This window comes from Variovorax paradoxus, from assembly GCF_029919115.1.
Lineage (GTDB): Bacteria > Pseudomonadota > Gammaproteobacteria > Burkholderiales > Burkholderiaceae_C > Variovorax > Variovorax paradoxus_O.
The window spans coordinates 3680172-3736647 of the sequence record NZ_CP123990.1 but is presented as its reverse complement, the minus strand read 5'-3'; the positions used below and the strand labels follow the sequence as shown (position 1 = coordinate 3736647).

The following is a 56476-nucleotide window of genomic DNA, read 5'->3' as shown; positions in this document are numbered from 1 at the left end:
GGCGCGCCGCACTCGACCAGCTGCTGCATACCGAGGCACGGATCTCCGGCGGTGCGTCGTCGCCGGAAGCGGAGGCGCCGGCTGCACCCGTGGTGCCATCGGCCTACGCCACGCTGACGAGCGGCCAGGAAAGGCCGCGGCAGAAAAAGCTCGATGCCTGGTCAAGGTTTCACACGGCGGACGGATGGTGGGCAGGGGCGGCGCGGTTGGCCGTGGCCGGCGGGATCATCGCCAGCCTCATGGGAATCAGCACCTCGCTGGGCAGCGCCCGCGTCATCGCCTACAACGGGCTCGAACGCCAGGTGAAGGTTCGCGTGGGCGGCAGCAGCGCAATACTCCCGCCCGGCGGGAAGCAGACCTTCGAAGTCGAGGCCGACAAGCTCCTCGAACTCGCCGCGCATACGGCCGAAGGAGAGGAGATCGAATCGTTCTCCGCCAATCCGGAGCTGATCGGCGTGCGTTATGTCTACAACGTTGCCGGTGCCGCTCCCATGGTTGCGTGGACGGCGGTGTACGGGCAGGCATCTGCAAGGCCCGAGAAAAAGCTAGGGGCACCGCGCTGGTCGATGCAGTCCGCGGACGTGCTATTCGAAACCCCGCCGCGGCAGATCAGCACAAGCAAGGGGAGCAACGGCGGCACGCGTTCGGTCATCAGCGGCCCGGAGCCCCGGTCCGCCAGCAACATGCTGAGCATGATCGACACCGAGACCGACCGCAAGGCACTCATCGAAGTGCACGGCAAGTGGGATTCGGGTCAATCGGCCTACCTGCTCGAGTGGTTGGCGGCGGCCGACCAGTACGCCCCTGAAAGCCACGCGCGGATTGTTGCCGCGCGGCTGGTACGGGCGCCTCTGGAGGTTCTCTCGTTGCGCGAACAGCAGAACCAAGCTGATACGCCCGAAAAGCGCGAGAGTATTTGCGGGCAGCATCGCGCGCTGGCGCAAGCGCATCCAGCGGCGAGTGATCTGGGCTATCTGGCGGTGCGATGCATGGCCGAAGGCCCCGCCAAGGACGCTGCTTTCAAGAAGGGGGCGGCAGAGCATCCCGACAGCGCCTGGTTCGCCTATGCCGCGGGGCACGCCTGGGCGGGCGATCAGGCTTGGCCCGAAGCGCGCCGCGCTTACGAAAGAGCTGGCGCCAAGGCTCCGTATCTCGCTCAGATCACGACCGATGATTTGGCGCGCATCAGGCGCATCGAGCAGGGCGAGAGCGTGTCGCTCGACGACCTCAGTGCCAAATCGAGCTTCCTTCAGATGCAGCAGATTCTTCGCACCGGCAAGGACATTCCTCCGGACAGCTCCGCGTTCGGCTACCTCGAGATGAGCCGCGGCAACCTGGACAAGGCGTTTGGCATTGCGACATCTGGCGCGCAGCCGCCAGTGCGCCTGCTGGTGCTCATCGGTGCTTCGGATGGGGCGAACGAGAAGCAGGTGGCGAAGGCGCTTGATGCAAGCACCACGATGACGGTCGGCGATTTCGAATCGCTGCTTCCCGGTATCGGCCTTTCCATCAAGCATGGAAGACCGACGGACAAGCAGATGGCATTGCTCAAGTACATCTCGCCTGAAGACGCGCAGAAAATTCGTGCATTCGTGGCTGTGCTGAAGACCAGCAAGGATCCGCGCCAAGCCGAAGAAGCACTCGCGGGTTTGACGCCGCTATATCGGGCGCAAGCCTATAGCGCGGGCTTGGTCGTGCTCGGTCAGCGCGCGCCGGCGCAATGGCGTACTTTCGTCAAGCGGGCACTCTTTCCACCGGAGCATCCCTACTTTGGTTGACGCGAGCAGCCAGGCCGCGGCTTCAGGCTCAGCGCGGCCGAACTGCACGCCGGCGCAGCAGCGCCGCCGTGCCTAATGCCACAGCCATCACGAACAGCGAAACAACAGTGGTCACCGTCCCCAGCGCATAGATCGACGGCGTCGTGACGGTCGATGTCAGGCCCTGCAGCTCGAGCGGCAGCGTGTTGACATCGCCGATGGCCTGCGAGGTGCGGGCAATCTCGTCCCACGACAGCGTGAAGCCGAACATGCCGATGCCGACGATCGACGGGCCGATCAGCGGCAGCACCACGTACCGGAAGGTCTGCCACGGCGTGGCGCCGAGGTCGCGCGCGGCTTCCTCGAAGGCGGGGTTGAAGCGGTTGAACACCGCGAACATGATGAGCAGGCCGAAGGGCAGGGTCCACGTCAGGTGCGCGCCGAGGGCGGAGCTGAAGAGGCCGAGCGCGGTGCCGTAGCCTTCGAGCAGGGTGGTGGCGTCCATGGCCTCGAGCAGGCTCTTGACGCCGGTGTCGATGAGCCGGAACTGCAGGCCGATGCCGAGCGAAATGATGATCGACGGCATGATGAGGCTCGCCACCGTCACGAAGAACAGCGCGTTGCTGCCCGCCAGCTTCTTGCGGAACGCGAGTCCGGCCAGCACCGACAGCACCACGGTGAAGCCCATGACCACCGCGCCCAGCGCCAGCGAGCGCCTGAACGCCGCGCCGATGTCGACAGTGCCCAGGCCTTCGGCCAGTTTGTAGAACCAGTGCAGCGAGACGCCGCGCAGCGGAAAGGTGAGGCCGCCTTCGGGGCCCTGGAAGCTCAGGATGAAGATCGTGATCATCGGGCCGTAGAGGAACAGCACGAAAAGTCCGAACACGATCGCAAGGGGCCAGAAGCCGGGACGGCGTTCCATCTCAGAGTTCCTTACGAATATCGACAAGCCGCGTCAGCCCCCAGATGATCATCAGCACCACCGCCAGCAGAATCATCGCGTTGGCCGCAGCCAGCGGAAACTGCAGGTACGAGGTCTGCACCTGGATGATCTTGCCGATCGATGCGATCTGCTGGCCGCCCATCACGCCGATGGTCACGAAGTCGCCCATCACGATGGTGATGACGAAGATCGAGCCGATGAGGATGCCGGTGCGCGACAGCGGCACCACCACATTCCACAGCGTCTGCCAGCCCGAGGCGCCCGCGTCGCTGGCTGCTTCGAGCAGCGAGCGGTCGATGCGCATCATGCTGTTGAAGATCGGCACGATCATGAACATCGTGTAGAGGTGCACGAAGGCGAGCACCACTGAAAAATCGGAGAACAGCAGCCACTCGACCGGTTGCTCGACCAGGCCCATCCCCATCAGCATCTGGTTGACCAGGCCGTTGCGCCCCAGGAGCGGCACCCACGAGATCATGCGGATCACGTTTGATGTCCAGAACGGCATGGTGCACAGCACGAACAGCACCGTCTGCATCGTCGACGAGCGCACATGGAAAGCCAGGAAATATGCGACCGAAAAACCGATGAGCAGCGTGATGCTCCACACCAGCAGGCAGAACTTGAAAGTGCTCAGGTAGGTGTTGAGCGTGACGCACAGATCGCCGTTGTCCGTGAGCTGCGAGCAGCCTTCGAAGAGGCTTGCATAGTTGCGCAGCGTCACCGCCGGGATCAACTCGTACTCGTTGAAGTTCCACAGGCTGACCATCGCGATCAGCGCCAGCGGAATCAAGAAGAACAGCAAGAACACCAGCGCGAACGGCGCCGCCTGCCACCATGCCTTTACGGCATGGACGGACGGGCTGGGCGCGTGCGCGCTGGAATTGGGAGCGCTCACAGGATCAGGCGGCAACGAACTCGTTCCACTTTCTGACCATGTACTCGTTCTCGTCCATCACCGCGTTCCAGCACGCGATGCCGCCCATTCGCTGCTCGTAGCTGCCGCCGTCGCGCACCGCACCGGCCTTGGCCAGCAGGTCGCCGTTCGGGCCCTTGATGTCTTGCGAGGCGGCCTTGCCTTCCATCCAGTAGGCCCACTCGTAGGCTTCCATCTTGGCCTTGGCCGTGTCGAGCACGGCGCTGTAGTAGCCCTGGCGGTTGAGGTACGCGCCGGCCCAGCCGTCGAGGAACCAGTTGATGAATTCATAGGCGCCGTCGAGCTTCTTGCCCGAGAGCGTGGCGGGCAGGCCGAAGCCGGCGGCCCAGGCGCGGTAGCCTTCCTTCAGCGGCTGGAAGCTGCAGGCAATGCCCTTGGTGCGCACCGCAGTCACGGCCGGCGACCACATCGACTGGATCACCACCTCGCCCGAGGCCATCAGGTTGACCGATTCGTTGAAGTCCTTCCACAGCGCGCGGAACTGGCCGGCCTTCTTGGCTTCGATCAGGGTCTTGATCGTCAGGTCGATCTCGGCCTTGGTCATGTTGCCCTTGTCCTTGTACTTGTGGATGCCCTTGGCCTCCACCACCATCGCCGCGTCCATGATGCCGATCGATGGAATGTTCAGGATCGCGGCCTTGCCCTTGAACTCGGGGTTCAGCAGCTCGGCCCACGAACCAATGGGCCGCTTGATCAGGTCGGGGCGAATACCCAGCGTGTCGGCGTTGTAGACCGTGGGGATGAGCGACATGAACTGCGTGGGCGCGGCGGCGAACTTCTTCGACTTTTCGCCTTCGAGATAAATCACCTTCTTGGGCGCGGTGCCCTGGTCGCCCACGGCCTTGCCGGCGACTTCGCCCTTGGTGAAGAGCGTGGTGATCTTGTCGGCGTTCTTGATCTTCTTGGTGTCGATGCCCTTCAGGTTGCCGGTGGGCACGATCTTCTTGAGCGAGAAGAACTCGGTGTCGATCAGGTCGAAGCTGTTGGGTGCAGTCACTGCGCGCTTGGTCACGTCGTCGGTGGTCACGGCCACGTACTGGATCTCGATGCCCGTGTCGGCCTTGAACTTCTCGGCAATCGCCTTGTCCTGGTTCACCGCGGTGCCCAGGTAGCGCAGCACGATTTTTTCCTGTGCATGCACGAAGGGCGCAATGCCCGTCGCCAGGATGCCGGCGGTGCCTTGCAGCAGGGTGCGGCGCTGGAGTCCGGCGGAAGAGTCGATGGGGTCGGTCATGGAAGAGTCTCCGTGGAAAAAAGGTGGCGGATGAACGGAACGGAACGGAAAGGGAGGACTACGCTGCGACGGCGAGTGCGCGCGCATCGGCCTCGGCCCATGCAAGGCGCACCGCATCGCCCGGCGCATAGGGGCTTGCCAGAAAGGCGGCTTCGCCCAGCAGCACCGACACGTTCTGGCGCCCGGGCGCAGCAGCTTCGAGCGCGAGGCCGAGCAGCACGTAGGTGCCCTGGTACTCGACGTCGGTGATTGCCGCGGCAATGCCCCCATCGCCGGACGCCGGCGCGATCCGCATGTGGTCGTTGCGCACGGCAATCGGGCCGGCGGGCGTGTCGAACACGTTGTGGCCGCCCATGAATCGCGCGACGAATTCGTTCGCGGGATGGTTGTAGATCTGGTGCGGCGAGCCGACCTGTTCGATCACGCCGTGGTTCATCACCACCATGGTGTCCGCCAGCGCCATCGCTTCTTCCTGCGAGTGAGTCACGTGAACGAAAGTCAGCCCCAGCTCCTTCTGCCAGCGCCGCAGTTCGGCGCGCATCTGGATGCGCAAGAAGGGGTCGAGCGCCGACAGCGGCTCGTCGAGCAGCAGCACCCGCGGCTCGGTAATGAGTGCGCGCGCCAGCGCCACGCGCTGCTGCTGGCCGCCAGAGAGTTCGCCGGGCTTGCGGTCGGCCAGGTGGCCCATTGCCACCCGTTCCAGCAGGTCGCGAGCGCGCTTCTGGCGCTCGGCCTTGCCCGTGCCTTTCATCTTGAGGCTGAAGGCCACGTTGTCCACCGCCGAGAGGTGCGGGAACAGCGCAAAGCTCTGGAACATCATCGCCGTGCCGCGCGCCGCGGCGGGTAGGTTGGTGATGTTGCGGTTGTCCAGAAGTATGTCGCCGCTGGTGACCGACTCGTGCCCCGCAATCATCCGCAGCGTGGTGCTCTTGCCGCAGCCCGAGGGGCCGAGCAGGCAGCAGTAGCTGCCGCTCGCAATGCGCAGGTCGATCTGATCCACTGCGGGCGGCGTGCCCACGGCGTAGCGCTTGCTCAGCGCGACGATTTCAACGGCTGCGGGCGGAGGCGTGGCGACGGCGGTCATTGGCTGGCGCCGCGAACGAAAGACGGTCGAAAAACGAGCATGCTGGCGTTAAGCACGCTCCATGCCACATGGGTGCTAAAGCGCCCTGCGCGGGCGAGTGCAACGACCGGGGGCTCAGCAGGCCTTATAGAACAGCCCGAGTTAGCCGAGCCTTCTCTTTCCGTCGGCTCAGGTGCCGAACCGGCCGGCGTCCGATCCCATCGGCAGCGCCGCAGCGGCCAGGCCGCGCAGCACGTCGCCCACAATGATGATGGCCGGGCTCGCGAGCCCGGCTTCGGCAATGCAGGACTGCAGCCGTTCGAGCGTGGCCGTGACGTGACGCTGCTGCGGCAGGCTTGCGTGCTGGATGACCGCCACCGGCGTGTCGCCGGGCAGTCCCTGCAGCAGTTCGCGTTCGATGTGGCCCGCGCCTGCCACCCCCATGTAGATCACGAGCGTGAGCCGCGCGCTGTGCGCGGTGGCAGCCAGCGCACGCCAATCAGTGGCGTCTTCGTGCGCGCTGGCGCCGGTCTTGGCGTGGCCGGTGACGAACACCACGCCCTGCGCGTGGTCGCGGTGCGTGAGCGGCACGCCCAGCGAGGTCACGGCGGCCAAGCCGGCGGTGATCCCGTTGATCACCGTGCATTCGATGCCGGCTTCGCGCAGGTGCTCGACTTCTTCGCCGCCACGGCCAAAGATGAAGGGATCGCCACCCTTGAGGCGCACTACGGTTTCGCCTTCGCGCACCGCGGTGATCATGAGCCGTTCGATGAACGCCTGCGGCGTGCTCTTGCAGCCGCCGCGCTTGCCCACGTGCACGATGCGTGCGCCGGGCCGCGCATAAGAAGCCAGGATGCTCTCGCTCACGAGGTCGTCCACCAGCAGCACGGTCGCGGCCTGTATTGCCTTCACGGCCTTGATCGTCAGCAGTTCGGGGTCCCCTGGGCCGGCGCCCACCAGCGTGCAGCTTCCGGCGGTGAATGGGGATGCGGGTGCGTTCATGCGTGGGCTGCCAGTTGCGTGATGTGCCTGACCTGGGTGGCAATGGCCTCCGGCACGGGAAGCTCGCCATTCAGCACGCGCCGCGTGTAGTCGGCCGTGGTCGCGACGTCGATCTCTTTCGGCAGCCCCGGCACCTCGTTCGACGTGCCGGCGGCCTGCGCCTGCAGCTCGCTGCGCACGCCGCGCACAAAGCCGTCGATCTGCGCAGTGCGGCGCGGGTCGGACACCACTTCGCCCTCGAGGCCGCGCGAAAGCAGGGCGGTCATGCCCATGAGCTCGAAGGTCTCGCCCATCGTGCGCGCGTATTCCGGATGCGTATAGCTTGCCACGACCACGCAGGGGCCGGTGGTCGGCTGCATCAGCTTGACCACGCTGTGGCCAGGGTTGCGCAGGCCCACCACGCGGCGCACGTCGAGCAGCCGCTTGAGCGCGGGGTTGAGCAGCTCGGTCGGTGCAAAGCCGATTTCGCCGGGCGCAATCTTTCGGATGGCGGTGAGCATGGGAATGTCCAATGCCTCCAGCACGTTTGAAGCCAGCACGCGCGATGTTTCAGTGGCGCTGCCGTGCACCAGCACCGGCAGGCCTTCGCGGGCGAGCAGCAGCGCGAGCAACGGCGTGAGAACCGGCAGCTTGCGCGCGCCGTTGTAGCTCGGCAGCACGATGAGCGGACGGTCGGCGGCCGGAACGTGGTTGAGCCGAGCATGCGTCGCATCGAGAAAACCGGCCATCTCTTCAGGCGTTTCGCCCTTGATGCGCATGGCCAGGCAGAAGCCGCCGATTTCGAGGTCTGTCACGGTGCCGTCCAGCACCTGGCCGAACAGGTCCGAGGCCTGTTCGCGCGTGAGCGGCTTGGCGCCTCGCGCGCCGCGCCCGATTTCCTTGATGTATTGGCTGATTCCCATGGGTGCCCCGATTGTCCCGCAATGCTTATGCCGGAAAGCAAGGCGGCTTATGCCCCTCCATGCGCCCCTATGCACCCTCTGCAATGACCTCCGCCGGCGTTGCCCGCACCATTCGCTTGAGTTCGGGCAGGCAGGAGCCGCAGTTGGTGCCGCATTTGAGCGCGCCCTGCAGCGAGGCCAGCCGCTCCCCGGGCGTGCCGCTGCAGCGGCCCAGTTCACCCAGGATGGCCAGGTCGGTCACGTTGAAGCAGGTGCAGACCGTTTGTCCGCGGGACTGCACCGCCACCGGCGCGCGGGCGCCCGGCGACAGCAGCAGCCGGCCGTAGGTTTGGGCCGGAATTTCCTCGCGCAGCAAGGTGCCGATCCAGGCCTCGGCGCTGGTGTCGCCGCCCAGCAGGAAGGCTTCGAGCCCTGCATTACCGTCGGCGCGGCGCACCAGCCGGGCCACGCGGCGCTGGCCGCGTCGGCGGTCGGCGTAGCGCAGGGCATCGCTTGCACCCAGGCCAAGCACGCCTTCGATGCGGTCGATGAGGCTGTCGTCCGGCGTGTCGTGCGCAGCCGCGCGAAACAGGATGCCGCTGCGCTCTTCGCCCGGCGTGTTGCCCGAGAACGGCACGCAGGTGGCAAACGGAAACATCGCCATCAGCGGCTTGAGCGCCTGCTGCGCGGCAAAGGCGGCGTCGGGCGGCAGCCAGGCCATGGCGAGCAGCGACCACGGCAGCTCGGCCTTGAGGATCTTGACCGGCGTGTGCTTGAGCTCGGGCTGCTTCGAGGTGGGGCAGTAGGCCGGCGTGGTCAGCGCATTGATGCCGGCCAGCGGCGTGCCGGTCGAAGAGCAGCCGCTCAGGTATTCCTCGCCCCAATGCATCGCGACGAAAGCCTGGCTCAGGCCGATCTCGGCGCTGGCGCGCGCGGGCAGCAGGATGGAGCCGCGCTTGGAGGTGAGGTGCACCAGGTCGCCGTCTTTCAGCAGGCGGCGCGCCATGTCCTGCGCGTTCATCTGGACCACCGGCTCGGCCACATGGCCGAACAGTCGGCCGACCGTGCCGGTGCGGCTCATGCCGTGCCACTGGTCGCGCAGGCGGCCGGTGTTCAGCGAGAACGGATAGCGCGCCTCGCGCGCCTCAGCCACCGGCTTGTAGACGGTGTCGACGAAGCGCGCGCGGCCGTCCGGCGTAGGAAAAATGCCGTCTTCGTAGAGGCGGGCGCGGCCGGTGGTCTCGCCTTCCTTCAATGGCCATTGCTGCGGGCCGGCCGTGTCGAGCATTGCGTAGCTCAGGCCCGTAATGTCGAGGTCGCGCCCGCGGGTGGATTCGCGGTGCTCGTTCCACACGCGTTCGGCGTTTTCGTAGGGAAACAGCGTGGCCGTGCGGCCGAGCCGCTGTTCGAGCCGGCGCGCAAAGTCGACGGCAATCGACCAGTCGTGGCGTGCCTCGCCGGGCGCCGCCACCGCGGGGCGCACGCGCGAGATGCGGCGTTCGCTGTTGGTCACGGTGCCTTCCTTCTCGCCCCATGTGGTGGCGGGCAGCAGCAGGTCTGCGAAGGCGCAGGTCGATGTGGTCGAAAAAGCCTCTTGCACCACGACGAATTCGGCGCGCTCGAGGGCGCGGCGCACCGTGGCCTGGTTGGGCATCGACTGGGCGGGGTTGGTGCAGGCAATCCACAGCGCGCGGATCTCTCCGTCGGCCGCGGCCTGGAACATCTCGACCGCGGTCTTGCCGGGCTTCTCGGGCACGGAGGGCAGGTTCCACAGCGCTGCCACTTCCGCGCGGTGCGCAGGGTTGGCCAGGTCGCGGTGCGCGCTCAGCAGGTTGGCCAAGCCGCCCACTTCGCGCCCGCCCATGGCGTTGGGTTGGCCGGTGAGCGAGAACGGGCCCGCGCCGGGCTTGCCGATCTGCCCGGTCGCCAGGTGCAGGTTGATCAGCGCCGCGTTCTTGGCCGTGCCGCTCGACGACTGGTTGAGGCCTTGGCAATACAGGCTCAGCGTGGCGGGCGAGGTTGCGAACATGCGCGCCGCGGAAAGCAGGTCGTCCTTCGAGATGCCGCAGATCTGCGCCACCTTGTCGGGCGTGCATTCGCGCACCGTGGCCTTCAATGCATCGAAGCCCGTGGTGTGGGCCGCGATGTAGCGGTTGTCGGTCCAGCCTTCCCACAGCATGAGGTGCAGCATGCCGTTGAACAGCATGACATCAGTGCCCGGCTGGATGGGCAGGAACAGGTCGGCAATTTCCACCGTGTCGGTGCGGCGCGGATCGGCCACGACGATCTTCATGCCCGGGTTGGCGGCCTTCGCGTCCTCGATCCGCCGAAAGAGGATCGGATGCGCCCACGCGGCATTGCTGCCCACGATGAAAAGGCACTCGGCGTGCTTCAGGTCGTCGTAGCAGGCGGGCGGGGCATCGGCGCCCAGCGTCTGCTTGTAGCCGGCCACCGCGCTGCTCATGCACAGGCGCGAGTTGGTGTCGATGTTGTTGGTGCCGATCAAACCCTTGGCGAGCTTGTTGAAGACGTAGTAGTCCTCGGTAAGCAGCTGGCCCGACACATAGAAGCCCACGGCGTCGGGCCCGTGGTCGCGGATCACCTGCGCGAACTTGTCGACCGCGCCGTCGAGCGCGGTGTCCCACGAGATGGGTGTTGGTTCGGCGCGGCGCACGGCGCGCCGCATCGGCTGCAGCAGCCGCGTCTGGCGCGTGACCGTGGCCGTGGCCGTGAGGTGCAGCGTGGAGCCCTTGGTGCAAAGGCGCCCGAAGTTGGCCGGGTGGTCGGGGTCTCCGCGCACGCCGGTGATCTGCGCGCCTTCGGACTCGATGATCACACCGCAGCCCACGCCGCAGTAGGGGCAGGTGGAGCGAGTTTCTTCCATGGGTCGTGCCTTGGTTTGGCGTTCAGCTGCCGTGCGGCGCCTGCACGTCGAAGGTCTCGTCGCCCAGCTTGCCGGCCGTTGCGGCGCCGGGGCCGGCGCGGGGAGGCGCCAGGTCGATGGCATGTGTCTTGAGTTCTTCCGCATCCAGGTGCACCACGCCCTCGGCGAGCTTCACCGCGAACTTCGGCGTGCATCCTTCGTCAGGCGACTTGGCGCAGCCGTCGTCCAGCCCGATGGCCCAGTTGTGCAGCGGGCAGGCCACGCTGGTACCGAACACGATGCCCTGGCTCAATGGGCCGCCTTTGTGCGGGCAGCGGTCGAGCAGCGCAAACACCTGGTCTTCTGAATTGCGGAACACGGCGACGGCCACACCCACGGGGCGCGCCACGCGGCGGGCGCCCAGCACGGGGATGTCGTCGATGCGGCAGATGGCTTTCCATTCGCTCATGGTGGGGTCTCTAGGTTTTGAGGTCTGAATACAGGCCGGTCACGCGGTCCATGATGGCCAGCAGGTTCTCGCTGGCCACGAACACGTCGGACATCAGGGCGGGTGAGGTGGCGGCGCCTTCGAGGCGCTGGAGGCCGCGGTTGAAGAACATCCACTGCGCATCGGCCAGAACCAGTTCCTGGCGGATTTGCGCCGTAGCTTCCGGCGCGTTGCGCAGGGTTTCGAGCGCGGCAAGGAATTCGCCGCGCGCCTTTGTGATTTCGGCCGTGCTGCCAGCCGTGTCGATCTGCATTGCGCCGGCCAGGTAGAACTTGGCCATGCGCTGGGACAGCATGCGCTGCCGGCCGGCGATGTTCACCAGCCGGCCCACCGGCTTGCCCGAGGCGGTTTCGTACTGTGTGGTGCCCTGGTTCGCAAGCGTGAGCACGGCGGCATCGAGCTTGACGATCCTGGTGGCGCCGTCCTTGTCGAATGCAGGGGCGGTGAGTTCGCGCTTGAATTCGCCCCAGGCGCCGTCGAGTGCGTCGTAGGTGCCGCGGATGGCCGGGCTCGGTGCAAAGGCCTTGAGCTCGGTCAGTTGCCTTTCGAACAGTGCAATCGATTTGTCGAGCACTTGCTGCGCATTGCGCGTTTCTACCTTTTGCGCCAGCGCGAGATACGCCTTGCTCGCACGCTGCGAGAGCATGCGCTGGCGGCCCGCCTTGTTGATGGCGTCGTTGAGGTCGGCCACCTGCGCGCGGGCACCCACCGCGGCAAGCGCGGAAGAAGCGATGAAGAGTCGTCTTTTCAAGTAGCTTCCCCGCCTACACCGTGAGCGGCGTGAACTGCCGCACATCCACAGAAGCCTGGCTGGACTCGAACCAGGGATCGGGCTCCCCGTCCAGCGCGAACTGCAGCCGCTCCCACAGCGCCTTGCGGCCGGCCTCGTCTTCCAGGAGGCTCCCCGTCCAGCGCGAACTGCAGCCGCTCCCACAGCGCCTTGCGGCCGGCCTCGTCTTCCAGGATCTTCTTCTTCACATAGTCCAGCCCCACGCGACCGATGTAGTGCACCGTGCGCTCCAGGTACCAGCCTTCCTCGCGGTACAGCTGCAGGAAGGCGCCCGAGTACTCCATCACCTCGGCGGCCGTCTTCACCTTCACCAGGAACTGCGCCACCTCCGTCTTGATGCCGCCGTTGCCGCCCACATACAGCTCCCAGCCCGAATCCACCCCGATCACCCCCACGTCCTTGATCCCCGCCTCGGCGCAGTTGCGCGGGCAGCCCGAGACCGCCAGCTTGACCTTGTGCGGCGAATACATCGCCCACAGCGCCCGCTCCAGGTCCTTGCCCATCTGGGTCGAATCCTGCGTGCCGAAGCGGCACCACTCGCTGCCCACGCAGGTCTTCACCGTGCGCAGGCTCTTGGCATAGGCAAAGCCCGACGGCATGCCGATGTCCTTCCACACCCCCTCCAGGTCTTCCTTCTTCACCCCCAGGAGGTCGATGCGCTGGCCGCCCGTGACCTTGACCGTCGGAATCTTGTACTTGTCCGCCGCATCCGCGATGCGCCGCAGCTCGTCCGGGGTGGTGTGGCCGCCCCACATGCGCGGAATCACCGAATAGGTGCCGTCCTTCTGGATGTTGGCGTGGCTGCGCTCGTTGATGAAGCGGCTCTGCGGATCGTCCTTGGCTTCCTTGGGCCAGGTGGAGATCAGGTAGTAGTTGATGGCCGGGCGGCAGGTCGCGCAGCCGTTGGGCGTGCGCCAGCCCAGGTTGCGGTAGACCTCGTCGTGCGTGAGGTAGTGTTCCTTCTTGATCGCTTCGCGCACCTCCTGGTGGCTTGCGGTAGACCTCGTCGTGCGTGAGGTAGTGTTCCTTCTTGATCGCTTCGCGCACCTCCTGGTGGCTCGCGTCGGTGCAGCCGCACACCGCCTTCTTCTTGGGCGTGGCCGAATAGTCGCCGCCGGCGGTGAACAGGCCCCCGCCGATGACGACCGCGTGCTTGTGGGTGCGGGCGGTCTCGATCATGTAGTCGGTGTCGGCAATGTCGCGGTAGGCGATCACGCCCTTCAAGTCCTTGCCGGGCACGGGGAGCATGAAGGGATTGGAGCCGGTGCACATCAGGAGGCGGTCGTAGGCGGCCTCGGTGACGGCGCCTTGCGAGTCGACGGCGCGCACGATGCGCTTGACGCGGTCGACTTCGACCACCTTCTTGCCGGCATGCAGGGTGATGTGGTTGTCCGTGTACCACTCCCAGCTGTTGAGCACGATCTCGTCCACGGTCTGCTCGCCGGCCAGCACGGGCGACAGCAGGATGCGGTTGTAGTTGGGGTGCGGCTCGGCGCCGAAGACGGTGATGTCGTACATGTCCGGGGCGAGCTTCAGGAGCTCTTCCAGGGTGCGCACGCCGGCGCACGCCGGCCATGCCGTTGCCGACCATCACGAGCTTGAGTTTGTGCATGGGGTGGGGCCTTTCAACGAATCAAGCAAAGGAAGCACGCGGTGCGCGTGCGAAGTGCGTGGAAAGCACATGGAGAATGGCGCCATGAGCTTTGAAGTGGACATCGGCTACAGCAGCCAGCGCGGACCGCGCGAAGTGAACGAAGACTTTGCCGGTGCCGTCAACGCACCTCCGGGGGACGAGTCGCGCGGGCTCATTGCCGCCATTGCGGACGGCGTGTCCACCGGCGGACGCGGCCTGGAAGCGGCGCAGACCACCGTAATGGGCTTGCTGGCCGACTACTTCGCAACGCCCGCCACATGGGAGCCGACCGCCGCGCTCGACCGCCTGGTGGCGGCGCAGAACGCCTGGCTTGCCGATCACAACCGCCGGCGCCAGGGCAGCGCGACCGCGCTCACCACGCTCACGGCGCTGGTGCTGCACGGCCAGAGCTACACGCTCGCGCATGTGGGCGACACGCGCGCCTGGCGCGTGCGCGCCGACGGCGAGCCGGCCATGCCGCTGACGCAGGACCATGCCTTCGAGCATCCGGACATGCGCAGCCGCTTGACGCGCGCCATCGGCCTGGACGACCAGGTGCGCGTCGACTATGCGCAGGGCGATGTGCGCGTGGGCGACTGCTTCGTGCTCACGTCCGACGGCGTGCACGGCGTGCTCAAGCCGCAGCGCCTGGCCGCGCTGGCCTTGCAGGGGAGCGCCGAGCAGGCGAGCGAGGCGCTGGTGAACGCGGCGCTCGATGCCGCAACGCGCGACAACGCGACCGCCTTGGTCATTCGCGTCGTCGGCCTCGATTCGCGGCAGCTGGACGACGAGCTGGGAGACGGCCGCCGCTTGGCGCCGCCGCCCTTGCTGAAGGTGGGCGAGGTGCTCGACGGCTACGTGGTCACTGCCTTGGTGGCCGATACCGGCGTGCACCTGCTCTACCAGGCGCGCAGCGCTGCCACGCGTGAACTGGTGGCGCTCAAGACGCTGCATCCCTCGCGCGCCAGCGATCCGCAGGAGCGCGCGATGCTCGCGCACGAAGCCTGGCTGGGCCAGCGCGTGGGGAGCGGCGGGTTCGTGCGCGTGCACGAGCGTGCAGAAAACGCCAGCGCGCTCTACATCGTGTTCGATTGGCATGGGGGCCGAACGCTGGAGCAGATGCGCAAATCCGATAGCCGCGGTGCCGTCGCCGAAGTGGTTGCTGCGGCCATCCAGGTGACCAAGGCCCTGGGCCGGCTGCACCGCCACGGCGTGGTGCACCGAGACATCAAGCCGGGCAACCTGCACCTGGGCGACGACGGCCGATGGCGCATTCTCGACCTGGGCGTGGCGCTGTCGGGCCGCGAAGGCGCGGCCCAGCGCGAACTGCATGCGGGCACGCCGAGCTACATCAACCCCGAGCAATGGGAAGGCGCGCATGCCGACACCGGCAGCGACCTGTTCGCGCTCGGCGTTACGCTCTATCAGTGGCTCGGCGGGCACTTGCCTTATGGCGAAATCGAGCCCTACCAGGTGGCGCGCTATCGGCGCGACCCGGCCGCGCTCTCGCGCCTGCGGCCCGATGTACCCGTGTGGCTCGACCATCTCGTGCGCAAGGCTGTTGCGCGCGATCCGAAGGAGCGCTTCGAAACCGCCGAGGAAATGCTGCTCGCCCTGGAGCGGGGCGCGTCCCGCCCGGTGGGTGCGCCGCCCGCCACGCCGCTGATCCGCCGCGACCCGGCCGCGCTCTACAAGATCGCGCTCGCCGTGTCGCTGCTGTTCAACGCACTGCTCGTGGTGTGGCTGCTGTTCTTGCCACGTTGACGGCGAACGCAAAAGGGTCATGGCCGCGCCGCCTTCGGTGGAGCGGTGTACTTGGCCGGGGCGGGTGACGGCGCAGTGCGGGCACGGCCACCTTTTTCGGCCCAGGTGCGGGTCCAGCGGATCTGCATCACGCGCATCACGCCCAGCATGATGAGCGACAGCACGCCGAAGAAAACAAAGCCCCACACGTAGCTGCCCAGGTATTGCTTCGACAGGCCCATGGCGTTGGGCACAAGGCCGCCGCCCAGTGCGCCGATTTCGCCGATCATCGAACCGGCCACTGCGGTGCTGGTGGGCCAGCGCAGCGGCACCAGCTGAAACAGCGCGCCGTTGCCTGCGCCCAGCGCAGCAAAGCACAAGATCAAGAGCAGCGTGGTGAGTGCAAGAGAAGACGACGAGATGCCCACAAGCACCAGCCCGACAGCCACCACCAGCAGCACCACCGTGAGCGTGTTCACGCCGCCCCAGCGGTCGGAGATCCAGCCGCCGACGATGCGCACCGCGGCGCCCATGAAGGCCGCCAGCATCGTGAGTTGCCCCGCCTGCACCTTGCTCACGCCGAACTGGTCGTAGTAGTAAGAGGGCAAAAAGGTGATGAGGCCGATGAAGCCGCCGAAGGTCACGCCGTAGATCAGGCTGAACACCCAGCCGTCTTTTTCGAACAGGCAGGCAATGTGCTCGCGAAAGCTCGCGTGGCTGTCGACGTCGGGCGGCTCCTTGGCGAACACCACCATCACCACCATCGGCACCAGGATGGCGGCGGCCGCCACGGCATACACCGCCTGCCAGCCGAGCCATTGCGCGAGCGGCGGCGCCACCAGCACCGACACCGCCGTGCCCACGTTGCCGGCACCCACCAGGCCCATGGCCAGGCCCTTGTGCTGCGGCGGAAACCAGCCCGAACCCAGCGACAGCGCCACGCCGAAGCTGGCGCCCGCAATGCCCAGCAGCACGCCCATGGCCAGCAGGTCGTTGAAGCTCTTCACGAAGAAGAAGCCGAACAGCATGGCCACGGCGATCATGCCCATCTCGACCAGCGTGGCGTTCTTGCGGCCGATGTATTGCGAGAGGATGCCCAGTGGAAAGCGCATGAGCGCGCCCGCAATGATGGGCACCGACAGCATCAGGCCCTTTTGCGCGGGCGAAAGATCGAAGGTTTCGCCGATGAACGGCGCCATGGCGCCGTTGAGCACCCAGATGCAGCAGGAGAACGAGAAGTACAGAAAGGCCGCGAACAGCGTCGGGCCGTGGCCTGAGTGCAAGAAGGTCCTGAAACTGGACATGGCGTTCAATCGTGCGAAATGCCGCGGCGCAGCCTTTGATGGGCCGAGTCGACGGACGGGGTTGGGGCGGAATGCCGGCGGCGGACGCTGTCGGCGTGGGGGTGCTTCCCGGCCATTGCGCAGCCAGGATGGATGCAGGAGCCTGCAGCCTCACCAAAGCGGTGCTTCGTTACACCGCACCCGTGTCGATGCAAGAGACGTGCCTGCGAAAACGAGCGCGCGTGGCCTATGCTTGCCGTGCCTTCAACCGCTTTTCCATGATGTCCCTTCTTGTCGTTCTGCCCAATGATTTCGCCGAGTCCGAGCCGCTGCCGGAGCCGCTCCAGCAGGCGCTGGCGAGCGCCGGCGTCGCTGCCGTCGAGCGGGGCACCTGCCACACGCTGGTGCAGAAGGTGGGTGCGCTTGCACCGCAACAGGTGATCGCCTGGCTGCCCGCACCGGCGCAACAGCTGCAGGCGCTGCTCGATGCGCTCGGCGGATGGAAGGGCGCGCCTCCTTGCGCTCTGGGCCTCGTCAGTGCGTCGCTGGACAGTGCCCAGCACGAAGCGCTGGTTGCTCTGGGTGTGCATGCGTGGCTGCCGATTGAAGCTTTCGGCGGCGCGTCGCTTCGTGCGGTGATGGCGCTGGCGCAGGCCCGGCGGGAACGCGAGGCCGCTCTGCGCACCGAACTCGACGGCCTGCGCACGCGCATGGACGAACGCAAATGGGTCGACCGCGCCAAGGGCCTCTTGATGTCGTCTCGCGGCATCGGCGAGGACGAGGCCTTCGGCTTGCTGCGCGGCGCGGCCATGCATGCCAACCTGCGGCTGGGCGAGGTGTCGCGCTCGGTGATCGAGGCTGCGCAGTGGGCCGACGCGATCAACCGCGCCGGGCAATTGCGCATGCTGTCGCAGCGGCTGGTGCGGATTGCCGCTCAGATGCTGGCAGGCATCGACGTGCAGCGCGCGCGCGTACTGCGCACGCAATCGGTCGAGCGGGTGCAGCAGAACCTGGATCATCTGGCCACCCTCGAGCTTGGCGCTCCGGGCGCGGGCGCGCTGGGCGATGTGCAGGCCGCGTGGAGCGGGCTTTCCGCCGCACTGGCGGCGCGCGCGGTGCCGCAGGCACTGGCCGACATCGACAAGCTCGGCGACGAGCTGCTGGCCGCTGCCGAGGCGCTGACCGATGCGCTCGAAGCCTCCGGCGCGCGGCGTGCGCTGCGCATCGTCAACATCTGCGGGCGGCAGCGCATGCGCGCGCAGCGCCTGGCCAAGGACGCATTGCTTGCTTCGGCGCTTGCCGCGGGGGCTTCGCGCGAGCGCCTGTTGCCGACGATGAACGAGTTCGAGGCGGCGCTCCTGGAGCTGGAGCGTGCGCCCCTCAGTTCACCGGATATCCGCGCGGCACTGGCGGCCGCGAGAGACGAATGGCTGCGCCTTGTCGGAGGGGTGCAGGCACTCGAGAGCCCCGAGGGCCGCGCCACGCTGGTGCGGTCCAGCGAAGCGCTGGTGGATACTTTCGAGCGCCTCACCGCCTGGTACGAACACAGCCTGCAAGTCATCATGTCCTGACTCCGGTTGTGCCGTGCCGGCGGTGTCAGGCCGCAACCTTCTCCACGTGCGCCTGGCGCGTGTAGAGAAAATCGATCACGGCCTTGCGGGCGTGCACATAGGCCGGGTCTTCGGCCAGTTCGACGCGGTTGCGCGGACGTGCGATATCGACCTTCAGCACCTCGCCGATGGTGGCGGCCGGACCGTTGGTGAGCATCACGATGCGGTCGCTCAGCAGCACCGCTTCGTCGACGTCGTGCGTGACCATGACGACGGTGCTCTGCGTCTTCTGCACGATGCCGAGCAGTTCGTCCTGCAGCTTGGCGCGCGTGAGCGCATCGAGGGCGCCAAAGGGTTCGTCCATCAGCAGGACCTTGGGTTCCATGGAGAGCGCGCGTGCAATGCCCACGCGCTGCTTCATGCCGCCCGAGATTTCGCCGGGGCGCTTTTGCGCGGCCGGTGCAAGGCCGACCATCGCGAGCGCCGCATCGGTGCGTGCGCGCAACTGCGCCTTGTTCTCGGTGGCGGCAAAGACGCGCTCGACTGCAAGGTACACGTTCTCGAAGCAGGTGAGCCAAGGCAGCAGCGAGTGGTTCTGGAAGACCACCGCGCGCTCGGGGCCGGGGCCCTTGATTTCGCGGTTGGCGCACAGAAGCACGCCTTGCGTGGGCGTCGTCAGTCCGGCAATCAGGTTCAGCAGCGTCGACTTGCCGCAGCCCGAGTGGCCGATGAGCGTGATGAACTCGCCCTTGGCTACGTTCAGGTTGATGCCCCGAAGCGCGAGGAAGCTGCCCTTGGCCGTCTTGAAGCGCTGCTCGACGTCGTGGATCTCGATGTACTTGGAATCGTCATTCATTGGAAACCTCCGCGCAGCAGCGCTGCGGTATTCGCCTTCGGAACGGCCATGCGGCTCATGACTTCACCTCTTCGAACGTGAACGCGGTTGCAAGCTTGATGAGCGCAAACTCCAGCACCAGGCCGACGATGCCGATGACGAAGATCGCGATGATGATGTTGGCGACGTTGAGGTTGTTCCACTCGTCCCACACCCAGAAGCCGATACCGACGCCGCCGGTGAGCATTTCGGCCGCGACGATCACCAGCCAGGCGGTGCCCACCGCCAGGCGAACACCGGTCAGCATGTAGGGCAGCACGGCGGGGAAGAGGATCTTGGTGAAGATCTTCCATTCGCTCAGGTTGAGCACCTTGGCCACGTTCATGTAGTCGCTCGGCACGCGCTGCACGCCCACGGCGGTGTTGATCACCATCGGCCAGATCGAGCAGATGAAGATGGTCCAGATGGCGGCCGGGTTGGCGCCCTTGAACACCAGCAGGCCGATCGGCAGCCAGGCCAGCGGCGACACGGGGCGCAGCAGGCTGATCAGCGGATTGAACATGCGCGAAAGAAACTCGAAGCGCCCAATGGCAAAGCCAGCCGGAATGCCGACTGCAGCCGCGAGCCCGAAGCCCAATGCCACGCGCTGCAGCGACGAGAGCACGTTCCAGCCCACGCCCTGGTCGTTCGGGCCCTTGCTGTAGAACGGATCGCTGAACACCGTGAGCGCCTGCTGCCAGGTGGCAAGCGGCGACGGAAAGCCGGTGGTGCTCTTCATGGCGACCAGCTCCCAGATCAGCACCAGCAAGCCGAAGCCCGCGAGCGGCGGCAGCACGCGCATCCAGAAGGCACGCAGGTCGACGGATGTGCGTTGCTTTTGCTCCTTCTCCACTTTGAGGAGTGGGGTGGGGAGGGGGGCAGCCTCGGCACGGGGTACGCCCTCACTGCGGCCCTCGCCCGCACGCGGGAGAGGGAGAGATGCGTCCATCGGCGAATGAAATACAGCGCTGACCATGATGTGCTTCTCCTCAGACATGCAGCTTGAAAGAATCGGCGTACTTCTTCGGATCCTTGCCGTCCCACACCGTGCCGTCGAACAGCTTGCTGGTACGCATCACGTCCTTGGGAACCGGCGTCTGCGTGGCAGTGGCGGCCTGTTTGTAGATGTCGATGCGGTTGATCTCGGTGGCCACCTTCAGGTAGTCCGGGTGCTCCTTCAGCAAGCCCCAGCGCTTGTGCTGCGTGAGGAACCACATGCCGTCCGACAGGTACGGAAAGCTCACCGCACCGCCGTTGTAGAACTTCATGTGGTTGGGGTCGTCCCAGCTCTTGCCCATGCCGTTGACATAGCGGCCCAGGATGCGCTGGTTGATGGCGTCCACGCTGGTGTTGACGTAGCTCTTGTCGGCAATGGTCTCGGCCATCTTGTTCTTGTTCTGCAGGCCGGTGTCGATCCACTTGCCCGCTTCGATGATGGCCGCGGTCACGGCGCGTGCGGTGTTGGGGTACTTCTTGACGAAGTCGCCCGTGGTGCCGAGCACTTTCTCCGGATGGTCCTTCCAGATGTCCTGCGTGGTGATGGCCGTCACGCCGATGCCGTCCATGATCGCGCGCTGGCCCCACGGCTCGCCCACGCAGTAGCCGTCCATGTTGCCCACGCGCATGTTGGCCACCATCTGCGGGGGCGGCACGGTGATGTTCTTCACGTCCTTGAAAGGGTCGATGCCGGCGGAGGCCAGCCAGTAGTAGAGCCACATCGCGTGGGTGCCCGTGGGAAAGGTCTGGGCGAAGGTGTATTCGCGCTTTTCGGTGGCGATGAGCTTGGCGAGCGAGGCGGCATCGACCGCGCCCTTGTCGGCGAGCTTCTTCGACAGCGTGATGGCCTGGCCGTTGTTGTTGAGGGTCATGAGCACGGCCATGTCCTTCTTGGGGCCGCTCAGGCCCAGGTGCATGCCGTAGACCAGGCCGTAGAGCACGTGCGCCATGTCCAGGTCGCCGTTGGAGAGCTTGTCGCGCACGCCGGCCCAGCTGGCTTCCTTGCTGGGCACGATCTTCACGCCGTACTTCTTGTCGATGCCGAGCACCGAGGCCATCACCACGCTGGCGCAGTCGGTCAGGGGAATGAAGCCGATCTTCACTTCTTCCTTTTCCGGCTTGTCGGAGCCCTGGGCCCAGACGGCAGCGCGCAGGGCGGGATCGATTCCCACCGCGCCAATGGCGGCGGCTTGCAGTACGCGGCGGCGGCTGAGGCGGGTTTTCAGCAGGTCGGTCATGTGGCGGGGCTCCGGTTGAAGAACAACAACAAACAAAAGAGAGAACAAAAACGAAAAAGGCGTCCCGCACCGCGCAGGGGCTGCTCGAAAACGAGCCCTTGCGGGATGGGGGACGCCTTTGTCCAACTTCGGTGGGCAACACCCGCCGTTGGGTGCTGCCTGCCTCGGACCCAGGGGTCCATGTACTACTTCAGCAAACTGCGTGCCAGCTTTGTCGGCCGTTTTTTGCTATCGCCGTGCTATCGAATAGGCAGCAAAAGAACGATTGCCGGTGGGTGCGCAGGGGCCCTGAGACGGAAAGTGGGTGCGATGCACGCTTGTTGTGCGCCGCACCATTTCGAACGCATGCGGCCGGCTGTTCAGCGCCGCGATGTCGTGTCCAGGGGCAGGTAGTCGGCCATGGCGAGCATCGACTCGGCCACGTCCACCAGGCGGCGCTTCTGGTTCATGGCGGTTTGCAGCAGCATCTTGTGCGCCTCGTTCTCGCTCATGCGCCGATGCGCCATCAGGAGGCCCTTGGCGCGTTCGACCAGCTTGCGCTCGTTGAGGGAGGCGCGAACGGTCTCGAGTTCTTCGCTCATGGCCTGCAGCCGGTGCGATTGCTCCTGCACCATGTCGAGCACCGAGCGTTCGAGGTGCCGGCCGTATTGGGCCGGTGCCGTGGCCTCGGTGCCGGTCTCGTCGAAGAAGATCGCGCCTTCGGCTTGCGGCGCGAGGGTGCCGAGCACTTGCTGGTATTCCTGCAGCTCGCCGCGTGCCTGCGCGATCTTGCGGGCGCAGAGTTCGCGCAGTTCTTCGGCCAACCGGTGTTCGACGGTCTTCATGGCGTCGATGCGGCGGGTGCAGCAGTCGAACCAGTTCTGGCTCAGCCGGGCGTCGGGCGCGGCCCCCGAAGCCGCCTGGGCCGAGGTCACGCTCATGCGGCGCAGGCGCTCGATCTCGGCCATGAAGGCGTCGGACTGGCCCTGGTGCCACAGCGCTAGCACGCCGCTGCTCGAAAAGTCGATGAAGACCTGGAAACAGCGCTCCTGCAGCTCGATGAGGTGCAGCCATTGCTGGCGCTGCGCTTCGTCGGTACGCCCCACCGCCAGCGACGCGGCTCCGAAGGCGCGCTCCTGGCCGGCAAACTCCTTGCCCTGCATGAAGTTGAACATCGCGACGAGCAGGCGCGAAATCTCTGGGTCGGTGGCGCCGTCGGCGGCCTCGAACACCACGGCCAGCAGACCGGCAACGAGCTTGGCGAAAGCGGCGGTCGCCTGCGCGGGCGTCAGCTCCAGCGCTGCCACGCGGCGCCGCAGCGCGGGCAAGCCGTCCAGGCCGGGAAGCACCCAGGCAATGCGGCTGAAGAGGCGGGCGCTGTTGCCTGCGGTGGCGCCCGGGCGGCCTTCGGTTTCGAGCTGGTCGAATCCGGCGCGCACCTCTTGTTCGAGTGCCAGGCATTCGGCGATCTGCGGGTCGCGCTGGTCGGCAAAGCGAACGCCGCGCGAGGCGAGAAACACGTTGGACATGCCACGCTCCCGCTGCAGCGCATGGACGAGCCGCGCGATCAGCCCGACCAGGTCGCTGGTGCGCGCGAGCTGGTCGAGCTCGTCGATTTCGCACTTTCTGGCGGCGATCAGGAAATTCAGTCCGGATTTCATGGTGGGAGGGGGAGGCAAAAGGCGTGCTGCAACATCCGTGCCGCATGGGCATTCCGCGCCGCCTACACTCCTGCGAATGCTTCTTCTGGGAATCGAATCCTCCTGCGACGAAACCGGCGTGGCGCTGGTTGAGTCGCACGGCGACGCGCTGCCGCTCTTGCGCTCGCATGCGCTGCACAGCCAGATCGCCATGCACCAGGCCTACGGCGGCGTGGTGCCCGAACTCGCCAGCCGAGACCACATCCGCCGCGTGCTGCCGCTGACCGAAGCGGTCATGGCGGAGGCCGGACGTTCGCTGGCCGAAATCGACGTGGTCGCCTATACACGCGGGCCGGGCCTTGCCGGGGCCTTGCTGGTGGGGGCGGGTGTGGCGTGCGCCCTGGGAGCGGCGCTAGGCAAACCGGTGCTCGGGGTGCATCACCTCGAAGGGCACTTGCTGTCGCCCTTCCTGAGCGCGGATCCGCCGGAGTTTCCGTTCGTGGCGCTGCTCGTTTCTGGCGGGCACACCCAGCTGATGCGGGTGGACGGTGTGGGGCGCTACGAACTGCTGGGCGAAACCATCGACGACGCGGCGGGCGAGGCTTTCGACAAGAGTGCCAAGCTCATGGGCCTGCCGTATCCGGGTGGCCCGTGGCTGGCCAAACTGGCGGAAGAGGGCAATGCGGAGGCGTTCAAGCTGCCGCGGCCGCTCCTGCACAGCGGCGACCTGGATTTTTCATTCGCCGGGCTGAAGACCGCGGTGCTGACCCAGGCCAAGAAGCTCGGCGACGGGCTGGAGGCGAGCAAGGCCGACCTGGCCGCTTCCACACAAGCCGCCATCGTCGAGGTGCTGCTGAAAAAGTCGCTGGCTGCGCTCGGGCAGACCGGCCTCAAGCGGCTGGTGGTTGCGGGCGGCGTGGGCGCCAATCGAAGCCTGCGGGAGCAACTGAACGCCGCCTGCGCCAGGCGCGGCGTGCGCGTGCACTACCCCGAGCTGCACCTGTGCACCGACAACGGCGCGATGATCGCGATGGCGGCCGCGATGCGGCTGCAGTCGGGCCTGGCGCAGGCCAGCGCGCGCTATGCCTTCGACGTCAAGCCGCGATGGCCCATGGCTTCGCTGATGGCATCCGCGGCGCCGGCGCAGGTGCCCGCGTAGCAGCGGGGCGCTGCGCGCGGCCGAGCGAAGGCACCGGCAGCACGTCGAGCATGTTGCGCCACAGCTGGCGCCACTGCGGCCAATCGTGGCCGCCTTCGGTGGTGAACACCCGGCCTTCGGGCAGCGCATCCGCCAGCAGCTTGTGGTTGCTGGCAAAGCGGTCGCTGAGGCCGAAGCCCAGGTACAGCTGCGGCAGGTCCTTGGATCTTTGGGGTTCCAGGTATTGCTGGAACCAGGGCCACAGCTTGCGATCGACTTCCTCGTCGGGCTGAGGGCCGGTGGGAGCCTGCCAGGTGCGCAGGCCGCCTGCCTTGTGGATTTCGGCGCCCAGAACGCGCCGCCCCAGGTAAGGCGCCAGCGCGACGATGCCGTCGACCGAGCCCGGCCTGGACAGTTCGTGGATCAGCGCGCCGAAGCCGCCGATGGAAATGCCCACGAGCCAGATCGACTTGTAGCCCTTGGCGCGCTGCGGCTCGATGACGTCCGCATGCAGGCGCTCGCTGAGCGTCTGGTCGTAGTAGTAGGAAACGTCGGCGTCCACCAGCAGTGAATCGGCGGCCAGGTGGCGCTCCTGGACTGCGCTGATGAAGCCTTCGCGCTCGAATTCGTCGGGTTTGAGATAGGCGCCTGGCAGGAAAACCAGGAGCGTATCGGACCGTTCGTTGTCATTGGCTGACTTGAGGTGCGTGATCATGGCGTGCCTTATTGGGCACCCGAATCCGCACCGTTAGCGATTCGGTGCGTCCGCGAGACGCCCACGAAGAAGAAAGAAGAAAAATGTGAATACGTCACATGATGTGACGTTATTCACTGTCCTATTGTGATTAAGGAGCGTCTTCAAAGTCAAAAACAATAGTTAACGACACTTTCCTCTCGTGGGCATTGCAAGATCAGTTGATCTGCAGCTCCGAAACGCGGCTCACTGGCACTTGCTTGCCCAGCTTCAGCGTGAGCACGCCGTTCTCGAGCTTGGCCTCGCTGGCGCCCGCGTCGATGTCTTGCGGCAGCTCGTAGGCAGCCTTGAACTGGCGCTTGGCTTCGGCCTTGCTGCCGATGCGGACCACGGCACCTTCGATGCCGATGGTGAGGTCTTCACGCGAAAGGCCGGGCACATCGACGGAGAGCGTCCAGCTCTTTTCGTCCTGTTCGACGAGCGGGGACTTGCGGGCATCGGTGAAGGCTTCGTTGACGAAACGCTCGAAGGCGCGGTCGTACGAACGCGGAGCAAAGCGGGCGGTATGAAGGGCGGGTGCGAAAAACATGAAAGAACTCCTGAATGAACACAATGGGGACAAGAATGTGTGTCCCTTACACTGCGCGGCCATTCAAAGCTGAGTGCCGCTTGCCACCACATCTAGGCGCGGCCGCAACCGTTTCAAGACAATGAATCCCCCCTTTATTTGGCGTCGCAAGGCCTTGAAATTTGCGGCGCTGGCGCTATGCGCGGCCCCCTTTGCCGCAGCAGCGCAAACGCCGCCGGCGCCCATCCGCCTGGCGCTTATCGAGAGCATGAGCGGTCCCTTCGCCAACACGGGCGAAGCAGTGTTTCGCAATCTGCTGTGGGCCGTGGAGCGCGTGAATGCGCGCGGCGGCATCAAGCTGCCGGGCGTGCCCGGCGGTGCGCGGCCGCTGCAGCTCGACCGCTACGACAGCAAGGGGCAGAACGAAGAAGCGCTCTCGGCGCTGCGCGCGGCCATGGACGACGGTGCGCGCATCGTGCTGCAGGGCAACTCGTCGGCGACCGCCGCGGCGCTGGTCGATGCCATTGAAAAGAACAACGAACGCGATCCGTCGCGGCGCGTGATCTTTCTCAACTACGCGGCGGTCGATCCGGTGCTCACCAACGAGCGCTGCAGCTTCTGGCACTTTCGCTTCGATGCCCATGCCGACATGCGCGTGGTCGCGCTGATGGACGTGGTGAAGGACGATGCAACGCTCAAGCGCGCATACCTCATCGGCCAGGACTACAGCTTTGGCCAGGCGGTGCTGCGTGAATCGAAGCGCCAGCTGGGCGTTCAGCGGCCCGATGTGGAAATCGTCGGGGACGAACTGCATCCGATGGGCAGGGTGAAGGACTTTGCGCCTTACGCCAGCAAGATCATCGCGAGCGGCGCGCAGGCGGTGTTTACCGGCAACTGGGGCAACGACCTCACGCTGCTGGTGAAGGCGGCGCGCGAGGGCGGCTTCAACGGCACCTTCTATACCTTCTACGGCAATGCGCTCGGTGCGCCGGCGGCCATCGGCGATGCCGGCATCGGCCGCGTGATCGCCGTGGCCGACTGGCTGCCTAACGTGCAAACGGCCCAGTCCGAAGCGTTCTATCGCGCATTTCGCGCGCGCTTTCCCAAGCCTGCCGACGACTACGTGCACATGCGCATGCAACTGCTGGTGGAATCGCTGGCGCAAGCCATCGAGCGCGCAGGCAGCGCCGAGGCCGCCGCCGTGGCGCGTGCCCTCGAACAGGCCGACGTGAGCCTTTACGGCCAGCGCGGACGCATGCGCGCTTCGGACCATCAGTTCCAGCAGCAACTCGTGGTCGGCGTGATGGACAGGCAGGGCAGGCCGGGCGTGCAGTTCGATGTCGAAGGTTCCGGCTACGGCTTTCGCGTGATCAAGACCATCGCACCCGAACGCGCCGAACTGCCGACGACCTGCAAGATGAAGAGAAGCTAGGAAAACCAACTCATGCGTGAAGCCATCCACAACCTCGAAGCCTCCAAGATCCGCGAGGTTGCCAATGCCGGTCTCGGCCGCGACGACGTGCTCGCCTTCTGGTTCGGCGAAAGCGACGAAGTCACGCCCGAGGTGATCCGCCAGGCGGCCATCGATTCGCTTCAGCGCGGCGAAACCTTCTACGCGCACAACCTCGGCCTGCCCGAACTGCGCGAGGCAATCGCCGGCTACACCAGCAAGCTGCATCCCAAGGTCGATGCTTCGCGCATTGCCGTGACCTCCGGCGGTGTGAGCGCGCTGATGCTTGCGGTGCAGGCGCTGGTCGATGCGGGCGACGAAGTGGTTGCGGTCACGCCGGTGTGGCCCAACCTGACGGCGCAGCCTGCGATTCTTGGCGCTGTGGTGCGCACGGTGTCGCTGGTACCCGCCGATGGGCAATGGACGCTCGACCTTGCAGCGTTGCGAAAGGCCGTCACGCCAAAAACCAAGCTCCTGATCGTCAACGCGCCCAACAACCCGACAGGCTGGACCATGACGCGCGAAGAGCAGCAGGCCGTGCTCGACCACTGCCGCGAAACCGGCACCTGGATCCTGGCCGACGAGGTTTACGAGCGGCTCTACTTCGAGCCCACGTCTAACGGTTGCGCTCCGAGCTTTCTGGACATTTCGAGGCCCGACGACCGGCTGGTGGTGACGCACAGCTTTTCGAAGAGCTTTCTCATGACCGGTTGGCGCCTTGGCTGGCTGGTGCTGCCGCCCGCGCTGGTCGAAGGCATCGGCAAGCTGATCGAGTTCAACACCTCGTGCGCGAGCGTGTTCACCCAGCGCGCCGCCGTTGCCGCCATCGAGCACACCGCGGAGATCACGCCTCGCGTGGTTGCCCACCTGAAGCAGTGCCGGGACACTCTGGTGCCGCTGCTGGCGGCCTTGCCCGGTGTGCAGGTGACCCCGGCCAAGGGCGGCATGTACGCCTTTTTCCGGCTCGAAGGCTTCGGCGACTCCCTCGAGCTTGCCAAGCGCCTGGTCGTCGAGGCTGGCCTTGGCCTGGCCCCCGGCAACGCCTTCGCCCCGGAAGCCCAAGGCTGGCTGCGCTGGTGCTTCGCCTCCAAGGACCCGCAGCGCCTTGTGCAAGGCGTGGAGCGCCTGAAAACCTGGCTATCCAGACAGTAAACGCGCAAGCCCCGGGCGAGCTATAATCCCGAGGCTTTGCATGCCGCAAGGCGCACGGTAGGGGCAGTTCCAGCGCCTACCGCAAGTCAAACATCCCGGAACAAGGAAATTCAACATGATCGCAGCCTCCATCAAGGCCGAAGTCGTCAAAGACAACGCCCGCGCCGCCAACGATACCGGCAGCCCCGAAGTGCAAGTCGCACTGCTGACCGCCCGTATCAACGAGCTCACCCCCCACTTCAAGACGCACGCCAAGGACCACCATGGCCGTCGCGGCCTGCTGCGCATGGTGAGCCGCCGCCGCAAGCTCCTGGACTACCTCAAGTCCAAGGATGCCGACCGTTACACCGCGCTGATCGCCAAGCTGGGTCTGCGCAAGTAAACCGAATCGCATGAAAAAACGCCTGGGTTAGTCCGCTAGCTCAGGCGTTTTTTACTTCGCGATCCACTTTCGGAGTGCCAAAACAGAGCGAAGCTGTGTCATTCCAATGAAGTTCCCGCTGAGCTTCGCTGGAATGGCATCGTGTTCTGAGAAGCCTCCGTCCCTGCGGAACCTGTGATGAATACAGGTCAATCGCTATCAAAACAGGAGCAAACATGAGCCTCTTCAACAAAGTCACCAAGTCCTTCCAATGGGGCGACAAGACCGTCGTCATGGAAACGGGTGAAATCGCTCGCCAGGCCAGTGGCGCCGTGGTGGTCGACATCGACGGAACCGTGGTCCTGGCGACCGTGGTGGCCTCCAAGTCGGCAAAGCCCGGCCAGGACTTCTTCCCGCTGACCGTCGACTACATCGAGAAGACCTACGCCGCGGGCAAGATCCCCGGCAGCTTCTTCAAGCGCGAAGCCAAGCCGAGCGAACACGAAACGCTGACCAGCCGCCTGATCGACCGTCCGATTCGCCCGCTGTTCCCCGAAGGCTTCCTGAACGAAGTGCACGTGGTCATCCACACGCTGTCGCTCAACCCCGAAGTCGACGCCGACATCGCCGCCATGATCGGCGTGAGCGCCGCGCTGTCGATTTCCGGCATTCCGTTCAGCGGCCCGATCGGCGCTGCGCGCGTGGGCTACATCAACGGCCAGTACGTGCTGAATCCGGGCCAGACCGCCCGCAAGGATTCGCAGATGGACCTCGTCGTGGCAGGTACCGAAGCCGCCGTGCTGATGGTCGAATCCGAAGCACAGCAACTCAGCGAAGAAATCATGCTGGGCGGCGTGGTGTTCGGCCATGAACAAGCCAACATCGCGATCAACGCGATCCATGAACTCGTGCGCGACGCCGGCAAGCCGGTGTGGGACTGGCAGCCGCCGGCCGAAGACGAAGCCTTCGTCGCCAAGGTCAAGAGCCTGGCTGAAGAAAAGCTGCGCGCCGTCTATCAAATCCGCAGCAAGCAAGCCCGCACGCAAGCCCTGCGCGAAGCCAACGCCAGCGTGATGAACACGCTGAAGGAAAGCGGCGAACCCTTCGACGCCGGCAAGGTCAACGACCTGCTGTTCTCGATCGAATCGAAGATCGTCCGCAGCCAGATTCTCTCGGGCGAACCCCGCATCGACGGCCGCGACACGCGCACCGTGCGCCCCATCGAAATCCGCAACTCCGTGCTGCCGCGCACCCACGGCTCGGCGCTGTTCACGCGTGGCGAGACGCAGGGCCTGGTTGTGACCACGCTCGGCACGGAACGCGACGCACAGCGCATCGACGCGCTGGCCGGCGAGTACGAAGACCGCTTCCTGTTCCACTACAACATGCCTCCCTTTGCCACCGGTGAAGTGGGCCGCATGGGCTCGACCAAGCGCCGCGAAATCGGCCACGGCCGCCTGGCCAAGCGCGCGCTCGTCGCGGTGCTGCCGACCAAGGAAGAGTTCCCGTACACCATTCGCGTGGTGTCGGAAATCACCGAATCGAACGGCTCCTCGTCGATGGCTTCGGTCTGCGGCGGCTGCCTTTCGATGATGGACGCCGGCGTGCCGATGAAGGCGCACGTGGCCGGCATTGCCATGGGCCTGATCAAGGAAGACAACCGCTTTGCGGTGCTGACCGACATCCTGGGCGACGAAGATCACCTGGGCGACATGGACTTCAAGGTGGCCGGCACGACCAACGGCATCACCGCGCTGCAGATGGACATCAAGATCCAGGGCATCACCAAGGAAATCATGCAGGTCGCACTGGCCCAGGCCAAGGAGGCGCGCATGCACATCCTGGGCAAAATGCAGGAAGCCATGGGCGAAGCCAAGACCGAGGTGTCGCAGTTCGCACCGCGCCTGACCACGCTCAAGATCAACCCCGAGAAGATCCGCGACGTGATCGGCAAGGGCGGCGCAGTCATTCGCGGCCTGCAGGAAGAAACCGGCACGACGATCAACATCGACGAAGACGGCACCATCACCATCGCCTCGACCGATCCGGAAAAGGCCGAGTTGGCCAAGAAGCGCATCGAGCAGATCACCGCCGAAGTCGAAATCGGCAAGGTCTACGAAGGCCCGGTCACCAAGATCCTGGACTTCGGCGCACTCATCAACCTGCTGCCCGGCAAGGACGGCCTGCTGCACATCAGCCAGATCGCGCACGAGCGCGTCGAGAAGGTGACCGACTATCTGAGCGAAGGCCAGATCGTGAAGGTCAAGGTTCTCGAGACGGACGAAAAGGGCCGCGTCAAGCTGTCCATGAAGGCCCTGAGCGAGCGCCCGGCAGGCATGGAATTCCAGGAACGCGCACCGCGTGAAGACCGTGGCGACCGCGGTGATCGCGGCGGCGAGCGTCGCGAGCGTTCGGACCGTGGCGACCGTGGCGGTGACCGCGGCGGCGAACGTGCGCCTCGTTTCAACAACGAGCAGCAGCAGCCGCGCAACGAGCAGCCGCAGGCCCCCGCCGGCGAGCAGCCGTACGCACCGCGCGAATCGCAAGAGTAAGAAGGGCGCAACGGCAGCTTTGCCGTTGCCGACTTTTTAATTGCTAACCACGCCCGGACACGGGCGTTGCAGGCCAAAGACCATGAAAGCCATTGAAATCACTTCGTACGGCGCCCCTGAGGTGCTGCGCGCCGTGGAGCGTCCCGATCCGGTGGCCGGCGTGGGCGAATTGCTGATCCGTGTTGCCGCGAGCGGCGTGAACCGTCCGGACGTGTTGCAGCGCAAGGGCCACTACCCGGTGCCGCCGGGTGCTTCCGACCTGCCGGGCCTCGAAGTGGCCGGCGAGATCGTGTCGGGCGATGCCGCTGCCCTGGCCGAGGCGGGCTTCAAGATTGGCGACCGCGTCTGCGCGCTGATCGCTGGCGGCGGCTATGCCGAGCTGTGCGTGGCGCCTGTGGCGCAATGCCTTGCGGTGCCCAAGGGCTGGAGCGACATCGAGGCGGCTTCGCTGCCCGAGACCTTCTTCACCGTCTGGAGCAACGTGTTCGACCGGGGCCGCCTGCAAAAGGGCGAAACCCTGCTGATCCAGGGCGGCTCGAGCGGCATCGGCGTGACGGCAATCCAGATTGCCAAGGCGTTGGGCGCGACGGTGATCGTCACGGCCGGCAGCGACGACAAGTGCGAGGCCTGCAAGAGGCTGGGCGCGGACCACGCCATCAACTACCGCACGAGCGACTTCGCCGAAGAGGCGAAGAGGCTCACCGGCGGCAAGGGCGTGGACGTGATCCTCGACATGGTTGCGGGCGACTACGTGGCGCGCGAGATCGAATGCATGGCCGAAGACGGCCGGCTGGTGATCATTGCGGTGCAGGGCGGCGTCAAGAGCGACTTCAATGCGGGCCTGGTGCTGCGCAAGCGGCTGGTGATCACCGGCTCGACGCTGCGTCCGCGGCCTGTGGCGTTCAAGGGCGCCATTGCCAAGGCGCTGCGCGAGAAGGTCTGGCCGCTGCTCGAAAGCGGCGCGGTCAAGCCCGTGATCCACAGCACCTTTGCAGCGGGCGGCGAACCCAGTGGCGCGGCGCAGGCACATGCACTCATGGAATCCAACCAGCACATCGGCAAGATCGTGCTGACATGGTGACGGGCAACAACACGATGACAACCAAGAAGAAGCTGATCGCCGGCAACTGGAAGATGAACGGCAGCCTGGCTGCCAACGAGGCGCTGGTGAAGGCCTTGCTGCAGGGCCTGGCCGCGGCACCGGCCGCTTGCGACGTCGCACTTTGCGCGCCGGCTCCGTATTTCGCGCAGCTGCAATCGCTGCTGGCAGGTTCCAAGGCCATTGCACTTGGTGCGCAGGACATTTCGGCGCACCCGCAAGGTGCGTTCACCGGCGAGCAATCGGCGGCCATGCTGAAGGAATTCGGCGTGCGCTATGCCATCGTCGGCCATTCGGAGCGTCGCCAGTACCACGGCGAAACCGACGAGGCGGTGGCAGCCAAGACGGCGGCTGCGCTGGCGAACGGCATCACGCCCATCGTCTGCGTGGGCGAAACGCTGGCCGAGCGCGAAGCCGGGCACACCGAAGAAGTCGTCAAGCGCCAGCTGGCCGCGGTGATCCACGTCAATGGCCACTGCATCAGCGAGATCGTCGTGGCCTATGAACCCGTCTGGGCCATCGGCACCGGCAAGACGGCCACTCCCGAGCAGGCGCAGGCCGTGCACGCCGTGCTGCGTACTCAGCTTCACCATGCGGCCAGCGAACATGCGGCCGGCATCTGCATTCTTTACGGCGGCAGCATGAATGCGGCAAATGCCGCCCAACTGCTGGCGCAGCCCGACATCGACGGCGGCCTCATCGGCGGCGCTTCGCTCAAGGCAGCAGACTTTTTGCAGATCATTTCCGCTGCCGCTCGCTGAACGCGAGGGGCGGCTGACATCAATTAGGAGTAAGAACGAATGAATGTGGTCCTCAATCTCTTGGTCGGCGTGCAGATGCTGTCGGCCCTTGCAATGATCGGGCTGATCCTGATCCAGCACGGCAAGGGCGCCGACATGGGTGCGGCCTTCGGCAGCGGCAGCGCAGGCAGCCTGTTCGGCGCCAGCGGCAGCGCGAATTTCCTTTCGCGCACCACGGCTGTCCTGGCAGCGGTATTCTTTGCATGCACGCTGCTGCTGGCCTATTTCAGCCACGCACGGCCTGTGGGCGGTGGCAGCCTGCTGGAGCGCGCTGCTGTGGGTGCGCCTGCTGCGCCCGCTTCCGGTGCAGCAGGGCAAATCCCCGGCCAGATTCCCGCAGGTACGTCGGGTGCGGTGCCGGCCAATGCGCCTGCTTCGGCTCCTGCGGCACCTGTTTCGGGCCCGGGCCAGATCCCGAGCAAATAATCAAGTTGTTTTCATGGAGTCGCCAGTGAGAAAAGGCTCCATTTCAGGGTAAACTCTAAAGCTGTTCGGAAAGCCAAACACCTTCACAGGTACCTCATGCCATCCGAACAAAAAACCGCGGTCGTGGTGAAATTGGTAGACACGCTATCTTGAGGGGGTAGTGGCGAAAGCTGTGCGAGTTCGAGTCTCGCCGACCGCACCAAATCTCACCGGCAGAAAACCTCATCCAGAGTGTTTCTGCCGGTGGCAAGCGGTGAAAATCTCCCGATGAACCTCGATTCCTATCTCCCCGTCCTTTTGTTTATTTTGGTCGGTGTCGGTGTAGGCGTCGCACCGCAAGTCATCGGCTACATCCTGGGTCCCAATCGGCCCGACGCAGCGAAGAACGCTCCCTACGAGTGTGGCTTCGAGGCCTTCGAGGATGCGCGCATGAAATTCGACGTGCGCTATTACCTCGTCGCCATTCTCTTCATCCTGTTCGATCTCGAGATTGCCTTTCTCTTTCCGTGGGCCATTGCGCTCAAGGAAATCGGCGCCGTCGGCTTCTGGGCCATGATGATCTTTCTCGCCATCCTCGTCGTGGGCTTTGCCTACGAGTGGAAAAAAGGCGCGCTCGACTGGGAATGACAAGGAATCATCAAAATGGCCATTGAAGGCGTCATGAAGGAAGGCTTCGTCACCACCACCTACGACTCGGTGGTGAACTGGGCGAAGACCGGATCACTCTGGCCGATGACTTTCGGTCTGGCTTGCTGTGCCGTCGAAATGATGCACGCAGGCGCAGCCCGCTACGACATCGACCGTTTCGGCATGCTGTTTCGGCCCAGCCCCCGCCAGTCCGATCTGATGATCGTGGCCGGCACGCTGTGCAACAAGATGGCGCCCGCTCTGCGCAAGGTCTACGACCAGATGCCCGAGCCGCGCTGGGTTCTTTCCATGGGCTCCTGCGCCAACGGCGGTGGCTACTACCACTACAGCTATTCGGTGGTGCGCGGCTGCGACCGCATCGTGCCGGTCGACGTCTATGTGCCGGGTTGCCCGCCCACCGCCGAAGCCTTGCTCTACGGTGTGATCCAGCTGCAGCAGAAGATTCGCCGCACCAACACCATTGCCCGCGCCTGAGAGACTGCCGACGATGACCGACTTTGCAATATCGCCGGAGGTGCTGCGCGCCACCATCGCCGAGACCCTCGGCGCCAAGGCCAAGAGCGTGACGATCGCGCTGGGCGAGGTGACGGTGGTTGTCGGCGCTGCCGACTACATCGAAGCCGCCACGCTGCTGCGCGATGCGCCCGGCTGCCGCTTCGAGCAGCTGATCGACCTTTGCGGCATGGACTATTCCGACTACCGCGAAGGCGAGTGGCAGGGCGAGCGCTATTGCGTCGTCACGCACCTGCTTTCGGTGAGCCTCAACCAGCGCGTACGCCTCAAGGTGTTTGCGCCGAACGAAGACCTGCCCGTGGTCGATTCGCTCCAGCCTGTGTGGAATGCCGCCACGTGGTTCGAGCGCGAAGCCTTCGATCTCTATGGCATCGTTTTCGAGGGGCATGACGACCTGCGCCGCATCCTTACCGACTACGGCTTCATCGGCCATCCGTTCCGCAAGGACTTCCCGGTGTCGGGGCACGTCGAAATGCGCTACGACGAAGAGCAGAAGCGCGTCATCTACCAGCCGGTCTCCATCGAGCCGCGGGAAATCACGCCGCGCGTGATTCGCGAAGACAACTACGGCAGCGGTTTGCACTGATATGGCCGAAATCAAGAACTACACACTCAACTTCGGTCCCCAGCACCCTGCAGCGCACGGCGTGCTGCGCCTGGTGCTCGAGCTCGACGGCGAAGTGATCCAGCGCGCCGATCCGCACATCGGCCTGTTGCACCGTGCGACCGAAAAGCTCGCCGAATCGCGCACCTTCATCCAGTCGCTGCCCTACATGGACCGCCTCGACTACGTGTCGATGATGTCCAACGAGCATGCCTACTGCCTGGCCATCGAGCGGATGATGGGCCTCGAAGTGCCGATTCGCGCGCAGTACATCCGCGTGATGTTCGCCGAGATCACCCGCCTGCTGAACCACCTCTTGTGGCTCGGTGCGCACGGTCTCGACTGCGGCGCGATGAACATGCTCATCTATTGCTTCCGCGAGCGTGAAGACCTGTTCGACATGTACGAAGCCGTGTCGGGCGCGCGCATGCATGCGGCGTACTTCCGTCCGGGCGGCGTGTACCGCGACCTGCCGGACGCAATGCCGCAGTACAAGGTCAGCAAGATCAAGAATGCGAAGGCCATCGAGAAGCTCAACGAGAACCGCCAGGGCTCGCTGCTGGACTTCATCGACGACTTCTGCAAGCGCTTCCCGAAGATGGTCGACGAGTACGAAACGCTGCTCACCGACAACCGCATCTGGAAGCAGCGCACCGTGGGCATCGGCGTGGTCACGCCTGAGCGCGCGCTGAACCTCGGCTTCACCGGCCCCATGCTGCGTGGCTCGGGCGTGGAGTGGGACCTGCGCAAGAAGCAGCCCTACGACGTCTACGACCAGATGCAGTTCGACGTGCCGGTCGGCAAGACGGGTGACTGCTACGACCGTTACCTGGTGCGCGTGGAAGAAATGCGCCAAGCCAACAAGATCATCCAGCAGTGCTCGGCATGGCTGCGCGCCAACCCCGGCCCGGTCATCACCGACAACCACAAGGTCGCCGCGCCCGCGCGCGAATCGATGAAGGCGAACATGGAGGAGCTGATCCACCATTTCAAGCTCTTCACCGAAGGCTTCCACGTGCCCGAAGGCGAAGCGTATGCCGCCGTCGAGCACCCGAAGGGCGAGTTCGGCATCTACCTGGTAAGCGACGGCGCCAACAAGCCGTACCGCCTGAAGATCCGTGCGCCCGGTTTCCCGCACCTCGCCGCCCTCGACGAAATGTCGCGCGGCCACATGATCGCCGACGCTGTCGCGGTGATCGGCACGATGGACATCGTGTTCGGCGAAATCGACAGGTGAGAAAGAGCGAATGACGACTTCCTCGACCCACCATGACACGGCGCCTACGGCGCCTTCTGCTCCTCTGAGGCCCGCGATTCTCGAGCGCTTTGCGCGCGAGGTTGCCAAGTACCCTGAAGCAGGCAAGCAATCGGCCGTGATGGCCTGCCTGGCCATCGTGCAGCAGGACGAAGGCTATGTGAGCATGCAGCGCGAGCGCGAGATCGCCGAATACCTCGGCATGGCGCCCATCGCCGTGCACGAGGTCACGACCTTCTACAACATGTACAACCAGCACCCGGTGGGCAAGTTCAAGCTCAACGTGTGCACCAACCTGCCATGCCAGCTGCGTGACGGCGTTACGGCGCTCGTTCACCTCGAGAAAAAGCTCGGCATCAAGATGGGCGAAACCACGGCCGACGGCCTGTTCACGCTGCAGCAGAGCGAATGCCTGGGCGCCTGCGCCGATTCGCCCGTGATGCTGGTCAACGACCGCACCATGTGCAGCTTCATGAGCAACGAGAAGCTCGACCAGCTCATCGACGGGCTGCGCTCGTCCACTGGAACCACCAAGGGGGAGGCCGCATGATGTCGCCCGAACAAGTGCTCCAGCAGTTCCAGGCCACGGGCGTCCAGACCTGCTTCCATGACCGCCACATCGAGCCGCAGATCTATGCAGGCCTCGACGGCACCAACTGGCGCCTGGCCGACTACGAAGCGCGCGGCGGCTACCAGGCGCTGCGCAAGATCCTCACCGAAGGCCTCACGCCCGACCAGGTGATTGCCGAAGTGAAGGCCTCGGGCCTGCGCGGCCGCGGCGGTGCGGGTTTTCCCACCGGCCTCAAGTGGAGCTTCATGCCCCGCCAGTTCCCGGGCCAGAAGTACCTCGTCTGCAACTCGGACGAAGGCGAGCCGGGCACGTGCAAGGACCGCGACATCCTTCAGTTCAACCCGCACATCGTGATCGAAGGCATGGCCATTGCCGCGTATGCAATGGGCATCAGCGTGGGCTACAACTACATCCACGGCGAGATCTTCCAGAGCTACGACCGCTTCGAGGAAGCCCTCGAGGAAGCGCGCGCCGCCGGCTACCTTGGCGACGGCATCATGGGCAGCACGTACAACTTCCAGTTGCACGCGGCCCACGGCTTCGGCGCCTACATCTGCGGCGAAGAAACCGCGCTGCTCGAATCGCTCGAAGGCAAGAAGGGCCAACCGCGCTTCAAGCCGCCGTTCCCGGCCAGCTTTGGCCTCTACGGCAAGCCGACCACCATCAACAACACCGAGACCTTCGCGGCGGTGCCCTGGATCATCCGCAACGGCGGCCAGGCCTACCTGGAGTGCGGCAAGCCGAACAACGGCGGCACCAAGATCTATTCGGTGAGCGGCGACGTCGAGCTGCCCGGCAACTACGAAGTGCCCATGGGCACGCCGTTCTCCAAGCTGCTTGAACTGGCCGGCGGCGTTCGCAAGGGCCGCACGCTCAAGGCCGTGATTCCCGGTGGATCGTCGTCGCCCGTGCTGCCTGCATCGATCATGATGGAATGCACGATGGACTACGACTCCATCGCCAAGGCCGGCTCCATGCTGGGCTCGGGCGCGGTCATCGTCATGGACGACAGCCGCTCCATGGTCGAGTCGCTGCGGCGCCTCTCGTATTTCTACATGCACGAATCCTGCGGCCAGTGCACGCCTTGCCGCGAAGGCACGGGCTGGCTGTACCGCGTGGTGGACCGCATCCACAACGGGCAGGGCAGGGCGTCCGACATGGACCTGCTCAACTCCGTGGCAGACAACATCCAGGGCCGCACGATTTGCGCCCTCGGCGACGCGGCGGCCATGCCAGTGCGCGCCATGATCAAGCACTACCGTCACGAGTTCGAGGCCCTGATTCCGGGTTACGTCCCGAAAGCGCCCGTCAAGGCCTGAGCGCGAGAAACACATATATGGTTGAAATCGAACTCGACGGCAAGAAGGTCGAAGTGACCGAAGGCAGCATGGTGATGCATGCGGCCGACAAGGCGGGCACGTACATCCCGCACTTCTGCTATCACAAGAAGCTCAGCATTGCGGCCAACTGCCGCATGTGCCTGGTCGACGTGGAGAAGGCGCCCAAGCCGATGCCGGCCTGCGCCACGCCCGTCACGCAAGGCATGATCGTTCGCACCAAGAGCGAAAAGGCCATCAAGGCGCAGCAGTCGGTCATGGAGTTCCTCCTGATCAACCACCCGCTCGATTGCCCCATCTGCGACCAGGGCGGCGAATGCCAGCTGCAAGACCTGGCCGTGGGCTACGGCGGTTCTTCTTCGCGCTACGAAGAAGAAAAGCGCGTCGTGTTCCACAAGGACGTCGGCCCGCTGATCAGCATGGAAGAGATGAGCCGCTGCATCCATTGCACGCGCTGCGTCCGCTTCGGCCAGGAAGTGGCCGGCGTGATGGAGCTCGGCATGACCCAGCGCGGCGAGCATTCCGAAATCGAAACCTTCCTCGGCGACTCGGTCGACTCCGAACTCTCGGGCAACATGATCGACATCTGCCCGGTCGGCGCGCTCACGAGCAAGCCCTTCCGCTACAGCGCCCGCACCTGGGAGCTGTCGCGCCGCAAGTCGGTGAGCCCGCACGACTCCACCGGTGCCAACCTGATCGTCCAGGTCAAGAACAACCGCGTGATGCGCGTGGTGCCGCTCGAGAACGAAGACGTCAACGAATGCTGGATTGCCGACCGCGACCGCTTTTCGTACGAAGGGCTCAACGGCCCCGAACGCCTCACGCAGCCCATGCTCAAGCAGGGCGGCCAATGGCAGCAGGTCGACTGGCAGACCGCGCTCGAATACGTGGCCAACGGCCTGAAGCAAATCAAGGCAGACCACGGCGCGCAGAGCATCGGCACGCTGGTCAGCCCGCACAGCACGCTCGAAGAGCTGCAGCTTGCCGCCATGCTCACGCGTGAGCTCGGCAGCGACAACATCGACTATCGCCTCCGCAATGCCGAATTCACGGCGTTCGAAGGCGTGCGCTGGCTCGGCACCTCGATTGCATCGCTTACGCAGCTGCAGCGCGCATTCGTGATCGGCTCGAACCTGCGCAAGGACCATCCGCTGTTCGCGCAGCGCATCCGCCAGGCCGTGCGCAAGGGCGCCGCGCTGTCGGTGCTGACCTCGTCCAACCTGATGGCCGACCGCGAAGCGTGGGCCATGAGCGTCGCGCAAGCGTCGATCGTCGACGCCGGCCAGTGGGTCGAAGTGCTCGCCGGCATTGCCGCCGCCGTGGGCCAGAGCACCGGCCAGGCCGCGCCGCTCGCACCGGCAAACGCACCCGACGCCGCGGCGCAAGCCATTGCGGCTTCGCTGCTGAGCGGTGAGCGCAAGGCCATCCTGCTCGGCAACGCCGCCGCCCACCACGCGCAAGCCAGCAGCCTGCTGGCGCTTGCAAACTGGATCGGCGCGCAGACCGGCGCCACCGTCGGCTACCTGACCGAAGCCGCCAACACCGTGGGCGCGCAACTCGTCGGCGCATTCCCCAAGAACGGCGGCCTCGATGCCGGCCGCATGCTTGCAGCCGGTTCTGGCCTCAAGGCCGTGATGCTGCTCAACACCGAACCGGTGTTCGACTCCGCCGCGGGTGCTGCAGCCGCCGATGTCATCGGCAATGCGCAGATGGTCGTCACCTTGAGTCCCTTCAAGGCCAACCTCGAGTTCAGCGACGTTCTGCTGCCCATCGCGCCGTTTACCGAAACGCCCGGTACCTTCGTCAATGCCGAAGGCCGTGTGCAAAGCTTCCATGCCGTCGTCAAGCCGCAAGGCGAAACGCGCCCGGCCTGGAAGGTGCTGCGCGTGCTGGCCAACCTGCTCGGCCTGCCCGGCTTTGCGTTCGAATCGACCGCTGAAGTGCTGCGCACCATCGGCGACAACGGCGCCGTGCCCGCGGATGCGCTCGGCAACGCCACCGCCGCCAAGGCAGTGGCTGCCAGCGGCGCGGTTTCCGCACCCGTGGTGGCGAGCATCTATCAGCTCGACTCCATCGTGCGCCGCGCACCGTCGCTGCAACTCACCGCCGACGCGCGCAACGCAATGACGGCCGCACCGGTCCGTGCCGAGGAGGCATTGGCATGATCGACGCAGTGCATGCTTTCGGCCAGGGGCTGATCAACGCCGGCTGGTGGACCTCGGCGGGTTGGCCCGTGATCTGGACATTGATCAAGATCATCGTGGTCGTGCTTCCGCTGATGGGCGCCGTGGCCTACCTCACGCTGTGGGAACGCAAGGCCATCGGCTTCACGCAGATCCGCGTGGGCCCGAACCGGATCGGACCGCTGGGCCTGCTGCAGCCCATTGCCGACGCGCTCAAGCTGATGACCAAGGAAATCATTCTTCCGACGGTCGCCAACAAGGGCCTGTTCCTGCTGGGCCCGATCATGACCATCATGCCGGCGCTCGTCGCATGGGCCGTGATTCCGTTCGGCCCCGAAATGGCGCTGGCCAACATCAATGCCGGCCTGCTGTTCGTGATGGCCATCACCTCGCTCGAGGTCTACGGCGTGATCATCGCGGGCTGGGCATCGAACTCGAAGTACGCGTTCCTTGGCGCGCTGCGCGCCTCGGCGCAAATGGTGAGCTACGAAATCGCGATGGGCTTCTGCTTCGTCGTGGTGCTGATGGTTTCGGGCAGCCTGAACATGAGCGAAATCGTGAATGTCCAGGGCAAGGGTACCTTTGCCGAAATGGGGGTTGGGTTCCTGTCGTGGAACTGGCTGCCGCTGTTGCCGATCTTCGTCGTCTACTTCATCTCGGGCCTGGCTGAAACCAACCGCCACCCCTTCGACGTGGTCGAAGGCGAGTCCGAAATCGTTGCGGGCCACATGATCGAGTACTCGGGCATGAGCTTTGCCATGTTCTTCCTGGCCGAGTACGCCAACATGTGGCTGGTCTCGATCCTGTGCGTGGTGCTGTTCCTCGGTGGATGGCTGCCGCCGTTCGAGTTCCTGAGCTTCATTCCCGGCTGGATCTGGCTCGGCGCCAAGACCTTTTGCGTGGTCACCATGTTCCTGTGGGTTCGCTCGACGTTCCCGCGCTTCCGCTATGACCAGATCATGCGTCTGGGCTGGAAGATCTTCATTCCGGTCACGCTCGTGTGGCTGGTCGTGGTCGGCGCCTGGATGCAGACCCCGTTCAATATCTGGAAATAACTGGAAGCGCCAACATCATGTCTGCTGCGCATACCGCAACAACGTCGGCTCCGTTCTCGCTCAAGGACTTCCTGGGCAGCTTCATGCTGTTCGAACTGTTCAAGGGCCTGGCCATCACCGGCAAGTACGCTTTCGCCCGCAAGATCACGGTGCAGTTCCCGGAAGAGAAGACGCCGCTGTCGCCGCGTTTTCGGGGCCTGCATGCGCTGCGCCGCTATGAAAACGGCGAAGAACGCTGCATTGCCTGCAAGCTCTGCGAGGCCGTGTGCCCCGCACTTGCCATCACCATCGAATCCGATGTGCGCGACGACGGCTCGCGCCGCACCACGCGCTACGACATCGACCTGACCAAGTGCATCTTCTGCGGCTTCTGCGAAGAAAGCTGCCCGGTCGATTCGATCGTCGAGACCCACATCTTCGAATACCACGGCGAAAAGCGCGGCGACCTGTACTTCACCAAGGACATGCTCCTGGCCGTGGGCGACCGCTACGAAAAAGAAATTGCAGCGAACAAGGCGGCTGACGCCAAGTACCGCTGATCCCGGCCAGCCCGAACCCCGTACCAATTCGAATTCCAATGGACGTCAAGACCGGTCTGTTCTATCTGTTTGCCGCGGTGCTGCTGTTCGCGGCCTTCCGCGTCATCACCGCCCGCAATCCCGTGTACGCGGCGCTGTACCTTGTGCTCGCCTTCTTCCAGGCGTCCGCCATCTGGCTGCTGCTGCGCGCCGAGTTCCTGGCGATCTCGCTCGTGCTCGTCTACGTGGGCGCGGTGATGGTGCTGTTCCTCTTCGTGGTGATGATGCTGGACATCAACGTCGACGGGCTGCGGCAGGGCTTCTGGAAGCACTTTCCGCTGGCCGCCGGCGTGGGCGCACTCATTGCGCTTGAGATGGCTGCCGTGCTGATGGGCGGCTTCCGCCTGGCGGAGCCGCCGCGCGCCGGGGCTGCCGTTGCGGCCAACAGCTCCAACACGCTCGAGCTCGGCAAGCTGCTGTACTCCGAGTACCTGTACCCGCTCGAGATTGCAGCCGTCATCCTGCTCGTGGCCATTGTGGCCGCCATTGCCCTCACGCTGCGTACCCGCAAGGACAGCAAGTACGTCAACCCGTCGGACCAGGTGCGCGTGAAGGCGCGCGACCGCGTGCGCATCGTGCAGATGCAGGTCACGCGCGCCGCCGAGCCCGTGGTCGAAGCACCCGTAGATGCAGGCGCAGCAGCGGCGGCAAAGGAAAACAAGGCATGACGCTCACGCTCGGACACTTTCTTTCGCTTGGCGCAATGCTCTTTGCGCTATCGGTGATCGGCATTTTCCTGAACCGCAAGAACCTCATCGTGCTGCTGATGGCGATCGAGTTGATGCTGCTTGCGGTGAACATGAACTTCGTGGCGTTCTCGTACTACCTGGGCGACATGCACGGCCAGATCTTCGTGTTCTTCATCCTGACGGTGGCTGCGGCCGAGTCGGCAATCGGTCTCGCGCTGCTGGTCTTGTTGTTCCGCAACAAATCCAACATCAACGTAGACGAACTCAACTCGCTCAAGGGTTGAAAGCAGTATGAGCGCAACCCTTTCCGCATCCTCCCTGCTGGCCGTGCCGCTGGCACCCCTGGTCGGCGCCGCCGTTGCCGGCCTTTTCGGCACCAAGTTCGGCGGCAACCACATCGGCCGCAAAGTCACGCATTCGCTGACCATCCTCGGCGTTCTGGTCGCCTTCATCATCTCGGCCATGACGCTGAAGTCGGTTGTCGTAGACGGCGCCCGCTTCAACGCCACCATCTACGAATGGATGATGGTCGGCGGCCTGAAGATGGAAGTCGGCTTCCTGGTCGACGGCCTCACCGCCATGATGATGTGCGTCGTGACCTTCGTCTCGCTGATGGTGCACATCTACACCATCGGCTACATGGAAGAAGACGAAGGCTACAACCGCTTCTTCGCGTACATCTCGCTGTTCACCTTCTCGATGCTGATGCTCGTCATGAGCAACAACATGCTCCAGCTGTTCTTCGGCTGGGAAGCGGTGGGCCTGGTGTCTTACCTGCTGATCGGCTTCTGGTTCAACAAGCCCACGGCCATCTTCGCCAACATGAAGGCGTTCCTGGTCAACCGCGTGGGCGACTTCGGCTTCATCCTGGGCATTGGCCTCATCGCGGCCTACGCCGGCACGCTGAACTACGGCGAAGCCTTCGCCAAGGCCAACACGCTGGCCGGCATCACCTTTCCCGGCACCGAATGGATGCTGGTGACCGTGATCTGCATCTGCCTGTTCATCGGCGCCATGGGCAAGAGCGCTCAGTTCCCGCTGCACGTGTGGCTGCCCGATTCGATGGAAGGCCCAACGCCCATTTCGGCGCTGATCCACGCGGCAACCATGGTGACGGCCGGCATCTTCATGGTGGCGCGCATGTCGCCGCTGTTCGAGCTCAGCGACACGGCGCTCTCCTTCGTGCTGGTGATCGGCGCCATCACGGCGCTGTTCATGGGTTTCCTGGGCATCATCCAGAACGACATCAAGCGCGTGGTTGCCTACTCGACGCTCTCGCAGCTCGGCTACATGACGGTGGCGCTCGGCGCGTCGGCCTATTCGGTCGCGGTGTTCCACCTGATGACGCACGCGTTCTTCAAGGCGCTGCTGTTCCTTGGCGCGGGCTCGGTGATCATCGGCATGCACCACAACCAGGACATCCGCTGGATGGGCGGCGTGCGCAAGTACATGCCCATCACCTGGATCACCTCGCTGCTGGGTTCGCTGGCGCTGATCGGCACGCCGTTCTTCTCGGGCTTCTACTCGAAGGACAGCATCATCGAAGCGGTGCACGAAAGCCACCTGTGGGGCGCCCAGTTTGCGTATTACGCCGTGCTGGCCGGCGTGTTCGTCACGGCGTTCTACTCGTTCCGCATGTACTTCCTGGTGTTCCACGGCAAGGAGCGCTACGACCAGAACCCTGATGCGCACCATGACGACCATGCAGCGCATGGCGACGACCACGGGCATGGCCACCACGACCACAAGCCGCATGAGTCGCCGATGGTGGTGTGGCTACCGCTGGTGCTGCTGGCCATTCCGTCGGTTGTGATCGGTTTCATGACCATCCAGCCGATGCTCTTCGGCGAGTTCTTCAAGGGCGCGATCTTCGTGGACGCTACCAAGCACCATGCCATGAAGGAACTCGGCGAAGCCTTCCATGGCCCGGTTGCCATGGCAATCCACGGATTGCAGACCCCGCCGTTCTGGCTGGCGCTGGCAGGCGTGGTGGTTTCGTACCTCATGTACATGCAGTTCCCGGCAGTGCCCGCTGCGATCAAGCGCGCCTTCGGCCCGGTCTACCGCCTGCTCGACAACAAGTACTACCTCGACTGGATCAACGAGAACATCATCGCCCGCGGTGCGCGTGCCCTCGGCACCGGCCTGTGGAAGGGCGGCGACCAGGCGCTGATCGACGGCGCCGTGGTCAACGGTTCGTGGAAGGTCGTCGGCCGCATCTCGGGTGTGGTGCGTTGGCTGCAGTCGGGCTACATCTATCACTACGCCTTTGCGATGCTGCTCGGCATCTTCATCCTGATGACGTACTTCGTCTGGTTCAAACGCTGAGCCCGAACGCTGGAGAAAAAGAAAAATGGGTTTGTTGAGCCTTGCCATCTGGGTGCCGATCGCATTCGGTACCGCGCTGCTGGCGTTTGGGCGTGACGAGAACGCCAGGGGCGTGCGATGGGTCGCGCTGGTCGGTGCGATCGTCAGCTTCCTGGTCACCGTGCCGCTTTACACGGGCTTCCAGAACGGCACTGCGGCAATGCAGTTCGTCGAGAAGGCCAGCTGGATTGCGCGCTTCAACGTCAACTACCATCTCGGTGTCGACGGGCTGTCGCTCTGGCTGGTGCTGCTGACCTCGTTCATTACCGTGGTGGTCGTGATCTCGGCCTGGGAAGTGATCACGGAGCGCGTCAACCAGTACATGGGTGCGTTCCTGATTCTTTCGGGCTTCATGATCGGCGTGTTTGCCGCGCTCGACGGCATTCTGTTCTACGTGTTCTTCGAAGCCACGCTGATCCCGATGTACCTGATCATCGGTATCTGGGGCGGCCCGAACAAGATCTACGCGGCGTTCAAGTTTTTCATCTACACCTTGCTCGGCTCGCTGCTGATGCTGGTGGCGCTGATCTACCTGTACAACAAGTCGGGCGGCAGCTTCGACATCCTGAGCTGGCACAAGCTGCCGCTCGGCTCGACGGCGCAGACCTTCCTGTTCTTCGCGTTCTTTGCCGCCTTTGCCGTCAAGGTGCCGATGTGGCCGGTTCACACCTGGCTGCCCGACGTGCACGTCGAGGCGCCGACCGGCGGCTCGGCGGTGCTGGCCGCCATCATGCTGAAGCTGGGTGCCTACGGCTTCCTGCGCTTCTCGATGCCGATTGCCCCTGACGCCTCGCACGAATGGGCCTGGCTCATGATTGCGCTGTCGCTCATCGCGGTGATCTACGTCGGCCTGGTGGCGCTGGTGCAGGAAGACATGAAGAAGCTCGTGGCTTATTCGTCCGTTGCGCACATGGGCTTCGTGACGCTCGGCTTCTTCATCTTCAACGAGTTGGGCGTTTCCGGCGGCATCGTGCAGATGATTGCGCACGGCTTTGTCTCGGGTGCCATGTTCCTGGGCATCGGCGTGCTGTACGACCGCGTGCATTCGCGCCAGATTGCCGACTACGGCGGCGTGGTCAACACCATGCCCAAGTTCGCCGCCTTCGCGCTGCTGTTCGCCATGGCCAATTGCGGCCTGCCGGGCACCGCCGGTTTCGTGGGCGAGTGGATGGTCATCCTGGGTGCGGTCAAGTCCAACTTCTGGATCGGCCTCGGCGCTGCAACGGCACTGATCTTCGGCGCGGCGTACACCCTCTGGATGTACAAGCGCGTGTACCTTGGCCCGGTCGGCAACGATCACGTCAAGGAGCTCACCGACATCAACGCCCGCGAGTTCCTGATGCTGTCGCTGCTGGCCATTGCCGTGCTGTGGATGGGCATCTATCCGAAGCCATTCACCGATGTGATGGACGTTTCCGTGACGGAGCTCCTGCGCCACGTGGCAACTTCCAAACTGCCCTGATTCCACGCTGAAGAAGAGAACGAGATGATTGACAAACTCAGCTGGGTCGCGATCTACCCCGAAATCGTGCTGCTGGTCATGGCCTGCGTCATTGCGCTGGTCGACCTGTCGACCACCAGCGCCCGCCGCACGCGCACCTACATCCTGACGCTGCTCACGCTGGCCGTGGTGGCTGTGCTCACCGGCATGGCCGCCAACGACGGCAAGACGATCTATGGCTTTGGCGGCATGGTCGTGAGCGACCCCATGGGCAACTGGCTCAAGTGCTTTGCCACGGTGGCATTGATGGTCACGCTGGTCTATGGCCGCCCCTATGCGGCGGACCGCGACATGCTGCGCGGCGGCGAGCTGTTCACCATCAGCATGTTTGCGCTGCTGGGCATGTTCGTGATGATCTCGGGCAGTAACTTCCTCCTGATCTACCTGGGTCTCGAACTGCTCACCTTGTCCAGCTACGCCCTGGTGGCGCTGCGCCGCGACAACGCGGTGGCCAGCGAGGCGGCCATGAAGTACTTTGTGCTCGGCGCCATGGCCAGCGGCTTTTTGCTCTACGGCCTGTCGATGCTCTACGGCGCAACCGGTTCGCTCGACGTGAACGAGGTGTTCAAGATCATCGCCAGCGGCAAGGTGAACCACCAGGTGCTGGTGTTCGGCCTGGTCTTCATCGTTGCGGGCCTGGCCTTCAAGGTGGGGGCTGCGCCTTTCCACATGTGGGTGCCCGACGTGTACCAGGGCGCACCGACGGCGGTCACGCTGCTGATCGGCGCGGCGCCTGAACTGGCCGCCTTTGCCATCATCATCCGCCTGCTGGTGGAAGGGCTGCTGCCGCTGGCCATCGACTGGCAGCAGATGCTGGCCCTGCTGGCCGTCGCCTCGCTGCTGGTGGGCAACCTGGCCGCCATTGCGCAGACCAACCTCAAGCGCATGCTGGCCTACTCGACCATCGCGCAAATGGGCTTCATGCTGCTCGGCCTGGTGGCGGGCGTGGTCAACGGCAATACCTACAACGCGCAGTTCGCATACAGCGCGTCGATGTTCTACATCGTCACCTACGTGCTGACCACGCTGGCAAGCTTCGGCATCATCCTGCTGCTGGCTCGCGAAGGCTTCGAAAGCGAAGAGATCACCGACCTTGCCGGCCTCAACCAGCGCAGCCCGCTGTATGCCGGCGTGATGGCCATTGCGATGTTCTCGCTTGCCGGCCTGCCGCCGCTGGTCGGCTTCTACGCCAAGCTGGCGGTGCTCCAGGCGCTGATCGCGTCGGGCCAGGCAATCTACATCGGCCTGGCGGTGTTCGCAGTGATCATGTCGCTGATCGGCGCCTTCTACTACCTGCGTGTGGTCAAGGTCATGTACTTCGATGCGCCCGTTACCGCCAGCACCGTCTCGGCGCCGCGCGACGTGCGTGCCGTGCTCTCGGTCAATGGCTTGCTCATTCTCGTGCTGGGCATTGTTCCCGGCGGCCTCATGACGCTGTGCGCCAAGGCGATCGTGGCCACGCTGGCCAACTGATCCCGGTTCGCTCACGGTGTCGCAAACCGCATCGGTCTGGGTCGTTCTGCTGGTAGCGCTGGTGGCGGCCAACCTGCCGTTCTTCAATGAGCGGTTGTTCGGCGTCGTGCCGCTGGCCGCCAAGCCCAAGCCGCTCGCGGTGCGGCTCGCCGAATTGGTGGTGCTGTATTTTGTTGCCGGCGGCATCGGCTTTCTGTTCGAGAGCCGGGCAGGGCAGATTGCTCCCCAAGGCTGGGAGTTCTATGCAGTGACCGGCGCGCTCTTCATCGTGCTGGCTTTTCCCGGGTTCACCTGGCGCTACCTGATGAAGCATAGGCACTCACATGACTGATCCGGCCATCGACTCGCACCTGAAGGAAGAACGTACGGCCAGCGAGGTGCTGCTCAAGGGCAACTTTCTGCAGGTATGCCGCGACACCGTGCGCCTGCCTGACGGCCACACCGCTACGCGCGAATACGTGATCCATCCGGGCGCGGTGGTGGTGGTTCCGTTGCTGGACGACGGCCGGGTGGTGCTCGAGCGGCAATACCGCTACCCCGTGGGGCACGTGATGATCGAGTTTCCGGCCGGCAAGCTCGACGCCGGTGAAGATCCGCTCGTTTGCGGCCAGCGCGAACTGCTCGAGGAAACCGGCTACACCGCGCGCGAGTGGGCCTACGCAGGCGCCATGCACCTGGCGGTTGCGTATTCCACCGAAATCATCCACATCTACTTTGCGCGCGGCCTCTCGCTCGGCACGCGCCAGCTCGACCACGGCGAGTTTCTCGACGTGTTCACCGCCACCCCGCAGGAAGTGGCCGGCTGGTGCCGCGAAGGAAAGATCACCGACGCCAAGTCGCTCACCTGCACGCTGTGGCTGCAGAACGTCCTTTCGGGCGCATGGGCACTCGATTGGCAGGGCACCGCTTCGCAAGGCGGCGCGGGATAATCCGCGCATGAAGGTTCTCGATCTCCGCTGCTCGCACGGCCACGGCTTCGAAGGCTGGTTTGCGTCCAACGAAGCTTTTGAAAATCAACTCGCCGGCGGCCTGGTCGAATGCCCGGTCTGTGCCGACACGCGCATCGTCAAGCTGTTGAGCGCACCGCGCCTCAACCTGGGCAACGCCAAGGCACCTGCGGAAGCCGCTGCGTCACCGGCCCCCGCCGCGGCCCAAGTGCCCGCCGAACAGTCTCCGGAGGCACGCTGGATGCGCGCCGTGCGCGAAGTCCTTGCAAAGACCGAAGATGTCGGCGACCGCTTTGCCGACGAGGCGCGCAAGATGCATTACGGCGAAACCGAAGAGCGCGGCATTCGCGGCCAGGCAACCCGTGAGCAGACCGAAGCGTTGCTCGATGAGGGCATTCCGGTCATGCCGCTGCCGATTCCCGCAGCGCTGAAGGAAACGCTGCAGTAGCAGCAATCCGCTGCCTCCCGTCGAGGCTCTTGCGCTTCAGGCCGTGAACTGAAGGGCGGCAAGGCGGGCATACACCCCGCCTTGCGCCACCAGCGTGGCGTGCGTTCCCTGTTCGACGATGCCGCCATGGTCCAGCACGATGATGCGGTCGGCCTTCTGCACCGTGGCAAGCCGGTGCGCAATGACCAGCGTGGTGCGGCCTTCCATGGCCGATTCGAGCGCGGCCTGCACCATGCGCTCGCTCTCCGCATCGAGCGCACTCGTGGCTTCGTCGAGCAGCAGCAGCGGCGGGTTCTTGAGAATGGCGCGCGCAATTGCAATGCGCTGGCGCTGTCCGCCCGAAAGGCGCACCCCGCGTTCGCCCAGGAAAGTGTCGTAGCCCGCGGGCAGCGCCTGCAGAAAGTCGTGTGCAAAGGCCGCGCGGGCGGCGGCGTGCACTTCGTCGGCCGTCGCCTCGGGGCGTCCATAGCGAATGTTCTCGAACGCGCTGGCCGAGAAAATTACCGCGTCTTGCGGCACCAGCCCGATGCGCGTGCGCAGGTCTGGCAACGCCAATGAAGCCAGCGGCGCGCCGTCGAGCAGCAGCCGGCCGGACTGCGGATCGTAGTAGCGCAGCAGCAGCTGGAACACCGTGCTCTTGCCGGCGCCGCTGGAACCCACCAGCGCCACGGTTTCGCCGGGTGCGACGTCCAGGCTGAAGTCTTTGAGCGCCGGAGTGCCGGGCCTGGAAGGATAGTGAAAAGTGACGGTCTCGAACTTGACGGCACTGCCCGCGACGGGAACAGGCGCAGCCGCCGGATTCGCCGGCGAAACGATGGCCGCTGGTGCGTGCAGCAGTTCCATCAGGCGCTCGGTTGCTCCGGCGGCGCGCAGCAGGTCGCCATAGACCTCGCCGAGCACGGCGGTTGCACTTGCAAGAATCGCAACGTAGACCACCGTCTGGCCCAGGTGGCCCGCGGTGATGTCCCCGCGCAGCACGGCTTGCGTGCCCTGATACAGGCCCCAGAGCAGCGCCGCCGAGGTCGCGATGATGATGAATGCCACCAGCACCGAGCGTGCCTTGGTGCGCCGCACGGCGGTTCTGAATGCGTTCTCTGTCGACGCATTGAAGCGGCCGGCTTCGCGCGCTTCCGCTGTGTAGCTTTGCACCACCGGAATCGCATTGAGCACCTCGGCCGCAATGGCGCTCGAATCGGCCACGCGGTCCTGGCTGGCGCGCGAGAGTTTGCGCACGCGGCGGCCGAACCACATGCTCGGCAGCACCACCAGCACCAGGATCCCCAGCACCTGCACCATCACATAGGGATTGGTCCAGATCAGCACCGCCAGCGCGCCCACGCCCATGACGGCGTTGCGCAGTCCCATGCTGAGCGACGAGCCGACCACCGTCTGCACCAGCGTGGTGTCGGCAGTGAGGCGCGACAGCACTTCGCCGGTTTGCGTTGTCTCGAAGAACGCCGGGCTCTGGCGCAGCACATGTCCGTAGACCCCGTTGCGCAGGTCGGCCGTGACGCGTTCGCCGAGCCAGCTCACCGTATAGAAGCGTGCTGCCGAGAACAGGCCCAACGCGACAGCCACGGCGAAGAGGGCGCCGAAATGCTCCCGCAGCGCCATGGTCTGAGCGCCCTTGTCGGCGCTGATCAATCCGCCGTCGATGAGGCTGCGCAGCGCCAGCGGAAACACCAGCGTAGTGACGGCAGCCATCACCAGAAAAATTCCGGCCAGCACGATCTGGACGCGGTAGGGCCGAAGAAAAGGGCTCAGGCCCGACAGCGATCGGGGCGAGCCCTTGGCCGGTGAGGACAGGGGAGAAGAAGCCATGACGCGGATTCTAGCGACCCTTGCCGCCGCAAAGGCGGCCTTGACAATAATTGCTTGGGCAATTAATATTCTGGCCATGAGCGATGCAGACACCCCGCAAGTCCCCTCCGCCTCCGGTGATCCCGAACGGCGGCCGGCCGACTTCTACCGAGCCGAGACCTACAAGGCCGAGGAAAGCATCGGGTATTTGATGCGGCGCATATTGAGTGCGGTGGCCCAGGCCGTGGAAACCCGCATGTGCGAGCCCGGAAGCCCGACCTTTCCCCAATGGTTGCCTCTGTACAAGTTGCACGTCGGTGCCGCCACCACGGTGGCCGAACTGGCCCGGGCTTGCGAGCTCGACGCCGGTGCCATGACGCGCCTGCTCGACCGCCTGGAAGCCAAGGGCCTGTGCCGCCGTGTCCGATCGCTCGAAGACCGCCGCGTGGTCAACATCGAACTCACCGAAGAAGGCCGCGCCGCCGCCAAGGAAGTGCCATACGTGCTCAGCCGCGTGCAGAACGAACACCTGGCGGGTTTCACCAAAGAGGAATGGGAGCAGCTCAAGGGCTATCTGCGCCGCATCCTCGACAACGCGCAGGCCCTTGCAGCCCGTGGAGAAAAAAATGACTGATTCTTTCGCCGCCCGCGTCCTGCGGCGCACCCCCGTCATGGCCGCCGCAGTGCTGGTGGTTGCACTGGCCGGCTGTGCCGACATGGCCGGCATTGGCTCGCATGCCAAGCTGCGCGATGCGTTTTCGCTCGGCATTGCCGCCGACACCAGCGCCGCAGTTGTGCCCAGTGTCGACAGCCAATGGTGGCGAGCATTCGGCGACGCGCAACTCAACACGCTGGTCGACCAGGCTGTGGCCGGCAATCCGAACCTCCAGGTGGCACGTGCGCGCCTGGCGCGGGCGCAAGCCTCCGCGGACATTGCCGAGTCGGCGCTGAAGCCCAAGGTGAACGGTGAGCTCGACCTGAACCGCCAGAAGTTCAACAGCAACTACATCTATCCCGCACCGCTCGGGGGCTCGACCCAGAACATCGGCCTGCTGCAGCTCGGCGCGAGCTGGGAGCTCGACTTCTTCGGCAAGAACCGCACTGCGCTCGATGCCGCCATCGGCGCCGCCAATGCAGCCGCGGCCGATGCCGATGCCGCCCGCGTGCTGCTGGCCAGCAACGTGGCGCGCAGCTACTTTCAATGGGCCCGTCTCAACGAGCAGCTCGGCGTGGCCAAGCGCACGCTGGCGCAGCGCGATGAAACACTGAAGCTCGTGCGCGACCGTGTGTCCGCCGGCCTCGATACCCGTCTTGAACTGCGCCAGAGCGAAGGCGGCTTGCCCGAGGCCCGCCAGCAGATCGAAGCGCTCAACGAGCAGATTGCGCTGCAGCAGCACGCGCTCGATGCACTCGTCGGCCGGCCCAACGTGTCCGCATCGCTCAAGCCCCCGATGCTCGAGGCCGTGAAACCCATTGCGTTGCAAGCCAACATTCCGGCCGACCTGCTCGGCCGCCGTGCCGACATTGCGGCCGCGCGTTGGCGCGTCGAGGCCGCCACGAGCGATGTGGCCAATGCAAAGACGCAGTTCTATCCCAACGTGAACCTCACGGCCTTTGTCGGCTTCCAGAGCCTCGGCTTCGGCAAGCTGCTCAAGTCGGGCAGCGAGCAGTGGGGCGTGGGTCCCGCAATCCATCTGCCGATCTTCGAAGGCGGCCAGCTGCGCGCCAACCTGCGCGGCAAGGCGGCCGATCTCGACGCGGCCATCGAGAGCTACAACGCCACCGTGCTCGATGCCGTGCGCGACGCGGCCGACCAGGTGTCCAGCGCGCAATCGATCGCGCGCCAGCAGGCCGAACAGCGCGACGCGCAGACCGCCGCCGAGGGCGCCTACGACATTGCCGTGCAGCGCTACCGCGCCGGCCTTGGCAACTACCTGAACGTGCTGACCGCAGAAACCGCCGTGCTTGCACAACGCCGGCTGGCGGTCGACCTTGCCGCCCGCGCGCTCGACACGCAAGTGGGCCTGGCGCGTGCGCTGGGCGGCGGCTGGCAGCCGCCCACCACGGCCACAGCCAACGCGCCGGCTTCATCGGCCGCACTGAACTGAACCGACTTTTCTCGTCTTCGGAAAGAACTTCATCATGAGCGATAACAACACTCCGACGCCCGCTGCCACAGCAGCCGCCGCAACTCCTGAAGCCCCCGCCGGCAACGGCAAGCGCCGCCGCGCGCTCACCGCGCTTGCCGCGGTGGTCATCGTGGCCGGCGGCGGCTGGGGCATGTACGAATGGCTGGTTGCCAGCCACTACGAAAACACCGACAACGCCTACGTGCAGGGCAACGTGATCCAGATTACGCCGCAGATCGGCGGCACGGTCATGGCCATCAACGCCGACGACACCGACTTCGTGAAGGCCGGCCAGCCGTTGGTGCAGCTGGACCCCGCCGATGCAAAGGTGTCGCTCGAGCAGGCCGAGGCCGCGCTTGCGCAGGCCGTGCGCCAGGTGCGCACGCTGTATGCCAACAACGGCTCCCTTGCCGCACAGGTCAGCTTGCGCCAGGCCGACATCGTCAAGGCGCAGAGCGACATCGCCAAGGCACAGGACGACCTGCAGCGCCGCCGTGCACTGTCGGGCAACGGCGCGGTCTCGAAGGAAGAACTCAACCACGCCGAAACCGCGCTCGACAACGCCAAGAGCCAGCTGGCTGCAGCGCAGGCCGGCGTGGTGGCTGCGCGTGAAGCGCTGGCAAGCAACCAGTCGCTCACCGAAGGCACCAGCGTGGCCCAGCACCCGAGCGTGCTGGCCGCGGCCGCCAAGGTGCGGGAGGCCTACCTGGCCACCCAGCGCGTGGCCATGCCCGCGCCGGTCGATGGGTACGTTGCCAAGCGCACGGTGCAACTCGGCCAGCGCGTGGCGGCCGGCACGCCGATGATGTCGATCGTGCCGCTGAACCAGCTGTGGGTCGATGCCAACTTCAAGGAAGTGCAGCTGCGCAACATCCGCATCGACCAGCCCGTGAAGCTCACCGCCGACGTATACGGCAAGAAGGTCGAGTACACCGGCAAGGTGGCGGGCCTGGGCGTGGGCACCGGCAGTGCGTTTGCGCTGCTGCCGGCGCAAAACGCCACCGGCAACTGGATCAAGGTGGTGCAGCGCGTGCCCGTGCGCATTGCGCTCGACCCCGAGCAGCTCAAGGCCAACCCGCTGCGTATCGGCCTTTCGATGGACGCGGAGATCGACATCACGCAGAAGGGCGGCAAGATGCTGGCCGACGCACCGCGCGCCACGGCCATTTCGCAGACGCAGGTCTACAGCAAGCTCGACGACGGCGCCGACGCTGAAGTCGATCGCATCGTGGCCGCCAATCTCGGCCGCGGCACGCCTGCAGCCTCTGCGCAGCCCGCCGGCGGCCGTGCCGCACCCGCTGCAACCGCTGGCAATGCGGCTCACGCTGCGTCGCAGTCGCATCCCGGCTGATCGCGGTTGCCGAACTTTCCAAGGCAAACCCAATGGCCACTGCTGCCGCTTCCGCTTATGTAGCGCCGCCGCCGCTCGAGGGCTCCGCCCGCGTGTGGGGAACCGTCGCGCTCTCTGCGGCAACGTTCATGAACGTGCTCGACTCGTCGATCGCGAACGTGTCGCTGCCGGCCATCTCGGGTGACCTCGGGGTGAGCACCACCCAGGGCACCTGGGTCATTACCAGCTTTGCGGTGGCCAACGCCATTGCGGTGCCGCTCACGGGCTTCATGACCCAGCGCTTCGGCCAGGTGCGCCTGTTCATGGCGAGCGTGATCCTGTTCATGGTCAGCTCGCTGCTCTGCGGCCTGGCGCCCAACATGACCATGCTGATCGCGTTCCGCGCGCTGCAGGGCTTTGTCGCGGGACCGATGATCCCGCTGTCGCAAACGCTGCTGCTGTCGAGCTATCCGCGCGCCAAGGCCGGCCTGGCCATGGCCATGTGGTCGATGACCACGCTGGTGGCGCCCGTGATGGGGCCGCTCCTCGGCGGCTGGATCACCGACAACATCTCGTGGCCATGGATCTTCTACATCAACATTCCCGTGGGCATTGTTGCGGCGGCAATTACCTGGGCGCTTTACCGCGACCGTGAAAGCACCACGCGCAAGGTGCCCATCGACGCCATCGGCCTCGCGCTGCTGGTGCTGTGGGTTGGTGCCATGCAGCTCATGCTCGACAAGGGCAAGGAGCTCGACTGGTTCCATTCGCCAGAGATCATCACGATGGCCGTCGTGGCCGTGGTCGGCTTCGCGTTCTTCCTGATCTGGGAGCTGACCGACAAGCACCCGGTGGTCGACCTGTCGCTGTTCAAGCGGCGCAACTTCTGGTCGGGCGCGGTAGCCACCGCCGTGGCCTACGGGCTGTTCTTCGGCAACGTGGTGCTGCTGCCGCTGTGGCTGCAGCAGTGGATGGGCTACACCGCCACGCAGGCCGGCATGATCATGGCGCCCGTGGGGCTGCTGGCGATCTTCTTCTCGCCGGTGGTGGGCCTCACGGTGTCCAAGATCGACCCGCGCCGCTACGCGACTTTTTCGTTCCTGGTGTTTGCGCTGGTGCTGTGGATGCGGTCGAACTTCAACACGCAGGCCGACTTCGTGACGATCATCATCCCGACGATCATCCAGGGCATCGCGATGGCGTTCTTCTTCATTCCGCTGGTGACCATCACGCTGTCGGGCCTGACGCCCGACCGCATTCCGGCCGCCTCGGGGCTGTCGAACTTCCTGCGGATCACCGCGGGCGCCATGGGCACTTCGATCACCACCACGCTATGGGAAAACCGCGCGGCGCTGCATCACTCGCAGCTGGCCGAATCGGTGAACCAGGGCAACGGCGCGGCTGCCAGTGCCATGAACGGCCTTGCCAGCAGCGGCTTGAGCAGCGAGCAGGTGCTGGGGCAGATCAACCGCCTGGTCGATCAGCAATCGTTCATGCTGGCCGCCAACGACATCTTCTACGCGTCGGCCATTCTGTTCCTGCTGCTGATCCCGCTGGTGTGGTTGGCACGGCCGCAAAAGGGCGGTGCGGGCGGCGACGCTGCAGCAGGCGCGCACTAGGCGTTAACCCAGCTTGCGAAGAAGGGCGCGCTGGTCACGCGCCCAGCGCGCGCAGTACGTCGTAGCACGCACCCATGGTGTGATAGTCGGTCTTGCCGGCGGGGCTCTTCTCGTCGCTGATCTTGCGGTTGTCCGGCGTGAGAATGCGGTACCACGCCCCGTGCCGGTGGTCGACGAAGTGCTCCCAGCTGTAGGCCCAGATGCGGTCGTACCAACTCCAGTAGCCCTCGTCGCCGGTGCGCACGGCCAGCAGCGCGGCGGCGGCGAAGCTTTCG

50 protein-coding genes, 1 tRNA gene and 2 pseudogenes (2 of these 53 only partly in view) are annotated in these 56476 nt (G+C 65.1%); 33 read left to right on the top strand and 20 right to left on the bottom strand.

What is annotated here, in order from left to right; genetic code table 11:
* Window positions 1–1778, top strand: partial view of a M48 family metallopeptidase gene (locus QHG62_RS17985; protein ID WP_281146896.1) — the 3' portion only. The gene continues 2053 nt to the left of window position 1, outside the view; only the last 1778 of its 3831 coding nucleotides appear in the window; its start codon lies beyond the left edge, outside the window; its stop codon occupies window positions 1776–1778.
* A gap of 28 nt (window positions 1779–1806) precedes the next feature.
* On the opposite strand, the gene QHG62_RS17980 is transcribed toward QHG62_RS17985, so the two are convergent.
* The 11 genes and pseudogenes from QHG62_RS17980 to QHG62_RS27805 all read right to left on the bottom strand — a co-directional run.
* Complete coding sequence (locus tag QHG62_RS17980; protein WP_281146895.1) at window positions 1807–2679, bottom strand: ABC transporter permease; 873 nt, start codon at window positions 2677–2679, stop codon at window positions 1807–1809.
* Between the two features lies 1 nt (window position 2680).
* Window positions 2681–3598 (bottom strand): ABC transporter permease, encoded by a 918-nt coding sequence (locus tag QHG62_RS17975; RefSeq protein WP_281146893.1) that lies wholly within the window; start codon window positions 3596–3598, stop codon window positions 2681–2683.
* A gap of 4 nt (window positions 3599–3602) precedes the next feature.
* Window positions 3603–4871 carry an ABC transporter substrate-binding protein gene (locus tag QHG62_RS17970; protein ID WP_281146892.1) on the bottom strand — a complete coding sequence of 423 codons (1269 nt, stop codon included), beginning with the start codon at window positions 4869–4871 and terminating at the stop codon, window positions 3603–3605.
* A 58-nt stretch (window positions 4872–4929) separates the two neighbouring features.
* Window positions 4930–5955 (bottom strand): ABC transporter ATP-binding protein, encoded by a 1026-nt coding sequence (locus QHG62_RS17965; protein WP_281146891.1) that lies wholly within the window; start codon window positions 5953–5955, stop codon window positions 4930–4932.
* Window positions 5956–6123: 168 nt separating this feature from the next.
* Window positions 6124–6936 carry a uroporphyrinogen-III C-methyltransferase gene (gene cobA / locus QHG62_RS17960; protein ID WP_281146890.1) on the bottom strand — a complete coding sequence of 271 codons (813 nt, stop codon included), beginning with the start codon at window positions 6934–6936 and terminating at the stop codon, window positions 6124–6126.
* Entirely contained in the window at window positions 6933–7838 is a 906-nt protein-coding gene (ybiB, locus tag QHG62_RS17955; RefSeq protein WP_281146889.1) for a DNA-binding protein YbiB, read from the bottom strand. The genes cobA and ybiB overlap by 4 nt, the downstream gene beginning before the upstream one ends.
* 67 nt (window positions 7839–7905) lie before the next feature.
* Window positions 7906–10701 (bottom strand): nitrate reductase, encoded by a 2796-nt coding sequence (locus QHG62_RS17950; RefSeq protein ID WP_281146888.1) that lies wholly within the window; start codon window positions 10699–10701, stop codon window positions 7906–7908.
* A gap of 22 nt (window positions 10702–10723) precedes the next feature.
* Window positions 10724–11149 carry a nitrite reductase small subunit NirD gene (gene nirD, locus QHG62_RS17945; RefSeq protein ID WP_281146887.1) on the bottom strand — a complete coding sequence of 142 codons (426 nt, stop codon included), beginning with the start codon at window positions 11147–11149 and terminating at the stop codon, window positions 10724–10726.
* A 10-nt stretch (window positions 11150–11159) separates the two neighbouring features.
* Window positions 11160–11939 carry a type IV pili methyl-accepting chemotaxis transducer N-terminal domain-containing protein gene (locus QHG62_RS17940; protein ID WP_281146886.1) on the bottom strand — a complete coding sequence of 260 codons (780 nt, stop codon included), beginning with the start codon at window positions 11937–11939 and terminating at the stop codon, window positions 11160–11162.
* A gap of 146 nt (window positions 11940–12085) precedes the next feature.
* Window positions 12086–13100: pseudogene (locus QHG62_RS27810) on the bottom strand ((2Fe-2S)-binding protein); the annotation flags it as partial.
* A gap of 63 nt (window positions 13101–13163) precedes the next feature.
* A pseudogene (locus tag QHG62_RS27805) lies at window positions 13164–13496 on the bottom strand (FAD-dependent oxidoreductase); the annotation flags it as partial.
* A gap of 178 nt (window positions 13497–13674) precedes the next feature.
* On the opposite strand from QHG62_RS27805, the gene QHG62_RS17930 reads away from it, so the two are divergent.
* A complete protein-coding gene (locus tag QHG62_RS17930) occupies window positions 13675–15375 on the top strand; it encodes a bifunctional protein-serine/threonine kinase/phosphatase (RefSeq protein ID WP_281146885.1) in 1701 nt (566 codons plus the stop codon).
* A gap of 17 nt (window positions 15376–15392) precedes the next feature.
* Here QHG62_RS17930 and QHG62_RS17925 read toward each other — a convergent pair whose 3' ends face one another.
* Window positions 15393–16658, bottom strand: coding sequence for an MFS transporter (locus QHG62_RS17925; RefSeq protein WP_281146884.1), 1266 nt, complete (start codon window positions 16656–16658; stop codon window positions 15393–15395).
* A 257-nt stretch (window positions 16659–16915) separates the two neighbouring features.
* Between QHG62_RS17925 and QHG62_RS17920 the strand changes: the two genes are divergently transcribed.
* Window positions 16916–18208, top strand: coding sequence for a type IV pili methyl-accepting chemotaxis transducer N-terminal domain-containing protein (locus QHG62_RS17920; RefSeq protein ID WP_281146883.1), 1293 nt, complete (start codon window positions 16916–16918; stop codon window positions 18206–18208).
* Between the two features lie 25 nt (window positions 18209–18233).
* Here QHG62_RS17920 and QHG62_RS17915 read toward each other — a convergent pair whose 3' ends face one another.
* The 4 genes from QHG62_RS17915 to QHG62_RS17900 all read right to left on the bottom strand — a co-directional run bounded on the left by QHG62_RS17915 (window position 18234) and on the right by QHG62_RS17900 (window position 22935).
* Window positions 18234–19043: an ABC transporter ATP-binding protein gene (locus QHG62_RS17915; protein ID WP_281146882.1), complete on the bottom strand. Its 810-nt coding sequence runs from the start codon at window positions 19041–19043 to the stop codon at window positions 18234–18236.
* Window positions 19044–19098: 55 nt separating this feature from the next.
* Complete coding sequence (gene ntrB / locus QHG62_RS17910) at window positions 19099–20037, bottom strand: nitrate ABC transporter permease (protein WP_281146881.1); 939 nt, start codon at window positions 20035–20037, stop codon at window positions 19099–19101.
* Window positions 20038–20050: 13 nt separating this feature from the next.
* Entirely contained in the window at window positions 20051–21295 is a 1245-nt protein-coding gene (locus QHG62_RS17905) for a CmpA/NrtA family ABC transporter substrate-binding protein (RefSeq protein WP_281146880.1), read from the bottom strand.
* Window positions 21296–21654: 359 nt separating this feature from the next.
* A complete protein-coding gene (locus QHG62_RS17900) occupies window positions 21655–22935 on the bottom strand; it encodes a nitrate regulatory protein (protein WP_281146879.1) in 1281 nt (426 codons plus the stop codon).
* 76 nt (window positions 22936–23011) lie between these two features.
* Here QHG62_RS17900 and tsaD point away from each other — a divergent pair, with 76 nt between their 5' ends.
* Window positions 23012–24073 (top strand): tRNA (adenosine(37)-N6)-threonylcarbamoyltransferase complex transferase subunit TsaD, encoded by a 1062-nt coding sequence (gene tsaD, locus QHG62_RS17895; RefSeq protein WP_281146878.1) that lies wholly within the window; start codon window positions 23012–23014, stop codon window positions 24071–24073.
* Here tsaD and QHG62_RS17890 read toward each other — a convergent pair.
* Both QHG62_RS17890 and QHG62_RS17885 read right to left on the bottom strand, forming a co-directional pair.
* Window positions 24009–24767, bottom strand: coding sequence for an alpha/beta hydrolase-fold protein (locus QHG62_RS17890; RefSeq protein ID WP_281146877.1), 759 nt, complete (start codon window positions 24765–24767; stop codon window positions 24009–24011). The genes tsaD and QHG62_RS17890 overlap by 65 nt on opposite strands.
* A 196-nt stretch (window positions 24768–24963) precedes the next feature.
* The gene (locus tag QHG62_RS17885; RefSeq protein ID WP_281146876.1) at window positions 24964–25335 is read right to left on the bottom strand and encodes an Hsp20/alpha crystallin family protein; all 372 of its coding nucleotides are present in this window, start codon (window positions 25333–25335) and stop codon (window positions 24964–24966) included.
* Between the two features lie 121 nt (window positions 25336–25456).
* Here QHG62_RS17885 and QHG62_RS17880 point away from each other — a divergent pair, with 121 nt between their 5' ends.
* From QHG62_RS17880 to QHG62_RS17760, 25 genes are all read left to right on the top strand, one after another.
* The gene (locus QHG62_RS17880) at window positions 25457–26746 is read left to right on the top strand and encodes a branched-chain amino acid ABC transporter substrate-binding protein (protein ID WP_281146875.1); all 1290 of its coding nucleotides are present in this window, start codon (window positions 25457–25459) and stop codon (window positions 26744–26746) included.
* A gap of 12 nt (window positions 26747–26758) precedes the next feature.
* Entirely contained in the window at window positions 26759–27916 is a 1158-nt protein-coding gene (locus tag QHG62_RS17875) for a pyridoxal phosphate-dependent aminotransferase (protein WP_281146874.1), read from the top strand.
* Between the two features lie 115 nt (window positions 27917–28031).
* Window positions 28032–28298, top strand: a complete 267-nt coding sequence (rpsO, locus tag QHG62_RS17870) for a 30S ribosomal protein S15 (protein WP_007837783.1) — start codon at window positions 28032–28034, stop codon at window positions 28296–28298.
* A gap of 215 nt (window positions 28299–28513) precedes the next feature.
* Window positions 28514–30829, top strand: coding sequence for a polyribonucleotide nucleotidyltransferase (gene pnp / locus QHG62_RS17865; RefSeq protein WP_281146871.1), 2316 nt, complete (start codon window positions 28514–28516; stop codon window positions 30827–30829).
* Window positions 30830–30911: 82 nt separating this feature from the next.
* Window positions 30912–31910 (top strand): NAD(P)H-quinone oxidoreductase, encoded by a 999-nt coding sequence (locus QHG62_RS17860; protein ID WP_281146870.1) that lies wholly within the window; start codon window positions 30912–30914, stop codon window positions 31908–31910.
* The gene (gene tpiA, locus QHG62_RS17855) at window positions 31904–32689 is read left to right on the top strand and encodes a triose-phosphate isomerase (protein WP_281146869.1); all 786 of its coding nucleotides are present in this window, start codon (window positions 31904–31906) and stop codon (window positions 32687–32689) included. Before QHG62_RS17860 ends, tpiA begins: the two co-directional genes overlap by 7 nt.
* Before the next feature lie 39 nt (window positions 32690–32728).
* Entirely contained in the window at window positions 32729–33154 is a 426-nt protein-coding gene (gene secG, locus QHG62_RS17850) for a preprotein translocase subunit SecG (RefSeq protein WP_281146867.1), read from the top strand.
* Window positions 33155–33271: 117 nt separating this feature from the next.
* Window positions 33272–33356 (top strand) — tRNA-Leu (locus QHG62_RS17845).
* 65 nt (window positions 33357–33421) lie between these two features.
* On the top strand, window positions 33422–33781 hold the full coding sequence (locus QHG62_RS17840) for an NADH-quinone oxidoreductase subunit A (protein WP_012748607.1): 360 nt from the start codon (window positions 33422–33424) through the stop codon (window positions 33779–33781).
* A 15-nt stretch (window positions 33782–33796) separates the two neighbouring features.
* Window positions 33797–34276, top strand: coding sequence for a NuoB/complex I 20 kDa subunit family protein (locus QHG62_RS17835; protein WP_012748606.1), 480 nt, complete (start codon window positions 33797–33799; stop codon window positions 34274–34276).
* 13 nt (window positions 34277–34289) lie between these two features.
* Complete coding sequence (locus QHG62_RS17830; protein WP_258507957.1) at window positions 34290–34901, top strand: NADH-quinone oxidoreductase subunit C; 612 nt, start codon at window positions 34290–34292, stop codon at window positions 34899–34901.
* A gap of 1 nt (window position 34902) precedes the next feature.
* Window positions 34903–36156, top strand: a complete 1254-nt coding sequence (locus QHG62_RS17825) for an NADH-quinone oxidoreductase subunit D (protein WP_258507955.1) — start codon at window positions 34903–34905, stop codon at window positions 36154–36156.
* Between the two features lie 10 nt (window positions 36157–36166).
* Window positions 36167–36724: an NADH-quinone oxidoreductase subunit NuoE gene (gene nuoE / locus QHG62_RS17820; protein ID WP_281146866.1), complete on the top strand. Its 558-nt coding sequence runs from the start codon at window positions 36167–36169 to the stop codon at window positions 36722–36724.
* Window positions 36724–38064: an NADH-quinone oxidoreductase subunit NuoF gene (gene nuoF, locus QHG62_RS17815; RefSeq protein ID WP_432445621.1), complete on the top strand. Its 1341-nt coding sequence runs from the start codon at window positions 36724–36726 to the stop codon at window positions 38062–38064. The genes nuoE and nuoF overlap by 1 nt, the downstream gene beginning before the upstream one ends.
* Window positions 38065–38081: 17 nt before the next feature.
* Window positions 38082–40247, top strand: coding sequence for an NADH-quinone oxidoreductase subunit NuoG (nuoG, locus tag QHG62_RS17810; RefSeq protein ID WP_281146865.1), 2166 nt, complete (start codon window positions 38082–38084; stop codon window positions 40245–40247).
* Entirely contained in the window at window positions 40244–41320 is a 1077-nt protein-coding gene (gene nuoH / locus QHG62_RS17805; RefSeq protein WP_281146864.1) for an NADH-quinone oxidoreductase subunit NuoH, read from the top strand. Before nuoG ends, nuoH begins: the two co-directional genes overlap by 4 nt.
* A gap of 17 nt (window positions 41321–41337) precedes the next feature.
* Window positions 41338–41859, top strand: a complete 522-nt coding sequence (nuoI, locus tag QHG62_RS17800) for an NADH-quinone oxidoreductase subunit NuoI (protein WP_055805171.1) — start codon at window positions 41338–41340, stop codon at window positions 41857–41859.
* 38 nt (window positions 41860–41897) lie between these two features.
* Window positions 41898–42566, top strand: coding sequence for an NADH-quinone oxidoreductase subunit J (locus QHG62_RS17795; protein ID WP_281146863.1), 669 nt, complete (start codon window positions 41898–41900; stop codon window positions 42564–42566).
* Entirely contained in the window at window positions 42563–42871 is a 309-nt protein-coding gene (nuoK, locus tag QHG62_RS17790) for an NADH-quinone oxidoreductase subunit NuoK (protein ID WP_012748597.1), read from the top strand. Before QHG62_RS17795 ends, nuoK begins: the two co-directional genes overlap by 4 nt.
* Before the next feature lie 7 nt (window positions 42872–42878).
* Window positions 42879–44915 (top strand): NADH-quinone oxidoreductase subunit L, encoded by a 2037-nt coding sequence (gene nuoL, locus QHG62_RS17785; protein ID WP_281146862.1) that lies wholly within the window; start codon window positions 42879–42881, stop codon window positions 44913–44915.
* Window positions 44916–44940: 25 nt separating this feature from the next.
* Window positions 44941–46416 (top strand): NADH-quinone oxidoreductase subunit M, encoded by a 1476-nt coding sequence (locus QHG62_RS17780; protein WP_281146861.1) that lies wholly within the window; start codon window positions 44941–44943, stop codon window positions 46414–46416.
* A gap of 24 nt (window positions 46417–46440) precedes the next feature.
* Window positions 46441–47928: an NADH-quinone oxidoreductase subunit NuoN gene (nuoN, locus tag QHG62_RS17775; RefSeq protein WP_281146860.1), complete on the top strand. Its 1488-nt coding sequence runs from the start codon at window positions 46441–46443 to the stop codon at window positions 47926–47928.
* Between the two features lie 16 nt (window positions 47929–47944).
* Complete coding sequence (locus QHG62_RS17770) at window positions 47945–48259, top strand: DUF2818 family protein (protein WP_281146859.1); 315 nt, start codon at window positions 47945–47947, stop codon at window positions 48257–48259.
* Window positions 48252–48857 (top strand): NUDIX domain-containing protein, encoded by a 606-nt coding sequence (locus QHG62_RS17765; RefSeq protein WP_281146858.1) that lies wholly within the window; start codon window positions 48252–48254, stop codon window positions 48855–48857. Before QHG62_RS17770 ends, QHG62_RS17765 begins: the two co-directional genes overlap by 8 nt.
* A gap of 7 nt (window positions 48858–48864) precedes the next feature.
* Window positions 48865–49323 carry a DUF1178 family protein gene (locus tag QHG62_RS17760; RefSeq protein WP_281146857.1) on the top strand — a complete coding sequence of 153 codons (459 nt, stop codon included), beginning with the start codon at window positions 48865–48867 and terminating at the stop codon, window positions 49321–49323.
* Window positions 49324–49359: 36 nt separating this feature from the next.
* Here QHG62_RS17760 and QHG62_RS17755 read toward each other — a convergent pair whose 3' ends face one another.
* On the bottom strand, window positions 49360–51144 hold the full coding sequence (locus QHG62_RS17755; RefSeq protein ID WP_281146856.1) for an ABC transporter transmembrane domain-containing protein: 1785 nt from the start codon (window positions 51142–51144) through the stop codon (window positions 49360–49362).
* Window positions 51145–51220: 76 nt separating this feature from the next.
* On the opposite strand from QHG62_RS17755, the gene QHG62_RS17750 reads away from it, so the two are divergent.
* From QHG62_RS17750 to QHG62_RS17735, 4 genes are read left to right on the top strand one after another with little or no spacing between them, the layout of a single operon-like run.
* Window positions 51221–51757 (top strand): MarR family winged helix-turn-helix transcriptional regulator, encoded by a 537-nt coding sequence (locus QHG62_RS17750; RefSeq protein WP_281151697.1) that lies wholly within the window; start codon window positions 51221–51223, stop codon window positions 51755–51757.
* Window positions 51750–53231, top strand: a complete 1482-nt coding sequence (locus QHG62_RS17745; RefSeq protein ID WP_281146855.1) for an efflux transporter outer membrane subunit — start codon at window positions 51750–51752, stop codon at window positions 53229–53231. Before QHG62_RS17750 ends, QHG62_RS17745 begins: the two co-directional genes overlap by 8 nt.
* A 34-nt stretch (window positions 53232–53265) precedes the next feature.
* Entirely contained in the window at window positions 53266–54603 is a 1338-nt protein-coding gene (locus QHG62_RS17740) for an efflux RND transporter periplasmic adaptor subunit (RefSeq protein WP_281146854.1), read from the top strand.
* A 32-nt stretch (window positions 54604–54635) separates the two neighbouring features.
* Window positions 54636–56201 carry a DHA2 family efflux MFS transporter permease subunit gene (locus QHG62_RS17735; RefSeq protein ID WP_281146853.1) on the top strand — a complete coding sequence of 522 codons (1566 nt, stop codon included), beginning with the start codon at window positions 54636–54638 and terminating at the stop codon, window positions 56199–56201.
* A 34-nt stretch (window positions 56202–56235) separates the two neighbouring features.
* On the opposite strand, the gene QHG62_RS17730 is transcribed toward QHG62_RS17735, so the two are convergent.
* Window positions 56236–56476: the final stretch of an AGE family epimerase/isomerase gene (locus tag QHG62_RS17730; RefSeq protein ID WP_281146852.1), read on the bottom strand. It continues 959 nt past the right edge of the window; 241 of the gene's 1200 nt are visible here — the last part of the coding sequence; its start codon lies beyond the right edge, outside the window; its stop codon occupies window positions 56236–56238.

Excerpts from the sequence above, each read along its gene's own strand:
- nuoE (WP_281146866.1), top strand. The coding sequence starts at position 36,167 with ATGACGACTTCCTCGACCCACCATGACACGGCGCCTACGGCGCCTTCT.
- QHG62_RS17965 (WP_281146891.1), bottom strand. The coding sequence starts at position 5,955 with ATGACCGCCGTCGCCACGCCTCCGCCCGCAGCCGTTGAAATCGTCGCG.
- QHG62_RS17825 (WP_258507955.1), top strand. The coding sequence starts at position 34,903 with ATGGCCGAAATCAAGAACTACACACTCAACTTCGGTCCCCAGCACCCT.
- QHG62_RS17970 (WP_281146892.1), bottom strand. The coding sequence starts at position 4,871 with ATGACCGACCCCATCGACTCTTCCGCCGGACTCCAGCGCCGCACCCTG.
- QHG62_RS17920 (WP_281146883.1), top strand. The coding sequence starts at position 16,916 with ATGATGTCCCTTCTTGTCGTTCTGCCCAATGATTTCGCCGAGTCCGAG.
- QHG62_RS17840 (WP_012748607.1), top strand. The coding sequence starts at position 33,422 with ATGAACCTCGATTCCTATCTCCCCGTCCTTTTGTTTATTTTGGTCGGT.
- QHG62_RS17860 (WP_281146870.1), top strand. The coding sequence starts at position 30,912 with ATGAAAGCCATTGAAATCACTTCGTACGGCGCCCCTGAGGTGCTGCGC.
- QHG62_RS17930 (WP_281146885.1), top strand. The coding sequence starts at position 13,675 with ATGAGCTTTGAAGTGGACATCGGCTACAGCAGCCAGCGCGGACCGCGC.
- nuoG (WP_281146865.1), top strand. The coding sequence starts at position 38,082 with ATGGTTGAAATCGAACTCGACGGCAAGAAGGTCGAAGTGACCGAAGGC.
- QHG62_RS17760 (WP_281146857.1), top strand. The coding sequence starts at position 48,865 with ATGAAGGTTCTCGATCTCCGCTGCTCGCACGGCCACGGCTTCGAAGGC.
- QHG62_RS17750 (WP_281151697.1), top strand. The coding sequence starts at position 51,221 with ATGAGCGATGCAGACACCCCGCAAGTCCCCTCCGCCTCCGGTGATCCC.
- nuoK (WP_012748597.1), top strand. The coding sequence starts at position 42,563 with ATGACGCTCACGCTCGGACACTTTCTTTCGCTTGGCGCAATGCTCTTT.
- QHG62_RS17765 (WP_281146858.1), top strand. The coding sequence starts at position 48,252 with ATGACTGATCCGGCCATCGACTCGCACCTGAAGGAAGAACGTACGGCC.
- QHG62_RS17980 (WP_281146895.1), bottom strand. The coding sequence starts at position 2,679 with ATGGAACGCCGTCCCGGCTTCTGGCCCCTTGCGATCGTGTTCGGACTT.
- nuoH (WP_281146864.1), top strand. The coding sequence starts at position 40,244 with ATGATCGACGCAGTGCATGCTTTCGGCCAGGGGCTGATCAACGCCGGC.
- QHG62_RS17875 (WP_281146874.1), top strand. The coding sequence starts at position 26,759 with ATGCGTGAAGCCATCCACAACCTCGAAGCCTCCAAGATCCGCGAGGTT.
- QHG62_RS17745 (WP_281146855.1), top strand. The coding sequence starts at position 51,750 with ATGACTGATTCTTTCGCCGCCCGCGTCCTGCGGCGCACCCCCGTCATG.
- QHG62_RS17880 (WP_281146875.1), top strand. The coding sequence starts at position 25,457 with ATGAATCCCCCCTTTATTTGGCGTCGCAAGGCCTTGAAATTTGCGGCG.
- QHG62_RS17915 (WP_281146882.1), bottom strand. The coding sequence starts at position 19,043 with ATGAATGACGATTCCAAGTACATCGAGATCCACGACGTCGAGCAGCGC.
- QHG62_RS17755 (WP_281146856.1), bottom strand. The coding sequence starts at position 51,144 with ATGGCTTCTTCTCCCCTGTCCTCACCGGCCAAGGGCTCGCCCCGATCG.
- secG (WP_281146867.1), top strand. The coding sequence starts at position 32,729 with ATGAATGTGGTCCTCAATCTCTTGGTCGGCGTGCAGATGCTGTCGGCC.
- QHG62_RS17795 (WP_281146863.1), top strand. The coding sequence starts at position 41,898 with ATGGACGTCAAGACCGGTCTGTTCTATCTGTTTGCCGCGGTGCTGCTG.
- QHG62_RS17950 (WP_281146888.1), bottom strand. The coding sequence starts at position 10,701 with ATGGAAGAAACTCGCTCCACCTGCCCCTACTGCGGCGTGGGCTGCGGT.
- tsaD (WP_281146878.1), top strand. The coding sequence starts at position 23,012 with ATGCTTCTTCTGGGAATCGAATCCTCCTGCGACGAAACCGGCGTGGCG.
- nuoF (WP_432445621.1), top strand. The coding sequence starts at position 36,724 with ATGTCGCCCGAACAAGTGCTCCAGCAGTTCCAGGCCACGGGCGTCCAG.
- QHG62_RS17890 (WP_281146877.1), bottom strand. The coding sequence starts at position 24,767 with ATGATCACGCACCTCAAGTCAGCCAATGACAACGAACGGTCCGATACG.
- nuoI (WP_055805171.1), top strand. The coding sequence starts at position 41,338 with ATGTCTGCTGCGCATACCGCAACAACGTCGGCTCCGTTCTCGCTCAAG.
- nirD (WP_281146887.1), bottom strand. The coding sequence starts at position 11,149 with ATGAGCGAATGGAAAGCCATCTGCCGCATCGACGACATCCCCGTGCTG.
- ntrB (WP_281146881.1), bottom strand. The coding sequence starts at position 20,037 with ATGGTCAGCGCTGTATTTCATTCGCCGATGGACGCATCTCTCCCTCTC.
- ybiB (WP_281146889.1), bottom strand. The coding sequence starts at position 7,838 with ATGGGAATCAGCCAATACATCAAGGAAATCGGGCGCGGCGCGCGAGGC.
- rpsO (WP_007837783.1), top strand. The coding sequence starts at position 28,032 with ATGATCGCAGCCTCCATCAAGGCCGAAGTCGTCAAAGACAACGCCCGC.
- tpiA (WP_281146869.1), top strand. The coding sequence starts at position 31,904 with ATGGTGACGGGCAACAACACGATGACAACCAAGAAGAAGCTGATCGCC.
- QHG62_RS17925 (WP_281146884.1), bottom strand. The coding sequence starts at position 16,658 with ATGTCCAGTTTCAGGACCTTCTTGCACTCAGGCCACGGCCCGACGCTG.
- nuoL (WP_281146862.1), top strand. The coding sequence starts at position 42,879 with ATGAGCGCAACCCTTTCCGCATCCTCCCTGCTGGCCGTGCCGCTGGCA.
- QHG62_RS17900 (WP_281146879.1), bottom strand. The coding sequence starts at position 22,935 with ATGAAATCCGGACTGAATTTCCTGATCGCCGCCAGAAAGTGCGAAATC.
- QHG62_RS17830 (WP_258507957.1), top strand. The coding sequence starts at position 34,290 with ATGACCGACTTTGCAATATCGCCGGAGGTGCTGCGCGCCACCATCGCC.
- cobA (WP_281146890.1), bottom strand. The coding sequence starts at position 6,936 with ATGAACGCACCCGCATCCCCATTCACCGCCGGAAGCTGCACGCTGGTG.
- pnp (WP_281146871.1), top strand. The coding sequence starts at position 28,514 with ATGAGCCTCTTCAACAAAGTCACCAAGTCCTTCCAATGGGGCGACAAG.
- QHG62_RS17780 (WP_281146861.1), top strand. The coding sequence starts at position 44,941 with ATGGGTTTGTTGAGCCTTGCCATCTGGGTGCCGATCGCATTCGGTACC.
- QHG62_RS17735 (WP_281146853.1), top strand. The coding sequence starts at position 54,636 with ATGGCCACTGCTGCCGCTTCCGCTTATGTAGCGCCGCCGCCGCTCGAG.
- nuoN (WP_281146860.1), top strand. The coding sequence starts at position 46,441 with ATGATTGACAAACTCAGCTGGGTCGCGATCTACCCCGAAATCGTGCTG.
- QHG62_RS17835 (WP_012748606.1), top strand. The coding sequence starts at position 33,797 with ATGGCCATTGAAGGCGTCATGAAGGAAGGCTTCGTCACCACCACCTAC.
- QHG62_RS17740 (WP_281146854.1), top strand. The coding sequence starts at position 53,266 with ATGAGCGATAACAACACTCCGACGCCCGCTGCCACAGCAGCCGCCGCA.
- QHG62_RS17885 (WP_281146876.1), bottom strand. The coding sequence starts at position 25,335 with ATGTTTTTCGCACCCGCCCTTCATACCGCCCGCTTTGCTCCGCGTTCG.
- QHG62_RS17905 (WP_281146880.1), bottom strand. The coding sequence starts at position 21,295 with ATGACCGACCTGCTGAAAACCCGCCTCAGCCGCCGCCGCGTACTGCAA.